Source organism: Streptomyces tauricus (assembly GCF_014650955.1).
Taxonomy (GTDB): domain Bacteria; phylum Actinomycetota; class Actinomycetes; order Streptomycetales; family Streptomycetaceae; genus Streptomyces; species Streptomyces tauricus.
This window is the reverse complement of the sequence record NZ_BMVY01000001.1, coordinates 1,031,388-1,088,783: the sequence shown is the minus strand read 5'-3', so window position 1 is coordinate 1,088,783 and position 57,396 is coordinate 1,031,388. Positions and strand designations below refer to the sequence as shown.

At 71.5% G+C, this 57,396-nt stretch carries 49 protein-coding genes and 1 pseudogene (2 of these 50 running past the window's edge); 16 read left to right on the top strand and 34 right to left on the bottom strand.

Annotation, left to right across the window (positions count from 1 at the left end; translation table 11 throughout):
• From IE278_RS04650 to IE278_RS04640, 3 genes are all read right to left on the bottom strand, one after another.
• A protein-coding gene (locus tag IE278_RS04650; RefSeq protein WP_189768902.1) for a PLP-dependent cysteine synthase family protein crosses the window boundary here: on the bottom strand, positions 1–606 show its 5' portion. 480 nt of this gene lie to the left of the window's left edge; 606 of the gene's 1,086 nt are visible here — the first part of the coding sequence; its start codon is at positions 604–606; its stop codon lies beyond the left edge, outside the window.
• Positions 603–1,394 carry a Rossmann-like domain-containing protein gene (locus IE278_RS04645; protein WP_189768900.1) on the bottom strand — a complete coding sequence of 264 codons (792 nt, stop codon included), beginning with the start codon at positions 1,392–1,394 and terminating at the stop codon, positions 603–605. Before IE278_RS04645 ends, IE278_RS04650 begins: the two co-directional genes overlap by 4 nt.
• Positions 1,395–1,528: 134 nt before the next feature.
• Positions 1,529–2,785 (bottom strand): ATP-grasp domain-containing protein, encoded by a 1,257-nt coding sequence (locus IE278_RS04640; protein ID WP_189768898.1) that lies wholly within the window; start codon positions 2,783–2,785, stop codon positions 1,529–1,531.
• 393 nt (positions 2,786–3,178) lie between these two features.
• Here IE278_RS04640 and IE278_RS04635 point away from each other — a divergent pair, with 393 nt between their 5' ends.
• Entirely contained in the window at positions 3,179–3,925 is a 747-nt protein-coding gene (locus tag IE278_RS04635; RefSeq protein WP_189768896.1) for an SAM-dependent methyltransferase, read from the top strand.
• 436 nt (positions 3,926–4,361) lie between these two features.
• On the top strand, positions 4,362–5,096 hold the full coding sequence (locus IE278_RS04630; protein ID WP_189768894.1) for a peptidoglycan-binding protein: 735 nt from the start codon (positions 4,362–4,364) through the stop codon (positions 5,094–5,096).
• A gap of 140 nt (positions 5,097–5,236) precedes the next feature.
• On the opposite strand, the gene IE278_RS04625 is transcribed toward IE278_RS04630, so the two are convergent.
• Positions 5,237–8,509, bottom strand: coding sequence for a family 78 glycoside hydrolase catalytic domain (locus tag IE278_RS04625; RefSeq protein WP_189768892.1), 3,273 nt, complete (start codon positions 8,507–8,509; stop codon positions 5,237–5,239).
• Positions 8,510–8,697: 188 nt separating this feature from the next.
• Between IE278_RS04625 and IE278_RS04620 the strand changes: the two genes are divergently transcribed.
• Both IE278_RS04620 and IE278_RS04615 read left to right on the top strand, forming a co-directional pair.
• A complete protein-coding gene (locus IE278_RS04620) occupies positions 8,698–11,298 on the top strand; it encodes a helix-turn-helix transcriptional regulator (protein ID WP_189768890.1) in 2,601 nt (866 codons plus the stop codon).
• A gap of 264 nt (positions 11,299–11,562) precedes the next feature.
• Positions 11,563–11,967, top strand: a pseudogene (locus tag IE278_RS04615) (BBE domain-containing protein); the annotation flags it as partial.
• A 48-nt stretch (positions 11,968–12,015) separates the two neighbouring features.
• Here the strand turns inward: IE278_RS04615 and IE278_RS04610 are convergent.
• From IE278_RS04610 to IE278_RS04600, 3 genes are all read right to left on the bottom strand, one after another.
• Entirely contained in the window at positions 12,016–12,825 is an 810-nt protein-coding gene (locus tag IE278_RS04610; RefSeq protein WP_189768885.1) for an SAM-dependent methyltransferase, read from the bottom strand.
• Between the two features lie 84 nt (positions 12,826–12,909).
• A complete protein-coding gene (locus IE278_RS04605) occupies positions 12,910–13,155 on the bottom strand; it encodes a DUF397 domain-containing protein (protein ID WP_189768883.1) in 246 nt (81 codons plus the stop codon).
• A gap of 3 nt (positions 13,156–13,158) precedes the next feature.
• Complete coding sequence (locus IE278_RS04600; protein ID WP_246569861.1) at positions 13,159–14,025, bottom strand: Sco1979 family transcriptional regulator; 867 nt, start codon at positions 14,023–14,025, stop codon at positions 13,159–13,161.
• 448 nt (positions 14,026–14,473) lie between these two features.
• Here IE278_RS04600 and IE278_RS04595 point away from each other — a divergent pair, with 448 nt between their 5' ends.
• Positions 14,474–15,193 (top strand): DUF6624 domain-containing protein, encoded by a 720-nt coding sequence (locus tag IE278_RS04595; protein ID WP_308434875.1) that lies wholly within the window; start codon positions 14,474–14,476, stop codon positions 15,191–15,193.
• A gap of 114 nt (positions 15,194–15,307) precedes the next feature.
• Here IE278_RS04595 and IE278_RS04590 read toward each other — a convergent pair whose 3' ends face one another.
• The 5 genes from IE278_RS04590 to IE278_RS04570 all read right to left on the bottom strand — a co-directional run bounded on the left by IE278_RS04590 (position 15,308) and on the right by IE278_RS04570 (position 22,601).
• Positions 15,308–15,688 (bottom strand): hypothetical protein, encoded by a 381-nt coding sequence (locus tag IE278_RS04590; protein ID WP_189768881.1) that lies wholly within the window; start codon positions 15,686–15,688, stop codon positions 15,308–15,310.
• A 260-nt stretch (positions 15,689–15,948) separates the two neighbouring features.
• Positions 15,949–18,990 carry a helix-turn-helix transcriptional regulator gene (locus IE278_RS04585; protein ID WP_373311899.1) on the bottom strand — a complete coding sequence of 1,014 codons (3,042 nt, stop codon included), beginning with the start codon at positions 18,988–18,990 and terminating at the stop codon, positions 15,949–15,951.
• Between the two features lie 61 nt (positions 18,991–19,051).
• On the bottom strand, positions 19,052–19,408 hold the full coding sequence (locus tag IE278_RS04580; protein WP_189768879.1) for a UBP-type zinc finger domain-containing protein: 357 nt from the start codon (positions 19,406–19,408) through the stop codon (positions 19,052–19,054).
• On the bottom strand, positions 19,405–20,928 hold the full coding sequence (locus tag IE278_RS04575) for an ATP-binding protein (RefSeq protein ID WP_189768877.1): 1,524 nt from the start codon (positions 20,926–20,928) through the stop codon (positions 19,405–19,407). Before IE278_RS04575 ends, IE278_RS04580 begins: the two co-directional genes overlap by 4 nt.
• Positions 20,925–22,601: an NAD(P)/FAD-dependent oxidoreductase gene (locus IE278_RS04570; RefSeq protein WP_189768875.1), complete on the bottom strand. Its 1,677-nt coding sequence runs from the start codon at positions 22,599–22,601 to the stop codon at positions 20,925–20,927. The genes IE278_RS04575 and IE278_RS04570 overlap by 4 nt, the downstream gene beginning before the upstream one ends.
• A gap of 178 nt (positions 22,602–22,779) precedes the next feature.
• Here IE278_RS04570 and IE278_RS04565 point away from each other — a divergent pair, with 178 nt between their 5' ends.
• Positions 22,780–23,607 carry a DUF1206 domain-containing protein gene (locus IE278_RS04565; protein WP_189768873.1) on the top strand — a complete coding sequence of 276 codons (828 nt, stop codon included), beginning with the start codon at positions 22,780–22,782 and terminating at the stop codon, positions 23,605–23,607.
• An 85-nt stretch (positions 23,608–23,692) separates the two neighbouring features.
• Here the strand turns inward: IE278_RS04565 and IE278_RS04560 are convergent, their stop codons facing one another.
• From IE278_RS04560 to IE278_RS04545, 4 genes are all read right to left on the bottom strand, one after another.
• Positions 23,693–26,134 carry a GH92 family glycosyl hydrolase gene (locus tag IE278_RS04560; RefSeq protein ID WP_189768871.1) on the bottom strand — a complete coding sequence of 814 codons (2,442 nt, stop codon included), beginning with the start codon at positions 26,132–26,134 and terminating at the stop codon, positions 23,693–23,695.
• Positions 26,135–26,474: 340 nt separating this feature from the next.
• Positions 26,475–27,641, bottom strand: a complete 1,167-nt coding sequence (locus IE278_RS04555) for a S1 family peptidase (RefSeq protein WP_189768869.1) — start codon at positions 27,639–27,641, stop codon at positions 26,475–26,477.
• Between the two features lie 198 nt (positions 27,642–27,839).
• A complete protein-coding gene (locus IE278_RS04550; RefSeq protein ID WP_189768867.1) occupies positions 27,840–28,286 on the bottom strand; it encodes a PPOX class F420-dependent oxidoreductase in 447 nt (148 codons plus the stop codon).
• Positions 28,287–28,452: 166 nt separating this feature from the next.
• A complete protein-coding gene (locus IE278_RS04545) occupies positions 28,453–29,841 on the bottom strand; it encodes a glycoside hydrolase family 10 protein (RefSeq protein WP_189768865.1) in 1,389 nt (462 codons plus the stop codon).
• A 299-nt stretch (positions 29,842–30,140) separates the two neighbouring features.
• Here IE278_RS04545 and IE278_RS04540 point away from each other — a divergent pair, with 299 nt between their 5' ends.
• Positions 30,141–30,917: a L,D-transpeptidase family protein gene (locus IE278_RS04540; RefSeq protein WP_189768863.1), complete on the top strand. Its 777-nt coding sequence runs from the start codon at positions 30,141–30,143 to the stop codon at positions 30,915–30,917.
• A gap of 460 nt (positions 30,918–31,377) precedes the next feature.
• Here IE278_RS04540 and IE278_RS04535 read toward each other — a convergent pair whose 3' ends face one another.
• From IE278_RS04535 to IE278_RS04515, 5 genes are all read right to left on the bottom strand, one after another.
• Complete coding sequence (locus IE278_RS04535) at positions 31,378–33,093, bottom strand: hypothetical protein (RefSeq protein WP_189768861.1); 1,716 nt, start codon at positions 33,091–33,093, stop codon at positions 31,378–31,380.
• 205 nt (positions 33,094–33,298) lie between these two features.
• The gene (locus IE278_RS04530) at positions 33,299–33,871 is read right to left on the bottom strand and encodes an antibiotic biosynthesis monooxygenase (protein WP_246569844.1); all 573 of its coding nucleotides are present in this window, start codon (positions 33,869–33,871) and stop codon (positions 33,299–33,301) included.
• Positions 33,872–33,991: 120 nt separating this feature from the next.
• Entirely contained in the window at positions 33,992–34,213 is a 222-nt protein-coding gene (locus IE278_RS04525) for a hypothetical protein (RefSeq protein WP_189768856.1), read from the bottom strand.
• A gap of 57 nt (positions 34,214–34,270) precedes the next feature.
• Positions 34,271–35,998 carry a hybrid sensor histidine kinase/response regulator gene (locus tag IE278_RS04520; RefSeq protein WP_189768854.1) on the bottom strand — a complete coding sequence of 576 codons (1,728 nt, stop codon included), beginning with the start codon at positions 35,996–35,998 and terminating at the stop codon, positions 34,271–34,273.
• Positions 35,999–36,006: 8 nt separating this feature from the next.
• On the bottom strand, positions 36,007–36,681 hold the full coding sequence (locus IE278_RS04515) for a response regulator transcription factor (RefSeq protein WP_189768852.1): 675 nt from the start codon (positions 36,679–36,681) through the stop codon (positions 36,007–36,009).
• 267 nt (positions 36,682–36,948) lie between these two features.
• Here IE278_RS04515 and IE278_RS04510 point away from each other — a divergent pair, with 267 nt between their 5' ends.
• On the top strand, positions 36,949–37,401 hold the full coding sequence (locus IE278_RS04510) for an STAS domain-containing protein (protein ID WP_246569841.1): 453 nt from the start codon (positions 36,949–36,951) through the stop codon (positions 37,399–37,401).
• Positions 37,402–37,434: 33 nt separating this feature from the next.
• On the opposite strand, the gene IE278_RS04505 is transcribed toward IE278_RS04510, so the two are convergent.
• Both IE278_RS04505 and IE278_RS04500 read right to left on the bottom strand, forming a co-directional pair.
• Complete coding sequence (locus tag IE278_RS04505) at positions 37,435–37,701, bottom strand: hypothetical protein (RefSeq protein WP_189768848.1); 267 nt, start codon at positions 37,699–37,701, stop codon at positions 37,435–37,437.
• Positions 37,702–37,917: 216 nt separating this feature from the next.
• Positions 37,918–38,727 (bottom strand): SAM-dependent methyltransferase, encoded by an 810-nt coding sequence (locus tag IE278_RS04500; protein WP_189768845.1) that lies wholly within the window; start codon positions 38,725–38,727, stop codon positions 37,918–37,920.
• A gap of 168 nt (positions 38,728–38,895) precedes the next feature.
• Between IE278_RS04500 and IE278_RS04495 the strand changes: the two genes are divergently transcribed.
• Positions 38,896–39,204, top strand: coding sequence for a GNAT family N-acetyltransferase (locus IE278_RS04495; RefSeq protein WP_189768843.1), 309 nt, complete (start codon positions 38,896–38,898; stop codon positions 39,202–39,204).
• A 23-nt stretch (positions 39,205–39,227) separates the two neighbouring features.
• Here the strand turns inward: IE278_RS04495 and IE278_RS04490 are convergent, their stop codons facing one another.
• Positions 39,228–40,253 (bottom strand): LLM class flavin-dependent oxidoreductase, encoded by a 1,026-nt coding sequence (locus tag IE278_RS04490; RefSeq protein ID WP_189768842.1) that lies wholly within the window; start codon positions 40,251–40,253, stop codon positions 39,228–39,230.
• 96 nt (positions 40,254–40,349) lie between these two features.
• On the bottom strand, positions 40,350–40,757 hold the full coding sequence (locus tag IE278_RS04485) for a DUF5997 family protein (RefSeq protein WP_189768840.1): 408 nt from the start codon (positions 40,755–40,757) through the stop codon (positions 40,350–40,352).
• 37 nt (positions 40,758–40,794) lie between these two features.
• Here IE278_RS04485 and IE278_RS04480 point away from each other — a divergent pair, with 37 nt between their 5' ends.
• A complete protein-coding gene (locus IE278_RS04480) occupies positions 40,795–41,574 on the top strand; it encodes a LysR substrate-binding domain-containing protein (RefSeq protein WP_189768838.1) in 780 nt (259 codons plus the stop codon).
• Between the two features lie 82 nt (positions 41,575–41,656).
• Here IE278_RS04480 and IE278_RS04475 read toward each other — a convergent pair whose 3' ends face one another.
• On the bottom strand, positions 41,657–42,265 hold the full coding sequence (locus tag IE278_RS04475) for a TetR/AcrR family transcriptional regulator (RefSeq protein ID WP_189768836.1): 609 nt from the start codon (positions 42,263–42,265) through the stop codon (positions 41,657–41,659).
• Positions 42,266–42,313: 48 nt separating this feature from the next.
• Positions 42,314–44,371, bottom strand: coding sequence for a discoidin domain-containing protein (locus IE278_RS04470; RefSeq protein WP_246569838.1), 2,058 nt, complete (start codon positions 44,369–44,371; stop codon positions 42,314–42,316).
• Between the two features lie 323 nt (positions 44,372–44,694).
• Between IE278_RS04470 and IE278_RS04465 the strand changes: the two genes are divergently transcribed.
• From IE278_RS04465 to IE278_RS04455, 3 genes are all read left to right on the top strand, one after another.
• Complete coding sequence (locus tag IE278_RS04465) at positions 44,695–45,300, top strand: hypothetical protein (protein ID WP_189768832.1); 606 nt, start codon at positions 44,695–44,697, stop codon at positions 45,298–45,300.
• Positions 45,301–45,310: 10 nt separating this feature from the next.
• Positions 45,311–46,138, top strand: coding sequence for a fibronectin type III domain-containing protein (locus IE278_RS04460; protein WP_246569835.1), 828 nt, complete (start codon positions 45,311–45,313; stop codon positions 46,136–46,138).
• Positions 46,139–46,223: 85 nt separating this feature from the next.
• Positions 46,224–46,886, top strand: coding sequence for an NUDIX domain-containing protein (locus IE278_RS04455; protein ID WP_189769113.1), 663 nt, complete (start codon positions 46,224–46,226; stop codon positions 46,884–46,886).
• 13 nt (positions 46,887–46,899) lie between these two features.
• Here IE278_RS04455 and IE278_RS04450 read toward each other — a convergent pair whose 3' ends face one another.
• From IE278_RS04450 to IE278_RS04430, 5 genes are all read right to left on the bottom strand, one after another.
• Positions 46,900–47,718, bottom strand: a complete 819-nt coding sequence (locus IE278_RS04450) for a sulfite exporter TauE/SafE family protein (RefSeq protein ID WP_189768830.1) — start codon at positions 47,716–47,718, stop codon at positions 46,900–46,902.
• A 124-nt stretch (positions 47,719–47,842) separates the two neighbouring features.
• A complete protein-coding gene (locus IE278_RS04445; protein WP_189768828.1) occupies positions 47,843–48,463 on the bottom strand; it encodes an L-threonylcarbamoyladenylate synthase in 621 nt (206 codons plus the stop codon).
• A gap of 85 nt (positions 48,464–48,548) precedes the next feature.
• A complete protein-coding gene (sthA, locus tag IE278_RS04440; RefSeq protein WP_189768826.1) occupies positions 48,549–49,952 on the bottom strand; it encodes a Si-specific NAD(P)(+) transhydrogenase in 1,404 nt (467 codons plus the stop codon).
• A 408-nt stretch (positions 49,953–50,360) separates the two neighbouring features.
• A complete protein-coding gene (locus tag IE278_RS04435; RefSeq protein ID WP_246569832.1) occupies positions 50,361–51,047 on the bottom strand; it encodes a formylglycine-generating enzyme family protein in 687 nt (228 codons plus the stop codon).
• A 73-nt stretch (positions 51,048–51,120) separates the two neighbouring features.
• On the bottom strand, positions 51,121–52,278 hold the full coding sequence (locus IE278_RS04430; RefSeq protein WP_189768824.1) for a Gfo/Idh/MocA family protein: 1,158 nt from the start codon (positions 52,276–52,278) through the stop codon (positions 51,121–51,123).
• A gap of 158 nt (positions 52,279–52,436) precedes the next feature.
• On the opposite strand from IE278_RS04430, the gene IE278_RS04425 reads away from it, so the two are divergent.
• Positions 52,437–53,492: a LacI family DNA-binding transcriptional regulator gene (locus IE278_RS04425; RefSeq protein ID WP_189768823.1), complete on the top strand. Its 1,056-nt coding sequence runs from the start codon at positions 52,437–52,439 to the stop codon at positions 53,490–53,492.
• Between the two features lie 106 nt (positions 53,493–53,598).
• Positions 53,599–55,068, top strand: a complete 1,470-nt coding sequence (locus IE278_RS04420) for an FAD-binding protein (protein ID WP_189768821.1) — start codon at positions 53,599–53,601, stop codon at positions 55,066–55,068.
• A gap of 15 nt (positions 55,069–55,083) precedes the next feature.
• Here IE278_RS04420 and IE278_RS04415 read toward each other — a convergent pair whose 3' ends face one another.
• Together IE278_RS04415 and IE278_RS04410 are read right to left on the bottom strand one after the other, a co-directional pair.
• Positions 55,084–55,293 carry a heavy-metal-associated domain-containing protein gene (locus IE278_RS04415; RefSeq protein WP_189768819.1) on the bottom strand — a complete coding sequence of 70 codons (210 nt, stop codon included), beginning with the start codon at positions 55,291–55,293 and terminating at the stop codon, positions 55,084–55,086.
• Positions 55,294–55,412: 119 nt separating this feature from the next.
• Entirely contained in the window at positions 55,413–57,083 is a 1,671-nt protein-coding gene (locus IE278_RS04410) for an acyl-CoA dehydrogenase family protein (RefSeq protein WP_189768817.1), read from the bottom strand.
• A gap of 152 nt (positions 57,084–57,235) precedes the next feature.
• Between IE278_RS04410 and IE278_RS04405 the strand changes: the two genes are divergently transcribed.
• A protein-coding gene (locus IE278_RS04405) for a PaaX family transcriptional regulator C-terminal domain-containing protein (protein ID WP_246569830.1) crosses the window boundary here: on the top strand, positions 57,236–57,396 show its 5' portion. 577 nt of this gene lie beyond the right edge of the window; 161 of the gene's 738 nt are visible here — the first part of the coding sequence; the start codon lies at positions 57,236–57,238; the stop codon falls past the right edge of the window.

Genomic DNA, 57,396 nt, shown 5'->3' with positions numbered 1-57,396 from the left:
GTACCTGCGCAGCGGCCCCGCGATCCCGGCGCTGTGACCACCCGTGCCGACACTGCACACCAGGACGTCCAGGTGGTCGAGCTGGGCGGCGAGTTCCGCGGCGAGGGAGGCGTAACCGGCGATGTTGTCGGGGTTGTTGTACTGATCGGGCCAGTACGCGTCGGGCAGCGCCCCGAGCAACTCCCGCAGCCGGGCCAGCCGGGCCGCCTGCCAGCCGCCCACACCAGCGGGGCGGTCCACGAGTTCGAGACGGGCGCCGTACGCGCGCAGCAACTGCCGCATGGACGGTTCGAGTTCGGTGTCGCCGACGAGCACGATGGGGTGCCCCAGCGCCTGCCCGGCGAAGGCGAGTCCGATGCCGAGCGTCCCGGAGGTGGACTCCACCACCGGAGCGCCGGGCCGCAGTTCACCCCGCTCCCGTGCGCCGAGCAGCATGGACACCGCCGCCCGGGCCTTCATGCCACCGGCGGCGAGACCTTCCAGTTTGGCCCAGAACCCGGGTTGCGGGCAGGGCAGATCGGTGGTCACCCTGGCCAGCGGAGTGCGGCCGAGCAGGGCGAGCAGATCGGGGTTGGCGGTGAGGGGACGCAGCGCGGCCGTGGTCACAGCGCGGCCTCCGTACCGCGGTAGCGGTGGATGACACCCGGACCGCCGTCCAGCCAGAAGAAGGGGTACGGCTCCGCGCACACCGCGCTCACACCGGCGCCGAGCAACCACGGCAGTACGGCACTGCCGGTCTGCGCGAACATCACCAACTGCTGCCCGCTGCCCAGGACATGCGCCCGCAGTGGCTCGAAGGACCCGTTGCCGAGGGTCATGCCGGAGGCCAGCACGGCGTCACAGCGCCCGAGTTCGGCGTACAGGTCGGTCGCGACCGGCTCGCCCCACTCCGTCGTACCGCCCTTGAGGTCACACGGTATGTACGAGACTCCGCGCGAACGCAAAGCCTCCAGAAGCGAGTTGACGACGCCGACGACGAGGACCGTTTGCCCCGGACCGACGTCCAGCAGTTCGGCGACGGCCCGCGCCCGTGCCCGGGACTTCTCCAGGGAACTCCCGGCGGGCAGCGGGTAGGGAAGCGCCCCGTGCTCCGGTGCGTGCGGGCGCACATGCATCAGATAGGCGTCCAGCGCCGCCACGCGGACCGACGGGAGCGGATGCTCCAGCAGCCGTGCGATGTCGGCTCCGGCGCAGTCCTCGACCGCGTCGTCCGGCAGGGCCCCGGGCTCGACCGCGCACGAGCCGACCGCCCGGCCGAGGCGCAGGCTGAGCACTTCGTTGCGGTAGCCGCCGCGCCGCCCGTCGTGCCGTACGGCCTGACTCGTGGTGAACGCCACGGCGACGCGCAGGCCTTGCGGCCCCGGACCCAGCTCACCGGCGAGAACCTGCCGCACGAGATCGTCGTACGAGACTGGGGTCGGTGGTGGTGTTGGTGCCGATACCGGTGCCGATACCGGCTTCGGTGCGGGTGCGGGTGCGGGTGTCGGCTTTGGTGTCGGTGTCGTAGCCGTGGTTGATGCCGGCGCCCTCATCGGGTGGTCACCCGCGGGCGCAGCCCGGACAGCAGTGACTCGACCCGGGCCCGCGCTCCGAGCCCTTCGGCGTCACCCGCCATCACATGGCCGAGGTATTCGTTGTTGCTGCCCGCGGCCTTCACCACCCGGCCCGGCTCGGCGAGCTGAACCTCCAACACACCCTCCGCCGAACGCACTTGGTCGGCCCCTTCGATGGACTCCAGCGTCCCCTCGGTGTCCGGCACGAGAAAACCCACGGCCGCGCTGCGCAGCCCGGTGGCCCGGGGCCGCAGGTCGGGGGTGTGGTCGAGCGCCACGTCGACGCAGGCGGCGGCCAGGTCGAGGCCGGTGACGTGACGGATGAGTTCGGTGATGCGGTTTCCGGCCGGGCGCGGGTTGACCTCGACGACGCGGGGCCCGGCGGCGGTCAGCCTGATCTCGGTGTGGGCCACCACGGAGTCCAGCCCGAGTGCCTTTATCGCCTGTACCGCGGTGTCCTGGGCGGCCTCGGCGTCGGCCGGGGCGAGGCCGGCGGGGAACATGTGGCCGGTCTCGATGAAGGCGGGCGCCCCGCCGAGGCTCTTGTCGGTCACCCCCACCACGTGCGTCGTACCGGCGAACGACACGGTCTCCACGCTGACTTCGGGCCCGTCGAGGAGTTCTTCGAGGAGAAGTACGGGTGCTCGCAGCTGTCCGCGGGCGTTCAACGGGAAGTCCGCGATCGCCCGGCAGGCCTCGGTCAGCTCGCGCTCGTCGTCCACGCGCCGCACGAACATGCCCGCGCAGAGGTCGACGGGCTTGACCACCAGCGGGAAGCCCAGTTCCCGGGCGGCCTCCTCGGCTTCGGCCCGGTCCGCGCAGACGGCGAACCGGGGGCCGGGGACGCCGGTCTCGCCGAGGACACGACGGGTGGTGTCCTTGCGGCAGGCGTTCTTCACGGCCTCGGGGGTCGGTCCGGGGAGCCCCAGTCGCGCGGCGATCCGCGCCACAGTGGGCAGGTAGTAGTCGCAGGACGTGACCACGCCGTCGAAGCCGAGTGCCTGGTGCAGCCGCTCCACCACCGGCAGCAGGGACGCGATGTCGTTCGTCTCGGCGGTCAGCACGTTGCGGGCCGCGAGCAGGGGATGGGCCGTGCCCTCCGGTGCGGAGCGCAGATAGTGGTGCAGGTCCCGGGTGAGGAAGGTGAACTCGTGCCCACCCTCACGGATCGCCCGTGGCAGCAGCCTGCTCATCGACCCGACCCAGCTTTCGACCACCAACAGATGAGCCACAACTCCCCTTTCGCGCACTCCGGTTGAGCTTCAGGGCACGCCGAGGGCGCCCCATTGCGGGGTGCGGACGACGTGACCGACGCACACGCTATCGACAATCATTTTCATTGTCATCTGATGGGCCGGACTTTGTTGCCGCGCCGGCAAAAACGGTGGATCCCGGCGACGGCTGTGGACCCCGGGGCGACGGCCGGACCGGCGGCGAAAACCGTTGGACAGGCCCGGACGGCCGGTCTAGCCTCAGCCGGTCCGAGTGATGGTCCCTGTCGAGTGAGGTGCGGGAGATGACGGTGCAGACGAGCGTGGCCGCGTATGACGGGCTGCGTACGCCAGCCCTGACGGCCGCCCCCATGACAGCCCTCATGACCTCCTCGGACCGAAGGAATCCCAGAAGTGGATCTGCCACGTAGCTTCACCGTTCGCGAGAGCGGACACCGCATTCACAACCCGTTCACCAGCGAGAAGCTGGCCACTTTGGGCCGGGCCCTCGACCCGGCGCCGGGCACCCGCGTGCTCGACCTCGCTTGCGGCAGCGGCGAGATGCTGTGCACCTGGGCGCGCGATCACGGCGTGACCGGCACCGGCGTGGACATCAGCACCGTGTTCCTGGCCAAGGCGCGCGCCCGCGCCGGGGAACTCGGCGTCGCCGACCGCGTCGCCTTCCTGCACGGGGACGCGACGGGCCATGTCGCCGACGAGCCCGTCGGCATCGCCGCGTGCGTCGGTGCCACCTGGATCGGCGACGGGGTGGCGGGCACCGTCGACCTCCTGCGCAGGAGCCTCGCGCCCGGCGGCATCATGCTCATCGGCGAGCCGTACTGGCGCCGGGAGCCGCAGGACCGGGCGACCGTCGAGGGCTGCCACGCCGGCAGCAGGGACGACTACCGGTCGCTCCCGGAGCTGGTCGAACACTTCGGCGGCCTCGGCTGCGACGTCGTCGAGATGGTCCTCGCCGACCAGGACAGCTGGGACCGGTACGTGGCCGCGCAGTGGCTCAGCACCCGCCGCTGGCTGGACGCCAACCCGGACGACGAACTGGCCGACGAGATGCGTGAGGAACTGGCGACGGGGCCTTTGCGGCATGTCCGGTACCAGCGCGAGTATCTGGGATGGGGGGTATTCGCGCTGATGGACCGCTGACGCACTGTTGAGCAGCGGTGACATGCGGCTGACGGACCGCTGGCGTGTGCCGGGCGGCCGGGTGGCCGGGCGGGCCGGGGGAGGGGGGCGCACCCGCGCACCGACAAGCTCCCCCGGCTCGCCCGGCCCGTCAGACCGCCCGGCACACCCTGCTCGGCAGCGTGCACCGCCGCGACCGCCGCGACCGCCGCGACCGCCGCGACCGCGGCGACAGGCGCGACAGGCGCGATAGGCGCGATAGGCGCGATAGGCGCGATAGGCGTGACCGCCGTGCCAGGCGTGACCGCCGTGCCAGGCGTGCGCCGTCGTGATCAGGGCGCGCCGGCGTAACGGGGCGCGCCCGCCCGGTGTCGCGCTCCGGCTCGGCGGCGGGCCGTTGAACCGCCGGGCGGAGGAACCCGTATCCCTTCTCAGTAACGCCCGGAGGGAGAGCAGGTTGTCGACACCGTTCGACCCCGAAGAGTCACCGCGTCGTTCGGCGCTGGAGCCGACCAACGTCCTGCGCCGCCGACAGCCAGGGTCGTTGGCGGATCTGCTGCGGCAGGTGCAGGAGAGGGAACGCGACCTGGACGAGGGCTACGAGGTCGTCACCGCACCGGCGGCGGAGAGCGCCGCAGCGCCCCGGGTCACGGAGGACGACACGCAGGAACTGCAGCCCGTGGCCGAGGGCGACAGCAGACCGGCGCCGCGCGGGCGCCCGGCAGGAAAGGGGCCGGCCCACGGCCGCAGCACCTTCCTCCGCAGTACGGTGCTCGGTGTCGCCGCGACGGTCGCCGCGCTCGGGGGGTCCAGCGCCGCCCTGCTGCTCACCTGGGACAAGGACGACGACGCCGCCCAGGCGAGGCCCCCCGCCGCGTCGTCCGCGCCGCCCGCCTCGGCCCCCGCCCAGGAAGGCGGAGTCCCGGCGGGCGTCGACCCCGACGGCCCCGGCACCCTGCGTGAGGGCGACAGCGGACCCGAGGTCAGTGACTTGCAGGAACGGCTGCTGCGTATCCCCGACGTCTACGAGCAGGGCACGCCCAGCGGCGTGTACGACGCCACGCTGACGGCGGCGGTGGCCCGTTTCCAGCTCTGGTACGGCATCAGGGGAGACGAGACGGGTGTGTACGGCAACGACACCCGCACGGACCTCGAAGCCCGCACGGCTGCGGGCGCGTCGCCGGGAGCATAAGGGGCGGGAGTGGGAGACGAGCCAAGTGTCTCCTGAGGGGTGCTGCAACGGAGGGGCGAGACGAACCGCTTGCGGAAAGACCCAGGGGCGGGCGTGGGCGTCCGTGCTGACGCCCACGACCGCCAGGTGCCGGTGTTGGGTCAGCCCGTCAGCCGGGACACGAACTCCCAGTCCCCGTGCCCGACTTCGTACACGACGAACCCCGGTTCCACCCGCACATACTCCGCCCCGCCCGGAGCACGTACCGCAGACCGTGTCGGGGCCGGCACATGTACCTCCGCTGTGGAGCCCACCGGGACGCGTACCGAGAGCCGTATCGAGTTGTCCACGACCGACCAGGCCGTCGAGGCCTCGCCGCGGACGGTCCGGATCGAGGTGCGGGCCCAGTCCACTCCCGTACGGCCGTCGGGACGCACGGTGAAGGTCCGGTACCCGGCGTCACCGGGGCGGAGTCCCGCCACGTTCTCGTACAGCCACTGCACGACCGTGCCCTGGAAATAGTGGTCCCTGGAGCGCGAGTCGACCGGCCACATCTCCCACATGGTGTCGGCGCCGTTCTCGAACCAGTAGCCCCAACTCGGGTACGTGCGCTGGGTGGCGATCGCGTGGGCCACCTCGGGGTTTCCCTGCGCGGACAGTTGGCGCAGCAGCACGCTGGTGCCGAGCGCGCCGGTGTTGAGGTGGTTGCCGCGCTCCTCGATGTCGGCGAGGAGCGAGTCGACGACACCGGCCCGCGCGCCCGGCGGGACCAGCCCGAAGGCGAGCGGTATGCAGTTGTTGGTCTGCCGGTAGTCGGGGTCCTTCGCTGTGCGGTAGTGGCCGTCCGGGCCCAGGAAGGCCGCGTTGAAGGCCGCCTTGAGGCCGTCCGCCGCACTGCGGTAGCGGTCCGCGACCGCCGTCTCCTTGAGCAGGTCCGCGAGTTCGGCCGTGCCGACGAGCGCCCGGTGCAGATACGCCGTCGCGGTGAGCCGCGTGTCCTCCGGCGGGTTGCCGCCGTACCCGGGCGGCAGGTAGTCGCCGAGCGCGGTCACGGCGAGCCCGTCCTTCAGCCGGGAGATCTCCCAGTCCAGATAGCGGGTCAGCGGCGTCCAGTGGTCGCGGGCCAGCCGCTCGTCCCCGTACACGCGGTACATCTCCCGCAGCAGGAACGGGTAGACGGTGGTCCACTCGGGGGACGGGCCGAGGTCGCCGTACCCCCAGCCGCCGCTCGGGACAATCACCGGCAGCTGCCCGTCCGGGTTCTGACTGTCCTTCAGGTCTCCGAGCCACTTGGAGAGGAAGCGGTGCACACCGAGCGCGTACGCCATGACGGGCGTGCCGAGCTGGGCGTCACCGGTCCAGCCGTTCTTCTCGTACATCGGGGTGTCCGTCGGGATGCCGTGCAGGTTGTTGAGGAGCGTGCGCCGCATCGCCCGTTCCAGCTGCTGGTAGAACGGCACGGAGCAGGCGAAGGAACCCGTCGCCTCCACCGGGGTGTGGACGATCCGGCCCAGCAGCTGCGAGGTGTCAGGCTTCGCGGGCAGCCCGCCGACCTGCACGTACCGGAAGCCCTTGTACGAGAACTTGGGCTCCCACACCTCGTCGGCGCCGCCGCCCGCGCACACGTATTCGTCGGTCTGGAACCGTCCGGGTACGTGCCCGGTCTCGGCGTGCACGCTGCCGTCGGGCTTCAGTTTCTCGCCGTGGACCAGGCTCACGGTCGTCCCCGCCGGGGCGCGCACGGTCAGCCGTGTCCAGCCGGCCATCGTGCGGCCCATGTCGACCACGTACACGCCCTCGGTCAGTTCCTCGACGGCGACCGGGCGTACGGTCTCGATGACCTGGATCGGGTCGTGGGGCTGTGCGCGCAGTGTGCCCCTCGGGGCGTCCCGGCGTTCCGTCCGCTGCCAGCCGCTGTCGTCGAAGCCGGGTCGGGTCCAGGCCCCGGGGGACTTGCGGGCATCGTAACTCTCACCCGCGTACAGGGAGTTGGAGCGGGTCGGGCCCTCGGTGATGCGCCAGTTCCCGTCCGTGGCGACCGTGGTGCGTGAGCCGTCGGGATGGTCGATCTCCAACTGGCCGAGCAGGCGCGGCTCGTCGTGCCACGGCGGGCGGTGCCAGTTCCAGACGTTCGGTGTCGTCATACCGAAGAAGCCCCGGCCGAGGGTCACTCCGATCGCGTTGGTGCCCCGGCGCAGCTGGGCCGTCACGTCGTGGACCGCGTACAGGACGGTCTCGTCGTAGTCGGTGAAGCCGGGGTCGAGGACCTGGCGGCCGACGCGTTCACCGTTGATCTCGGCGTCGTAGTAGGCGAGTCCGCTGATGTAGAGGCGGGCGCGGGCGACGGGCTTGGCGACGGTGAACTCGCGACGCAGGAGCGGGGCCGGCTGCTCGGGCGCCGCGATCGACACACCGGAACCCCAGGGGCCCTGCCCGTACGGGGCGAGCACGGCCGCCGCCGGCCAGGACGCGTCGTCGAACTCCGGCCGCTGCCAGCCCTGTTGCTCGGTGTCGGCGCTTCGCCAGCCCTCGCCCGTGACCAGCTCCGCGGTCCCCGTCCCGTGTTCCACGAGAAGCCGTACGAGCAGGCCGCCGGGGTTGACCGACGCGTTGCCGCGGTTCGTAGCGAGGGCGGCGACGACCATGCGCGCGGAGCCCGCGGCCTTCACCTCCTCGGTGACGTCGAGGAGATGGCCCTGCCGCCAGGCGTCGGTCTGCTCGGCCTGGTGCATCACCTGGACGCCGTCGAGATACAGGGTGAAGTCGTCGTCGGCCGTCGCCAGCAGCGTGGCTCTTCGGATCTCCGCGCCCGCGGGGGCGGTGAACGCCCCGCGGAACCAACGAGGTCCGTTCGGGGCGTCGTTGGAGGTCGCGCCCGGCGACCAGATCCAGGACGCGCCCTCGAACGTCGGCGGTTCGGGCGCGGCGGCCGCACCGATCCAGAACCCCTGCCAGGAGTCCTTGGACAACGTTGTCTCCCACCAGCGCGGCGCACTCCACGCCGAGGGCCAGCCCTCGGCGTCCCAGACCCTGACCTGCCAGTGGTAGCGGGTGCGCGGCTTCAGGGCGGGGCCCGCGTAGACGATTCCGACGGTGCGGTCCGACGCGACCCGGCCGGAGTCCCAGACCGCGCGCTGCCCCTCACGCAGGCCCTTCTCGCTCAGCGCGACTCGCACGCGGTACGCGCTCTGCCGGGCGCCGTGCCCGTCGGCCGTCAACTCCCAGGTCAGCCGCGGCTGTTCCACCTCCGTGCCGAGCAGCGTCTCGGCGTACTCGACGGTCGTGCGCTCGATGCGCAGGGTGCCCGGCCGTGCGGCGCCGGCGTCCGGGGCCGAGGCCGCGGCTGAGGTGGCGCCGGAGGTGAGGGCCGCGGAGGCGCTCGCTCCGGCTACCGAGGTCCGGAGGAAGGCGCGGCGGTTCCAACCCTTGGTCATGTGGTGTCCCTTGGTTGCGTACGTGCGCGGGTGCGGGTGACGAAGCGAGGGGTGAGGTGGGGAGGGGGTGGGAGGAGAGGCGGGAGGAAGACTTGCGAAGCGTTTGAAACGTTTCACACAATTTCTTGGACGATCCTATGGGTGTCGCTGTGGGGCTTCAAGAGGCGTGCATGTGCCAGCATGGCGCCGTGGATGGGGGGATCCTCGAACGGGAGCACGAGCTGGACCGGCTGGCCTCGGCCGCCAGGGAGGCGGCCGACGGAGCCGGTTCCGTGGTGCTCGTCCACGGCGAGGCGGGCATCGGCAAGTCGAGCCTGGTGAGGGTCATGCCGGGCGTGCTGCCCGCCGCGTCGCGCGTCCTGGTGGGGGAGTGCGACGACCTGGCGACGCGCCGGCCGCTCGGTCCCTTCCGCGATCTCGTCGGCGGCGTCGGCGCGGAACTGGCGCGGGCCCTCACGGCGGGCGGCGACCGCCCCCGGGTCTACGACGCGCTGCGGGCGGAACTCACCGCGGCCCCGCACCCGGCCGTCCTCGTCGTCGAGGACGTGCACTGGGCCGACGAGGCATCGCTCGACGCGCTGCGCTTCCTGGTGCACCGGGTCGAACGTCTGCCGGCCGTACTGGTCCTGACCTACCGCGACGACGAACTGGACCGCCGCCACCCCCTGCGCCACCTCCTCGGCCAGGTGTCCCGGGCCGAACGCGTGCACCGCCTGCCCCTGTCCCGGCTCTCCCCGGGCGCCGTGCACCGGCTCAGCGCGGTGAGCGGCCTGGATCCGGCGGAGGTGTACGAGGTCACGTCCGGCAACCCGTTCTTCGTCGCCGAGGTCGTGGCGGCCGGCGGCACCGGAGCCGTACCGCCGACCGTGGTCGACGCGGTCCTGGCCCGGCTGCGCGACCTGGACGACCGCACCCGGGACGCCCTGGAACAGCTCGCCGTCGTGCCCTCCGCCGTCGAACGACCCCTCATCGACGCGTTGTTGCCGGGCGGTGTCGCCGAGCTGGCGGTCGCCGAACAGCGCGGACTGCTGACCGTGACCCCCGAACGCGCCGGATTCCGGCACGAGTTGATCCGCCGGGCTGTCGCCGACTCGCTGCCTGCCGCACGGCGCATCGCACTCGACCGCCAGGTCCTCGCCGCACTCGTCGCGCAACCGGCCTTCGACCCGGCCCGTGTCGTCCACCACGCGGCCCAGGCCGGCGACCAGGAGGCGATCGCGCGGTACGGGCCCGATGCCGCCCGGGACGCCGCCGACGCGGGGGCACACCGGGAGGCCGCCGCCCATCTGCGGCTGGTCCTGCGGCAGCGCGACCGCTTCGGCGCGGCCGAACTCGCCGAACTGCTGGAGCGGTTCGCCATCGAGAGCTACACCATCGCCGACTCCGCGGCCGCCGTGGACGCCGAGCGGGACGCGGTCGCGCTGCGCCGCTTCCTCGGCGACACCCGGGCACTCGGCGCCGACCTGCGCTGGCTCTCCCGTATCCACTGGTGGGCGGGGAACGCCGACGAGGCACAGCGTGCCGCGCGGGAAGCCATCGCCGTCCTGGAGGAGGTGGGCGACGAGCGGCTGCTCGCGCTGGCGCTCAGCAACACCTCCCAGCTCCACATGCTGTCCGAACGCACCGCCCAGGCCATCGACTTCGGCGAACGCGCGATCCTCCTGGCCCGCCGCACCGGCGACGACGCGATCCTCTCGCACGCCCTCAACAACGTCGGCACCGCCCGCTGGCGCGCCGGAGACCCCCTGGGCCGCGCCCAGTTGGAGGAGAGCCTGCGGGTCGCGCTGGCCGCGGGCGAGGTCGAGCACGCCTGCCGCTCGTACGCCAACCTCATCTGGACGCTGCTCGAACGCCTCGAATACACCGAGGCCGACCGTTTCCTCGCCCCCGGGATGGAGCTGGCCGACCGGGGCGAGCACGTCGGGTTCCTCAGCTACCTCCATGTGGCCATGGGACTGCGGAAGTTCGCCGCGGGCGCCTGGGACGAGGCGGAGCGCCACGCCGAGATCGGCGCCCACGACTTCGTCCCCGCCCGCTGCCCCGCTCTGACCGTCCTCGGCCGGGTCCGGGTCCGGCGCGGTCGCGGCGGCGGCGACGAACTCCTCGAGGAGGCCTGGCGGATCGCCGTACGTACCCGTGAACTCCAGCGCACCGGCCCGGTCGCCGCCGCCAGGGCCGAGGCCGCCTGGCTCCGCGGCGATCACGCGGCGGTGGCCGAACTCGCCGGAGAGACCTTCGAGCAGGCACGCAGGCTGAACGTCGTCCCGCACCGCGCCGAACTCGGCCACTGGCTCACCCGGGCCGGACACCCCGTACCGGCGGACGGTTCCGACCACCCGTACGCCCTCCAGACGGCAGGCCGCTGGCGGGAGGCGGCCCGGTTGTGGCAGGCGGCCGGCTGCCCGTACGAGCACGCCGCCGCCCTCGCCGAGAGCCCGGACCCGGCCGACAAGCTCACCGCTCTGGCCGGTCTGGACGCGCTCGGCGCGGAACCCCTGGCGCGGCTGGTCCGCTCCGAGCTGCGGCACCTCGGCGTACGCCACATCCCGCGCGGGCCGCTCGCCGCCACCCGGGAGAACCCCGCCGGCCTCACCGAACGGCAACTGCAGGTCGTGCGGCTGCTGGCCCAGGGCCTGACCAACCCGGAGATGGCCGAGCGGCTCGTCGTGTCCGTCCGTACCGTCGACAACCACGTCGCCGCCGTCCTGGAGAAGCTCGGTGCCCGCTCGCGGCGCGAGGCCGCCGCCCGTGCCACGGAGCTCGGAATCCTGCCGAGCCATGAGCCGTAGGCGGAGGTACGTTGGATGGAGGCGGACCTGGACCGGAGCGGGTAGACCTAGGTAGGTGAGGACGCCGAGCTGAGTGGTGGGGACGGATGTCCGAGCCCGGGCCGCCGGACTAGAACAGGCCCATCGGAGGGGCCCGGACGACGGGGCCCCGGATCGGGGGATGCCATGTCCGTCACACCCGCACAAGCCGCCCGGCAGGAACTTAAGCAGTTCAAGGGGCAGTTGACCGGCCCGGACGACTCCGGCTACCAGGAGGCCCGCGCGATCCCCGGTGACGCGATCGACCAGCACGCCAAGTTCGGGGCCGAACTGCCCACGCTCAAGTCGACGTTCCACCTGTACCCGATCGACGGCGCCGTCCACGACCACGCCCCGACGGACACCGCCTGGAGCTACCGGGACGCGCGCTGGGCCTCGGTGTACGCGGGGGTGGACCCCGATCCGGCGAACGCAGACCTGATCAGGCAGTGGACCGTCGACTACTTCGACGCCTTGCACCCGTACTCGGCGGGCGGCGCCTACGTGAACATGATGATGGACGAGGGGCAGGAGCGGGTCCGCGCGAGCTACCGCGACAACTACGCGCGCCTGGCCCGGATCAAGGCGGACCACGACCCGGACAACCTGTTCCGGCTGAACCAGAACATCCAGCCGGCCGCACGGTCCTGACCGGCCCCACCGACCGTCCGCGGAGGGCCCTGGCGCCGACGGGGGGCGTCAGGGCTTGCGGGCCACGCCTCCGTACACATCCGTCGGCTGCGGGTCGGTGCCCGGCTCGGGACGCCACAGCGGGCAGGAGACGATGCCGGGGTCCAGCAGCTCCAGACCGTCGTAGAACGCGGCGACCTGCCGGGGGCTGCGCAGCACGTACGGGACGGCGCCGGTGTCGTCGTACCCCTCCTGGGCCCGCCTCAGCTCGGCGTCGGTGTCGGTGCTGTCGTAGTGCACGAAGTAGCTGCCCGACGGCAGGGCGGCCTGGAGGTGGCTCACGATGGACTTGGCCTCCTCGTAGTCCTGGATGTGGCCCAGGATGCCCATCAGCATCAGCGCGACGGGCTTCTCGAAGTCGAGGATCTTGCCCGCCGCCTCGATGATCGTCTCGGGCTCGTGCAGGTTCGCGTCGATGTAGTCGGTGACACCCTCGGGCGTACTGGTGAGCAGCGCCTGGGCGTGCCGCAGCACCAGCGGGTCGTTGTCCACATAGACGATCCGCGCCTCAGGCGCCACGCGCTGGGCGACCTGATGGGTGTTGTCGTACGTGGGAAGGCCGGTGCCGATGTCGAGGAACTGGCGGATGCCCAGCTCACCGGCGACGAACGTCACGGTACGGATCAGATAACCGCGGGAGGCGCGGGCCATCGTCTCGATGTTCGGCGCGATCCGGCGGTAGGCGTCCCCCGCCACCCGGTCGACCTCGTAGTTGTCCTTCCCGCCCATCCAGTAGTTCCAGATGCGGGCCGAGTGCGGCACCGTGGTGTCGATCTTCGACAAGGCGTCCTGGTCGGGGGTGCGCTGGCCTTCTGCCATGGGGATCTCCTGCCGTGCGTCGGCGGTCACTACCTAACGTAGCGTCAACTCACTCTCACTTAGCCCTGATTGAGAACGGCCGGGTCAGGCGACGAGGAAGTCGGCCTGGCCGGACTTGGCGCCTTGCAGGAACGAGATCATCTCGTCCCGGGTGTAGACCAGCGCGGGCCCGTCCGGATCCGTGGACTGGCGGAGGGCGACGCTCCCGTCGGGCAGCCGCTTGGCCTCGACGCAACTGCCGCCGTTGGTACCGCTCCAGGGCTTGTGCCAGCCCTCCGTGCCCAGCTCGACGGCGGGGATACCGCTGTGTACGGGGTCCGTGGACGTCATGGCTCACAACTCCTTACGCAGTTCGGCCAGGATGCTCCTGGTCCGGGCGACCGGCGCCGCCTGCACGGACATCCGGTCCAGTACTTCGAGATACGTCACGACGTCGGCGGGCTGGTCCACATAGACCGAGCCGACGAGGCTCTCGGTGTAGACGACGTCGGGAAGTTCGGAGAAGCCGAAGCGGAAGTAGTGGAACGGGCCGAACGCGCCGGGGTGCGCGCCCACCGAGAAGCGCAGTATCTGGATCCGGACCTTCGGCATGTCCAGGGCCTCGCTCAGCCGGTCGATCTGGGCCCGCATCACCTCGGGCCCGCCCACCGGCCGGCGCAGCACGGTCTCGTCCAGGACGGCCCAGACGGCCGGGGCGTCGGACTTGGCGAGCAGGTCCTGGCGCCGCAGACGCAGGTCGACGCGGCGGGCGATGTCCGCCTTGGTCGCGTTCGGGAATCCGACGTGCAGCAGCGCGGCCGCGTAGTCGTGCGTCTGCAACAGGCCCGGGACGTAGTGGGGTTCGTAGAGACGGATGACACTGGCTTCGCTCTCCAGGCTCACGTACGCGCTGAACCAGTCCGGCAGCACGTCACGGTAGGAGTACCACCAGCCGGGCCGGTTGGCCTCCCTGGCCATCGTGAGGAAGTCGTCCACCTCCGACGAGGGGACTCCGTACGTGCGGAGCAACTCCCGTACGTAGGGGATACGGAGGCCGACCTCGGCCTTCTCTATCCGACGGACCGTCAAAGGGGTGACCTCGATGGCCCGGGCGGCGTCCTCGAAGGAGATGCCCGCCTGTTCCCGCAGGTGCCGGAGCCGCTTCCCGAGGACCATCCGCAGGACGGTCGGCGCGCTGCCGCCGGAGCGGTTGTCGCTCACGTCCTACCTCCCGGAACGGCCGTCACGCCCAGCAGTGTGCCACGCCGTGACTGACACAGACAGGGCCGTGCGGATCGTTCTGAAATTATCAGAACGCTTGTTACGAGTTGAGTGTGTACGCAATCATAGGGACCGAGTGACGTGCCGCACAGTCCGGCGGCTACGGCGCACAACGGCGCTCGGTAGCAGCGCACTTGAGCGCCCCCGGCGGGTCGGCCGAGCCCGCAGCAGCGTGAAGCGAGACCTGGATGGCCACCGTGAGCGACGGACAACCGAGGAACCCGGGCAGAGTTCGCACCGCGGCCGGGACGACACGGCCGCGGTCGGCGTCGAGTGCGACGGCCACGAGGTACACGGCACGGCCGCCGACCACTCGACAGGCCGAGGCGCCGGCCGTCATCGCGGACACCGCCCGCCGTACGGGACGGAAGACCCCCGCGGAGCGGGCGTGCCTCCCGACGGGGACGCGGACCGCAGACCGGTCGTGAACCGCGACGCGGACACGCACCGCAACGGGGACATGCAGCGCAGCAGGGAAAGGCCGCACCACGGGGAAGAGACCCACGACGGGGTGGGGGAGATGCGCAGGGGATACGCGTCCGACGCGACCGACGAGGAACGGACAGGGCTCGCCCACGACGCGGTACGGGAGGGCCACCCGGCGGTCCTCCCGGCGCTCGCCGCCGCCCTTGCCCGCGAACTGGTCCGCCGGGTGGACGAGGACCACCGGGCGACGGGAGAGGCACACCGCAGTCCCACGCCGGCCGCGCGGCACCGCCTCGCGAAATGCCGCGAGGCCAACGCCGAGGCGCTCAGAACCATCGTCCGGCGCCATACCTGGCCGACCGCGGACCTGGTCGGCGCGCCCGCCTCGACCGCGGCCCTGATGATCCTGCTGCACACGCGGGATCTCGGCTTCCAGGTCGTGTGCCGCGACCTGATCGCCCAGGCCGTGGCGGACGGACGCTGCCCGGCACCGCATCACGCGTACATCGCCGACCACTGCGCCGTGGAACTGGGCCAGCCGCAGTTCTACGGAACCCGTATCGACCCCGTGACCTGCTGTCCGTATCCGGTCCGCCGGCCCGACACGCTCGACGAGCGGCGTCGCGACGTCGGTCTCGCTCCCCTCGACGAACAGATGCGGACCCTACGACTCAGCGGGTGAGACGGTTGGGCCCGACGGGTGAGAGCGCGCCACGGGTGACCGGGACGACGGGCCACCGGGACGGGGGCGCACGGGACCCGGCGCAGGACCCAGCACGGTACCCACGGCGGCCGCCTACGGTTCGAGGCGCAGCTCCCGCTCCTGCTCCTGGTCCCCCGAGGCCGCCCCTTCCTCGTGGACCTTGAAGGCCGCCGAGAGCGTCTCGTCGGCCTGGCGCACCGCCTCCGGGCTGCCCTGGAGGGTGACGGTGACGGACGTGGAGAGCTTGGCCCCGGCGGACGGCTTGTCGCCGCCGTCGCCGCCTCCGCCGTCGCCGCCTCCGCCGTTCGACGTGTCGCTGCCGAAGGTGGCCGTGTAGACCGTGGCGCCGTCGTCGCCGGGCAGGGTGTCCGGCGATCCGAAGACGGGTTCGAGCGTGTGGACGACAGCCCGCGCGTCGGCGGCCGAACCGCCGGTGAGAGTGAGCGTCAGAGCGAGATGCGTGCCGGACGTCATGAGAACAGCCACCTTTGCTTGTACGTGTTTCTTGTACGTGGACGAATGCGGGCCATCCGCTCGTGTAACCGGTTGCCCTGGACACAAACGGCGGCTCGACCTCGCGTGGGCCTGTCTCCATGACACAGCCATCCGCCGGACCCCGCAGCCGCTGCGGCACGGCCCGGCCGCCGACGAAGCGCCGAGCCGCTCCCAGGTCGGTTCCTAGGCCCGCTCACAGGCCCGTTCGTACGACGGCCGGCAGGGGTCCCGCCCGGCGGTCAGCCGGAGGCGGTCGGTTCCGCCTGGACCAGCCCTTCGCGGTACGCGATCGCCACCGCCTCCGTACGGCTCGCGGCGCCCAGCTTCGCGAGGATGTTGGAGACGTGCACGCTCGCCGTCTTGCCGCTGATGAACAGCTCCTCGCCTATCTGCCGGTTGGTGCGGCCCCGTGCGAGGAGCAGCAGGACGTCGTTCTCCCGGGCGGTCAGCGCGGGGACGCCCTCCACCGGGGAGGTCTCCGCGAGGCGGGCCCGGCGGATCAGCCGCTCCACGTCCGTACGCAACGGCGCCGCGCCCAGCCGGACGGCCGTGTCCCGGGCCGCCCGCGCCTGCCCGGCGGCCTCCTCGCGCCGCCCCGCCGCGACCAGGGCCTCCGCGAACCGGAGCCGGCAGCGGGCCTGCTCGTAGACGTCCCCGTAACCGAACGCCTCGACCGCCCTCTCCCAGGCCGCCGCCCTCTCCTCGGCCTCCGTCTTCTCCGAGGCTTCCGCCTCCTCCCGGCCCCGTGACCACTCGGCCTCGGCGCGTGCCAGCCACGCCCGGCCCTCGGGACCCTGCGGTGAACCGTCCTCGCCCTCGGCGGCCGTGGCCCGGGCCATCCCCACCAGCTCCGCCCCGGTCTCCGACCAGCGCCGCACACCGTCCTCGTCGCCCGCCAGACGGGCGGCCATGGCCGCGTCCGCCACCGGGGCCAGGGCGAGCGCCGCGAGCCGGACCACCACATCGGGCGTCGTACCGGCGTCGTCGACGAGAGCCGCGACGCTCGTACGCACCTGCTCGACGGCCGCTTCGGGATCGTGGCGCAGGACCGCCGCGTCGGTCAGGAGGATGCCCGCCACGAGGGTGGCCATCCAGTCGAACGGTCCGTCCAGGAGGGCACGCGCCCGCTCGGCCGCCCCCTGCTCACCGCGTGCCAGCGCCACCGCCAGCGCCGGGCCGATCGCGTAGCCACCCGCCGCGGGCAGCCGCTCCGCGTCGCTCTCCGCGGCGCGGACGCATTCGTCCCACTGGCCCAGGGAGTAGAGCACCAGGGACCGCAGGTAGCGCATCTCCAGCGGATAGGGCGAGGCGAGCAGCCCCGCACGACCCGCGCGCTCCAGCCCGTCGGAGAGCCAGGTCAGGCATTCGTCCAGGTCACCGGACTCGTACGCGCCGATGGAGAGGTTGAAGAGCGCGCGCATCTCGATCGAGATGTTCCCCGCGCGCCGGGCCAGCTCCCGGGCCTCCCGCAGCCGGGCCCGTCCTTCCGGGGTGGTCCGGCGCGCTCCCGCCAGACCGACGAGGGAGATCATCAGGTCGGCCCGGGCGTCGGGTATGCCCAGCTCCTCGGCGATTCCCAGCGCCCGGCGGGCCACGTCACGGGCGGTATCGTCGTCGCCCACGTACCGCGCGGCCATGACGTGGGTGGACGCGGCCCACACCCACGTAAGCGACGGAGGGTCCGCGGGGATCATCGCGAGGGCCTCACTGCTGTACGTGAACGCGGCGGTCAGGCTGTCGATCCGCATGAGGTTGCCCGCGAGCGTGTAGCGGACCCTGGCGGCCAGTTCGGAGTCCTCGTCGGAGCCCATGCGCGCGAGGGCGGCCCGGGTGAGCGAGACCGCCCGGTGGGTCTCGCCCGCGTGGGCGGCGGCGGCCGAGGCGCGCAGTGTCAGGGTGACCGTGTCGAAGCCGTCGGGCCGCGCGTCGGTGGGCACCGCCGACCACAGGTCGAGGGCGGCCTCCAGGTGGCGCAGTTCCTCGGCGGGAGCGCGGACCCGTGCCGCGTGGTCGGCGGCCTCCAGCGAGGCCGCGAGCGCGTCGGGCAGGTCGTGGCTCTCGCGTGAGTGGTGGGCGCGCTCCGCCGCGCACTCGGCGGGCAGGCCCCGTCCGGCCAGTACATGGGCGAACGCCCGGTGCAGCCGCACCCGTTCACCCGGCAGCAGATCGGCGTAGACCGCCTCACGGATCAGGGCGTGCCGGAAGGAGTAGGAGCCCCCGCCCGAGTCCCCTCCGGCGACGAGGAGTTGCCGTCCGACGGCTTCGCGCAGCGCCGACTCCAGTTCCTCCTCGGGCAGTTGCACCGCGTCGCGCAGCAGGTCGTGCTCGACGCGGCGTCCGGCCACCGCCGCCGTGCGCAGCACCTGCTGTGCGGTCGGCGTCAGTTGCTCGAAGCGGCTGAGCAGCACGTCCGCCAGACCGCTGGGGACGGCGGAGGCGGCCCCGGACACGGTCTCCGAGGTGGCGGCCAGCAACTCCTCCGCGTAGAAGGCGTTTCCCTCGGCGCGCTCGACGATGCGCCGGATCGTGGCAGCGGGCACGGGGGCGGTCCGCTGGGACCGGACGAGCCGGGCCACCTCGCCGTCGGGCATCGGCCGCAGCTCCAGCCGCTCCACGGCGGGCAGCCGCACCAACTCCGCGAGCAGGGGCCGCAAGGGATGTCTGCGGTGCAGATCGTCGGCGCGGTACGAGGCGAAGACGGCGAGCCGCTGACCGGGCGCGCCGCCCGCACTTCCCGCGCCTCCCAGGACGCCCCTGCTGAGGAGGAAACGCAGCAGGTCGCGGGAGGACTGGTCCGCCCAGTGCAGGTCCTCCAGGACCAGCAACAGCGGGGCGGCCCGGGTCAGTTCGGCCAGGAGCGCGGCCATGCCCTCGAACAGCTGCGGACGGCCGCCCGCGTCCCGTGCCCCGTCCCCGCCCTGCCCGATCAGCCGGTCGACCACGGGATGTGCCGCAAGCGTGCCGGAGAACCGCTCGTCCCCGGCGAGCACCCCCAGGATCTCGGTGAACGGCAGATACGGCAGACCCACGTCACCGAGGTCCACACAGTGCCCCGTGACCACCGTCGTGCCCGCCGCCGCTGCCTGCCCGGCGGCCTCGGCCAGCACCCGGGTCTTGCCCACGCCCGCGTCCCCCGCGACCAGCACGGCGCGTGCCTCACCGGCCCGGGCCCGGTCCAGCACCTGGGTCAGCCGGGCGAGCTCGTCCGCGCGCCCGATGAAAGGCCCCATGAAGGGTCCGTTGAGCGGCGTGGTGAATGCGGTGGTCGACACGGGATCCATCCTGGCACGCGCCACCGACAACCCCCTGGTCCCACGGGTGGGAGCAGGGGGCGGGGGGGGGTCAGCGCAGCGTCTGCGCCCAGTTCGCCGGTACCCGCCCCGCGGGGCCGGGCGCGGGCTGGTCGGCCGGGTGGCTGAGCGGCGGGGCGAGGTCGGGCCCGGACTCGTACAGTTCTGACGTCTCGAAGTTCCAGAACCAGGCCTCGCCCGGCTCGAAGCTCCGGATGAAGGGGTGGCCCGTGCTCTGGTGGTGGGCCGTGGCGTGCTTGGAGGGGGAGTCGTCGCAACAGCCGACGTGACCGCACTGGGTGCAGCGCCGCAGATGGAACCACCAGCCCTGAGCGGCCTCGCACTCGACACAACCCGTGCCGCTCGGCGGCACGCTCGGGTCGATTCCTGCAGTGTCCGAGGTGGTCATGACGCCTCCTGAGGGGTGTCGGATCCAGTGGGGGTGGATTCCGTGACGGATGCTGCGGCGGGTCCGGCGCCGGGCTCCGGACCGGGCTCGGAATCGGGTTCCTCCGCGGTGAGCGGGAGGAAGACCTGGAAGCGGGTGTCGCCGGGCTCGGAGTGCACCTGCAGATGCCCGTGGTGCTTGTTCACGACGATGCGCCAGGAGATGTCGAGGCCGAGCCCGGTGCCCTCGCCCACGGGCTTGGTGGTGAAGAACGGGTCGAAGATCCGGCCGCGGATCTCCTCGGGCACCCCGGGCCCCGTGTCACGGAACTCGACGAGCAGTTGCTCCCGTTCGAGCGCGGTGCGCACGGTCAGCGTGCCCTCGCCGCCCATCGCCGAGGCGGCGTTGTCGATGAGGTTCGTCCACACCTGGTTCAACTCGCCCGGATAGGCGGGGATCCGGGGCAGCGAGCGGTCGTAGTCCTTGACGATCCGTACGCCCGGCCCGATCTTCCCGGCGAGCATCATCAGGGTGCTGTCGAGCAGTTCGTGCACGTCGGCGACCTGGTAGGGCGCCCGGTCGAGCTGCGAGTACTGCTTGGCCGCGTTCACGAGGTTCGAGACGCGGGTCGTGGAGTCCTCGATCTCGTTCATCAGCAGCTCGGTCTCGACCGTGTAGTTGAGCCACCTGATCGCGCCTTCGAGCGTCCCGTCGTCGACGGTCGCGGCCACCTGGTCGAGCCAGTCGATGTCCAGCCCGGCCTGCACGAACGTCGGCGCCAGCTCCCAGCCGCCCGCGATGCCGTGGTCGTCGAACCAGTCGCCCAGCGCGTCCTCCCGGTCGGAGGCCTCCAGCGGGCTCAGGGGCGTGGCCTTGGCGACCTGCTCCGCCGTACGCTCCTGGATCTCGACCAGCGTCTCCAGGGCGTCGCGCGCGTACGGGCCCGCCGCGATCATGCCGAGCTTGTGCCGCATGCCCGCCACCCGTCCCCGTAGCGCGGACGTGGCACGGACCGCCGCGGCGGCCGGGTTGTTCAGCTCGTGCGTCAGCCCGGCGGACAGTGAGCCGAGCGCCAGCAGCCGCTCACGCTGCCCGATGGTCCGCTGGGTGTTCTGGCTGCCGAAGAACAGCCCCTCCAGCAGGTGCACGGCCATCGGGAACCACTCCCGCAGGACCGCGGAGAACGTCTCGGCGGGCAGGATGAAGAACCGCGAGGGCTCGGTGACCCGCAGGGAACCCTTGTAGCGGGCCTCCTCCGGGGCCGCCAGATAGGCCTGCATGGCACCCGCGTACACCCCGCGCTGGGAGGTGCGGTTGATCTCCACGTCATCGCCGCCGACCCGCCGCGACATGACGAGCGTGCCCTCCAGGAGGACGAAGAAGCAGGTGGCCGGCTCGCCCTCCTCGTACACGTAACCGGGCTCGAACAGTTCCACCCGGCCCTCGGCGCACAGCCGCCCCAACTGCTCGGCGTCCAGCTTCTCGAACAGGAACAGGGTGCTGAGTTCCTTGATGTCGCACGGCATCGGCCGCCCGCTCATGACTGCTCCAGGTACCGGTGGACGAGCATCACGGCCATGGCTCCCTCTCCTACGGCGGAGGCGACGCGCTTGGCGGACTCGGCGCGCGCGTCACCCGCCACGAACACCCCGGGCACATTGGTCTCCAGGTGGTACGGCGGCCGGTCCAGCTCCCAGTCGGGCGGCGACTCCCCACCGACCGCCAGGTCGGGCCCGGCGACGATGAACCCGCGCTCGTCCCGCAGGACCGTGCCGTCCAGCCAGTCGGTCAGCGGCGCCGCGCCGATGAACACGAACATCCACTGCGCGTCGACGAGTTCGGTGTGGCCGCTCCCAAGATCGCGCAGCGTGAGCTGTTCCAGATGGTCGGAGCCGTGCACCGCGTCGACGACCGTCCCGGTGCGCACCGAGATGTTCGGCGCGTTCGTGATCTGCTCGATCAGATAGTGGGACATCGACGCGGTGAGGGAGGAGCCGCGCACCAGCAGGGTGACCGACTTGGCGCCCCTCGACAGGTACATGGCGGCCTGTCCGGCGGAGTTCGCCCCGCCGACGATGTACACGTCCTGCCCCTGGCAGGCGGGGGCCTCGGTCAGCGCGGAGCCGTAGAAGACCCCGCACCCGGTCAGGTCGTCGGCGCCCGGCGACTCCAGCTGCCGGTACGACACGCCCGTCGCCAGGATCACGCAGTGCGCGGAGATCGCCGAACCGTCCGCGAAGCGCACGGTCCGCGAGGCCCCGGTCACCTCCAGCCCCGTCACCTCGCGTGCCGTCAGGATCTCGGCGCCGAACTTCGTCGCCTGCCGTCGCGCACGGTCGGTGAGCTGTCCGCCGGACACGCCGTCCGGGAAGCCGAGGTAGTTCTCGATCCGCGAACTCTGCCCTGCCTGTCCGCCGGTCGCGGAGCGCTCGACGAGCACCGTCCGCAGCCCCTCCGAGGCGCCGTACACCGCCGCGCCGAGTCCGGCCGGGCCGCCGCCGATGACGACCAGGTCGTAGAACTCGGCGGTCGGCGTCGTGGCGAGGCCCACCTCGGCGGCCAGCCGCTGATCGTCGGGCTCCACCAGCACCGCCCCGTCCGCGGTGACCACGAGGGGCAGCCGCTCGCCGTCCTGCTCCGCGCAGGCCAGCAGCCGCTTCCCCTCCGGCTCGTCCGACGAGTACCAGCGGTACGGCACCTGGTTGCGGGCCAGGAACTCCCGTACGTCCGAAGATCGCGCGGACCAGCGATGACCGACGACCTTCGTGATCGGCACGGCCCGGTGGTCGGAGGTCCGCCAGGCGGCCAGCAGGTCGTCCAGGACGGGGTAGAGCTTCTCCTCCGGCGGGTCCCAGGGCTTGAGGAGGTAGTGGTCCAGATCCACCACGTTGATCGCGTCGATCGCCGCGTTCGTGTCCGCGTACGCCGTCAGCAGCACCCGGCGCGCACTCGGGTACACGTCCAGGGCCTGCTCCAGGAACTCGATGCCGTTCATCTGCGGCATGCGGTAGTCCGCCAGGATCACCGCGACGAGATCTCCGCGCAGCTTCAGTTCACGCAGCGCGTCGAGCGCGCTCTCGCCGGACTCCGCGCGCACGATGCGGTACGTCTCGCCATAACGACGCCGCAGGTCACGGGCCACGGCACGCGAAACTCCCGGGTCGTCGTCCACGGTCAGGATGACGGTCCGTGCTGCGTCTGTGCCCTGTGCCATTCGTCTCCCACCCCGAGAGGTCGGCGTCCGCGCGCGGATACGCGCGACGCCTTTCCGTTTGCACGCCCATCGTATGTTCGATCCCCCCGATCTGCTTCGGAAATAGGGACGTACCACCCGGCAGGACCCAACGGGTGTCGTACGGCCGAGCCGGGGCAACCGGAGACGGGAGGCAATGATGAACGCAAGCACGTTGACACGAGGCAGCCGGGCGGGGAAACAGAAGGCGGCCCCTGCCATAGAGGGGGCGGCGCGGGCGGGTTTCACCGCGCGCGGTGTCATCTACTTGTTGGTGGGCCTGCTGGCCCTGCAGATCGCCTTCGGAGGCAGCGGCAAACAGGCCGACCAGGGCGGTGCGCTCCAGGAGGTCGCCGGGAAGCCCTTCGGAGAGGTCGTGCTCTGGGCGCTGGGCGTCGGACTGGTCGGCATGGCCCTCTGGCGGCTGTCCGAAGCGATCTTCGGCGCGGCGGGCCCCGACGGCGACAAGGCGAAGAAGAGGCTGGCATCGGCGGGACGGGCCGTGTTCTACGGCTTCATCGCCTACTCCGTGATCTCCTTCGCCGCGGGGGCCGGCGGGAGCGGTTCGAGCGACGGCAAGTCCAAGGACGCGACGGCCAAGGCGATGGAGCTGCCCGCCGGACGGTGGCTCGTGGCCATAGCCGGCGTGGTGATCCTGTGCGCGGGAATCTGGATGGTCGTGCAGGCCGCGCGCCGCAAGTACCACAAGCACATGAAGCTCGGTGAGATGTCGCGCAAGGTGCGCCAGACGGTCGACGTGACCGGTGTCGGCGGTGGTGTGGCCCGCGGTCTGGTGTTCGCCGTCGCGGGCGGCTTCGCGGTCCGCGCGGCCTGGGACTACGAGCCGGACAAGGCCAAGGGCATGGACGACACCCTGCGCTCCTTCACCGAGACCCCGGTGGGGCCGTGGCTGCTGGTGCTCATAGCCGTCGGCCTGATGCTCTTCGGGGCGTTCTCGTTCGCCATGGCCAGGTACCGCAAGGTCTGACCGACCACGGAGACGGCACAGGGCTGTGGCCCCGGATCCGGCAGCCGGATCCGGGGCCACACCCATGTCGAGCGCCCGCGGCCGATCAGCGGGGCAGTCCGGCGGGCGCGGTCGCCCACCGGGTGTTCGGTTCCGTGGCCAGAGTGAACTTGAGCGTGCCACCCGTCCGCAGGAGACCGCCGTCCGTCCAGGACCGGTCGTGCGTACGGCCGTTGAGCCGGACTCCGTCGACGTACGCGTGCGTGGCGTCGGCGGCGGGCGCGTCGATGACGAGGTCGCGGCCGGGCCGGTCGATCACCGCGTGCGGGAACAGCGGCGCGCCCAGCAGCAGGTTGGCGCTGCCCGGCGTCTGCGGGTAGACGCCGAGCGCCGAGAAGACGTACCAGGCGGACATGGTGCCGAGGTCGTCGTTGCCGGGCAGTCCCGTCGGGCCCGTACCGTAGACGGTGTCGACGATCTGCCGGACGGTCGCCTGGGTCTTCCACGGCTGACCGAGCGCGTTGTAGAGCCAGGGGGCGTGGATGCCGGGCTCGTTGGTCGGGTCGTAGCGCAGCGCGTCGCCGCCCTTCACCGACCAGGACCCGTCGGCCTTGTGGAAGAAGTTGTCGAGCCGGCTCGCGGCCACCTCACGTCCCCCCATCGCCTCGGCCAGCCCCTGCACGTCCTGCGGCACCATCCAGGTGTACGTGGCACTCGTACCCTGGGCGAACCCGCGGTCGCTGCCGGGACTGAACGGCGTGACCCACGAACCGTCCAGGTTGCGCGCCTGGATGTAGCCGCTGGTGCCCGCCCCGTCCGTCGCGGCGGGGTTGAAGACGTTGCGCCACCAGCCGCCCCGCTCCGCGAAGTCGGCGGCCTGCTCGTCACGCCCCAGCAGCTTCGCCCAGCGGCCGAGCGCGTCGTCGGCGACAGAGTCCTCCAGCGTCTCGGCGGCACCGCCCCAGCAGTGGCAGACGTCCTGCGCCGCGTACCCGGAGGCCATGTACTGGGCCAGGTTGGGCCGTTGGCCGGTGCACTGGCCGGGGCAGCCCGCGTCGGAGAGCCCGTCCGGGTGCGGCACGGTGGCCTGCTTCGCCAGCGAGTCGAAGGCACCGCGGTAGTCGAAGTTGCGTACCCCCATGGCGTAGAAGGTGGCGAGCGTGGCCGCCGTCGGGTCACCGGTCATGACGTGCGTCGGGCCGTTGATGTGCACCCACCGGTCCCAGACCCCGCCGTTCTGCTGGGCGAAGTTGTAGAGCGACTGGGCGAAGTCCCCGGCGATACGCGGCTTCAGCAGGGCGAGCAGCTGGATCTGCGCCCGGTACTGGTCCCAGCCCGAGAAGTTGCTGTACTGCGCCCCCTGCCCGCGCTCGATCCGGTGCGCCTTGCCGTCCATGCCGGGATAGCGGCCGTCGGTGTCGCTGACCAGGTTGGGCTGCTGGAGGGAGTGGTAGAGCGCGGTGTAGAAGGCGGTCCGCTGGGCGTCACTGCCACCCCCGACCCGCACGGAACGCAGCTCACGGTCCCAGGCCCGGCTCCCGGCCGCAGCCACCTGATCGACGCTCGCGCGTGGCTTTATCTCCTCACGGAGGTTGGCCTCGGCTCCCGAGAGACTCACGTACGAGATCCCGAGCCGCATGTGGACATCGTTGTCGGACGCGGTGTCGAAGCCGACATAACCGCCCGAGCCGCGGCCGGCGCGGTCGGCGCCGGTGGCGTAGCCCTCGCCGCCGCTGCCCGTGGTGGCGCCGGGGGAGAGGGTGCCGTCCTTCCACGTACCCGTGGAGGAGAAGGCGCGGTCGAAGGAGGCGCTGAAGTAGAGCCGGTAGTAGCTCTTGCGGTTGTTCGTACCGCCGTTGGCGCGCCGCCCGCAGAACGCGCCCGTCAGCACCGACCCGGTCACCTTGCGGTTCGCCCGGTCGATCTCGACCTGGGCGTCCTCGCTGCCGTTCAGCGAGTTGGAGACCCGGAAGAGCAGGTTGGCGGGCTTGTCGGCGGGGAACGTGAAGTCGGCGACACCGGCCCGCTGCGACACCGCGAGGTCCGCGCGGGCGCCGGAGTCGAGCCCCACGGAGTAGCGGCCCGGCACGGCCCGCTCGTCGGCGTGAGAGAAGTTCGCCGCGTAGACGGAGTCCGTGGTGTCCGCCGACGGCGACGAGGTGACGTCCCCGACGAACGGCATGATCGGTACGTCGCCGGCGGCGCCCGGGTTGCAGCCCGCCCCGTTCACATGGGTGAGGCTCAGCCCGCGCAGCCGGGTCGTGCCGTACTCGTAGCCGTTGGCCGCGCCGGTACTGGTCTGGTCGCCCCTGGTACTGGTCGGCGACCAGCCGATCATGCCGTACGGGAGGTTGGCGCCCGGGTAGGTGTTGCCCCCGTTCGCCGTGCCGATGAGCGGATCGACGTACGCGGTGGGGCGGGCCGGCGCGGCGGCGTCGGCCACGGCCGAGACCGGACCGGGCAGTGCGGCGGCGAGCGCGGTGGTCAGCGCGAGAGCGGCGGCTCTCCTGCCGAACGTCCGCGACACGGCGGTGGATCTGAGGCCCATGTGCGAGAAAACCTTCCGTGTGAACGAACACCGGGACCGGCCCGGGGAATCGCGCCCGAGCGTAGGCCTTCGGCAAACGCCCCGAACCGCCGAAAGCCGCAACCCCGGTGAACGCGCGGTGAATCCGGGGCGCGCGGCTCTCACATGGCGCGGCTCCGCCGCGTGGGCGCACCGAGCCCCTTCCGAGGGGCAGGCGACCTCGACCCGAGCCCCGTTAAGGGGCGCGGGGAACTGCGCACCGAGCCCTCACCGACCCGCACCCGACAACGCCCCGCGCGGAGCGCTGAGGGCCCCGCCACCTCCCGGTGACGGAGCCCGTCCGACAGACGCGCGGGACGCGTCACGCCGTATGCAGCGTCAACCCGTACCGGTTGAGAATCTCATTGACCGGCTGGTACCACGTCTCACCACCGGTGGAGCAGTTCCCCCACCCGCCGGAAGTGACACCCTGAGCCTGGTCACCACTGATGAACGACCCGCCGGAGTCACCAGGCTCCGCGCAGACACTCGTCTTGGTCATCTGACGCACGGCACCCTGGCTGTAGTTGACCGTCTCGTTCTTCGCCAGCACGTTCCCGCAGTGCCAGTGCGTGGTGGACCCCGACCGGCAGATGGACGCACCGACGGGCGCCTCGTTGGAACCCCGCACGAGCTGGTCGGAGACGGTGCCCCAGCCGAGTACGACGGGCACGGTCCACCACCCGCTGCCGACGTTCACCCACGCGTAGTCGTTCTCGGGGAACGACGACCCCTGGATGTTGCCTATGTACGAGCGGTCCCAGCCACTGACCCCCTGCCCGGCCCCACCGCAGTGCCCGGCGGTGACGAACCCGCCGTGCACCGAGAAGCCGATGGAACAGCGGACGTTGCCGGTGTAGAAGGGGTCGCCGCCGACGGTCCCGGCCGCGAAGGTCTCGGGTGCGGAGGCGGTCTCCTCGACGGTGACGGGCCCGCCGGCCCGCGCCTTCGCGAGGAACGCCCGGACATCGTTGTCAGCACGCTGCGCGGCGACGACGCCCACGACGACCGAGCTGGACTCGGCGTCGACGTACCAGTTGCTGACCCCGTCCGGCGCGGCCAGCTTGTCGATGCGCGCCTTGGCCGCGTCGAGCTGCCGCGCGCTGTACTTGACGGTGCGGACACTCGCCCCGGTCTCGCGCACGGAGGCGAGCGTGGCGGCGGACGCGCCGGACTTGACGGCGACGGTCAACTTCCCGCTGTCGGCGTCGAACCAGGAGCCGCCGTACGCGGCTCCGGCCGCGCGCTCGGCCTTCGGCTCGACGGCGGTCGCCGTCTTCTCGGCGGCGAGCCGTGCCTCGGCGCCGGCCTTCGTCAGGCCGAAGTCGCGTCGCATGGCGTCGAGGAGGGCGTCGGAAGCGGGTGCTTCGGAGGTGGGGGTGGCTTCGGGGGCGGGGGCGGCCGAGGCGGGTCCGGCGGCGACGGTCGCCCATGCGCCGATCAGAAGGAGGGAGGCCAGGCCGGTGCTCAGGGTCGTGGTGCGTCTCAAGGCGATAGCCCTTCGTTGTTCCAGCAAGGTGGGGGCGGAACAGCTGAACTATGAGAGCGCTCTCATGGAATGCGGGGCAGAGCCTAGCGCCAGACCATCGTCAGGTACAGACCAAAAACAAGAGCTGTCGGCGGCCGAGGTATCAGTTGGTGGGCCGGTGGGCCGGTGGGCCGGTGGGTCGGTGAGGCGGTGCTCCGGTCAGCGGGCGAGCGGAATGCCGTACGCGCGCTCCACATGCAGCCGCAGCACGAGCCGGCCGTCGCGGACCATGGCGGCCCGGTAGTCGTCCCAGTCGGGATGTTCTCCCTGTACGTCCCGGTAGAGCCGGATCAGCTCCTCCACGGTCTCGTCGCCGGGCTCGCGGGCCACGGGCGAGAGTTCGGCGGTGCCCTCGGCGACGGTGTAGGCCCAGCGGTCCGCGCTGGTCACGTGGTACGAGGCCCGTGGGTCGCGGCGCAGATTGCGCGTCTTGGCGCGCCCGTCGGTGAGTGACACGCGCACGATCCGCTCGTCGGGGTAGTACGCGTGGTTGACGTTGGACAGCTGGGGGCGTCCGTCGCGCTTGAGCGTCGTCAGCACCCCGCCGTCGTACTCGGAGAGGAGTCGGAGCAGGGCGTCCTGGCCGGGGCCGGTGTCATCAGTCATGCGCTGAGCAACGCCCGGGACACCACCGGGCATTCCTGCGGTACGCCATACGGCGGATGCGGCGCGGCGGCAGAAACCGCCACGCCACACCCGCCGTACAGCCGGGACCGCCGGAAGGGCCGATCAGGTCGGACAGGCCGGAAAGACCGTGCGTGCTGCCGGCGCTTCAGGACGCGCTGCACGAACCGATCGTCGGCGCCGAGGAGTTGCCGTTCTTCATGACGGTGAACCCGAAGCTCGTCGACGCTCCCGCCGCGAGACTCCCGTTGCCGTTGGGCCTCATGGTCATGACGTTGCCGCTGGAGTCCCAGCTGGGCGTGCCGTTCCAGGTCGTGGAGATCTTCTGCGGTGAGGACACCGTGACCGTCGTCGTCCACCCGGTGATGGCGGCACTGCCCGCGGTCACCGTGACCTGCCCGTTGAAGCGGTCGCCCCAGTCGTTCGTCCTGCTGTACGTCACCGTGCAGGCGGCGTTGCCGCCTCCGCCACCGCCGCCCGAGCCGCTGCCGCCGAGCGCGGTGAGTACGGCGGTGTAGGCGGCCTTCTTGTTGTAGTTGCCGTCGAACAGCAGCGGTGTGCCGCTCGCGCGCCAGGAGTACTTGTCGGTGACGCCCCACACGGTGATCCCGGTGCAGCGGGAGACGCCGAGGCAGGCGTTCACCACGTTGGTGTAGCTGGCGGCCTGCGCGCTGCCGGAGCCCTCGATGTCCAGCTCGGTGATCTGCACGTCGACGCCCAGATCGGCGAAGCGCTGCAGGTTCGCCCGGTAGTCGCCGGGCACGGGGGAGGCGCTGTTGAAGTGGGACTGGAAGCCGACGCAGTCGATCGGCACACCGCGTGCCTTGAAGTCCTTCACCAGGTTGTAGACGGCGTTGCTCTTCGCGTTGACACCGTCGGTGTTGTAGTCGTTGTAACAGAGCTTGGCGGCCGGGTCGACCGTCCGTGCGGTGCGGAACGCCTCCTCGATGAAGCCGTTGCCGAGCTTGTCCTGGAAGGGTGAGCTGCGCCGGGCGCCGCTGCTGCCGTCCTGGAAGGCCTCGTTGACGACGTCCCAGGAGTGGATCTTCCCCTTGTAGTGGGTCATGACCTGGGTGATGTGGTTGTTCATCGCCGTTCTGAGGTCGGAGGCGCCCAGCCCGCCGACCCAGCCGGGCAGCTGGGAGTGCCAGACGAGGGTGTGCCCGCGGACCTTCATGCCCCTGCTCTGGGCGTGGTTGACGATCTGGTCGGCGGAGCCGTACGAGAAGGAGTTGCGGCTGGGCTCGAGGGCGTCCCACTTCATCTCGTTCTCGGGGGTCACGGAGTTGAACTCCGTGTTGAGCGTCGAGGCGTACGCGGCCTCGCCCAGGTGGTTGGCCGCGACCGCGGTGCCGAAGTAGCGGCCCTTCTCGGCCGCCGCGGCCCCGAGCGTGCTCGCCGCCGCGGCCGTTCCCGCGAGAGCGGTGACCCCGGCCGCGGCGAGCAGGCCGGCTGTGCCGAACACCAGGGCTCTTCGAATCCTCGACCTGCGGGGCGGAGGTGTGACGGTGCGGTCCTTGAACGTACGGCTGAGCATGTCGTCCCCTTCTGCGCTATCGAAAGTTTCGAGCATGTTTCCGAATGGCTGCGCAGACCTTACGGCCGGTCATACGGGTCGTCAACGGGCTGTGCCGCACCGTATTTCGGTTGGCTCAAGTTGGTCGGGCCGCCCCGTGTGTCGCCCGGATCCTCTTGCCTAACCGCCGAACCCCGCCTATGTTCCCCTGAATAATCGTCAGAGGGACCGAATGTTTCGAAGAAGGAGGTGCGAGCGTGATGGGTGAGTGATCCCGCGCGCCTGACAAGTTCCGCATAGGTGTCGGTCAGGGTCGACACATGACCACGAGCACACGCGGCGCCGGACGCCGTTCCGCCGTCGCCCTGGCGGCTGCCCTCTCTCTCGCCGTCCTCGTCGGCTGCGGCGCCGGAGAGACGAGGACGACGGAGCGCACACCGGGCGCGCACACCACGAGCGCAGGCGGGGCCAGGCCCGCGCCCGCACCCCGGATCTCCCTGGACGTGGCCCCGCGCCAACTGCCGAGCCTGGGGCCCAGGACCTCGGCCAAGATCTCCCCCAGGACGAGTCAGGTGCTCGTGGTCACGGGCCGGGGGCGGAACTCCCCCGTCTCCACCGCGGTGCTGTACGAGCGCACGGCGTCCGGCTGGCACGCCGGGACCGTCTGGCCCGCGCACAACGCCTTCAAGGGCTGGACCGACCACCATGTGATCGGCGACCTCCGTTCGCCCGTCGGGGTCTACACGCTCACGGACGCGGGCGGCCTGCGCGGCGATCCCGGCACCCGTCTCCCGTACGACCACTCCGGCGGCTTCTCCGTCGACGGTACGGGCTTCGAGGGCGAGCCCCTGGCCGGCTCCTTCGACTACGTGATCGCCATCGACTACAACCGCGAACCCGGCAACACACCCCTCGACTGGACGCGGCCCCTCGGGGCGGGCCGGGGCGGCGGCATCTGGGTGCACGTCGACCACGGCGGCCCCACCCAGGGCTGCGTCAGCCTGCGCGAGGAGCATATGAAGGCCCTGCTGCGGGCGGTCGATCCCGACCGACACCCGGTGATCGCCATGGGCGACGCGGCCGCACTCAGACGCTGAGGGCGGACGCCGCCCGTGCTCGCGAACGGGCGACCGGTGGCCGCCCGTTGACTGGTGGTGCGGGTACCAGGATCCGCGGTCCTGCTCACAGGAGAGATCTGGTTGCTCCCGCCCCTCGGGCGCACTGTGGACGCATGGACACCACCCAGCAGCCGGAGGTCAGGATCCGAGTGACGCCTCTGCGTCGCCTCAGCGGAGGCACCTACGTGCTGCGCGGCGGCCAGGAGACTCCCGCGCGGGCCAACGAGGCCCCGTGCGCGGCGAGTCGTCGTGCGCAGCCCGCGCGAACGGGCGGCCGACGAGCGACATGACGACGGACGCACGGAGCGACGACGAACGTGCGACATGACGACGAACGCGCCGCGTGACGTCGAACGGCGGCTGTCCGACACCCGAGAGTGTCGGACAGCCGCCGTTCGACGTCACGCCCGCAGACCGGGCTCCGGTCCTTCGCGCCGGGTCAGCCCGTCGCCGCCCGGTCCGGTTCGGCCGGCTGCCCGGCCAACTGCCGTACGTCGGGCCGCGGCCGGGGCCTCGACGAGGCCAGCAGCGAGACCAGCGCCGTCAGGGCCGCCAGTGCGGCGAGCACGGCCGCGAGACCGGCGAGCCACGGCGGCGCGAGGGTCAGGTCCAGGGCCCGGGACAGGCCCTGCGACTGGATACGGCCCTCCAGGAGCTGGGCGACCGCGAGCGCCGCGGGCACGATGATGCCCAGGGCGAGCACGGGCACCACGCTCCGGCGGAGCAGTGCGAGACCCAGCAGGACGCACAGACCGCAGCCGCCCATGACGAACCCGTAGGCGCTGAGGGACGCGCCGTCGCGGTGCGGCGGGAAGTGGGCCAGCCCGCACACCACGAGCATCAGCGCCGCGGCCAGGCGCGGCCAGGCGGGGGAGTCGACGTTCTTCGCGGGCCGGCTCCGGCGCGTCCGGGCTGTACGGCCGATGGCCACCGTGCCGCCCTCGGCGAGCAGCCGGTCCCCGGAGGGGGACTTGTCCTTGGCCGAGGCCGCGCGGGCCGCCTCCGCCGCCTTCCGCTCCTCGCGCGTCGGCGGCGTCCCCTGCTGCCGGCCCTCGCGTACGCCCTGCTCGTGGGCCATGCGGCCGATCAGTTCCACCAGTTCCTCGACCGGCCGGCTGGTAGCGGCGGCCCGCACCGCGGCCTCGCCGCAGTGGGGTTCGAGCGGGGGCCGGTGCAGCAGCGCCATCAGCCTGGTGACGTCCTCCACGGGCCGGCCCTCGGCCGCCGCGCGGATCGCCTCGTCGGCGCTGTCGGCGTTCCTCGGCGGCCGGGTCAGCAGGGCCACCAGCCGGCTCACGTCCTCCACGGACCGGTCCGTGCCGACCGCCCGCAGCGCGTCGATCGTGGCCCTCGCGTACTCCGGTGACTGCTCCAGCAGTTCGATGAGCTCGATGACCTCTTCCAGCGGCCGGTCGGCCACCGCGGCGTGCACCAGTCCGTCGACCGGGTTGATGTACGCGGGATCGGCCTCGATCTCGGCCTGGTCGGGGTACTTCCTGTCGAACTCGGCGGCCGAGTCGGTGGACCGCGGATCGGCCTGGACCACCGGGACGGGGGCCGGGGCCGGGGCCTGGGCCTTGGCCGGGGCCGGGGCCTGGGCCTTGGCCGGGGCCGGGGCCGCGGCGGGATGCGGGCGGCGGGCCTCGTCGGCCGCTCCCGCGTGCGCGTGGTCGGCCTCGTCGGCGGGCCCCGCGAAGCGGCGCTCGTCCCGGCCGTCGCGGTTGTCCCGGCCTTCCCTGTCGTCGCGGCCGTCGCGGCCGTCGCGGCCGTCCCTGCCATTCCGGTCGGCCGGGGCGGTGTGGCGGCGGGGCACCCTGTCGGCCGCGTCCGGGTACCGGTGGTCGACCTCGTCGGCCGGGTCGGCGTACCGGTGCTCGTCGGCGTCGGCCGGGCCCGCGTACCGCTGCTCGACCTCGGCGGCCGGGTCGGGGTACCGGTGGTCGATCTCGTCAGCGGGGTCGGCGTACCGCTGCTCGTCGGCGTCGGCCGGATCCGCGTACCGCTGCTCGACGGCGTCGGCCGGTCCGGCGTACCGGGGGTCGACCGCGTCGGGGTACCGGCGCTCGGCTCTGCGCGCGCCCCTGTCCGGCGCCTCGTCCGGCACGGTGTGCCAGGGGGCGGAGACCGGTAGCGGCGGGATGGTGGCGTCGACCACGCTCTCGGGAGATATGCCAGGTCGATCGGCGTCGAAAGGCGAACGGGTTGTCATACTCGGCTCCCTACGAAGGGTGCAGTCGCTGTCGTGGCCCGGACGTGCGGCCCGAGAGTTGCTGTGCGACCTTTCTAAGCGCCCGCGCCAAACGCCGCCAACGGGATGAGGCGTACGTGTGACGCGGACCGGAGCCGGACCGCTCAGGACGTCAGTCGTCGGGGGTGCCGTACAGCCACAACCGCAGCAGCCGGCTGAGCCCCGGCATGACCAGATAGGTCAGCACGGGCAGCAGTACGAGGGGGAAGACGGCGGCGCGCAGGGGCAGGGGCCACGCGGCCGTACCGGGCGCCACCAGCCACTGGATGAGGAGCGTCAGCGGGTAGGCGCCGAGGAACGTCGTCAGGACCATCTTCCAGCGCGGCGGCGCCTTCACGGCGGTGCCGGGGAGCCGGAACCAGCTCTCCATCCCGGTGGTCGACTGGCGTTCGTCACGGACCTCGGTGGCGACGCCCTCGATCCGCGCGTGCCACTCCGCGCGCTCGGGCGAGACCAGCCAGTCGGTGAGCCGCTGCGGATCGGCGAAGCGGAGCACCGCGTGGAACCGGTGCCCGGGCTCGGGGCGCAGCCAGGACACCCCTTCGTTGCCGGGGAACCGCGCGACGCAGTCGGCGACGCCTCGGGTCCACTCCTCGAACTCGGCTTCCCGGCCGGGACGTACCTGCCAGGTGAGGACCGTGGTGACGGGCTCGGCGCATGGGACCTGCGGGGTGCTCATGGCCATCTCGGGTTCCATGGGCCGAGCGGGTCATGCACGGACCGGCGAAACGGACCGGTGAAGTGAATGCCGGTGAAGTGGGTGCCAGTGAAGAGATACCGGTGAAGAAGTGCCGGTGAGGAGAATTCAGCCGTCCACATCGTGCACACCCGGGGTGACTATCTCGTCCAGCGCCTTGCGCACCGCCTCGTAGGTGTGTCCGCGCAGCTCGGCGTCGCGCGCGCTGTCCGGATCCTCCGTCCTGAGTTCTTCGCCGCGCGCCTTCCATGCCTGCTCCTCCCGGCCGGCCCAGGAGCGGGCCCGCTGGATACGGCGCAGGAGTTCATCGGAGTCCACCACGTCAGTCATGAGATACGGGTACCCACGCGAGCCCTTTCGACCCAGGCACTCCGGCACCCGGGACGGTCAGGCCTCCAGGAGGTCGAGCAGGTCCGCGAGAGGCAGGGGTTTCGCCAGGTGGGCGTCGAATCCGGCCTCGCGGGACCGCGTGCGGTCGGTGCCGCGGCTGAAGCCGGAGACCGCGATGAGACGCAGCGAGGCACCCTGCGGACGTGAGCGCACCGTCCGGGCCACCTCGTAGCCGTCCATGTCGGGCAGCCCGAGATCACACACCACGACGTCGAAGACGTGGCTCCCGGTCGCGGTGACGGCGTCCGCGCCCGTGTGGACGACCGTGACGTGATGGCCCTGGCGGTCCAGCAGCGTGCGGTAGGTCGCGGCGAGATCCGTGTTGTCCTCGACGATCAGGACGGCCAGCTGCTTGCGCCCACGACGCGGCGTCACGGGCCGGGCAGGCGGCGGATCGCCGTCGGACGCGGCCAGCGGCAGCAGAGCGGTGAACGAGGCTCCGGTGCCGGGACCGTCGCTGTGCGCGGAGATCCGGCCACCGTGCAGTTCGAGGATGGTACGGACCACCGACAGACCCAGGCCGAGACCCTCGGGAGTCTGCGGCCCGGCCGGCGCGGCCCGCATGAACACACCGAACAGCTCCTCGGCCTGACCGGGGTCGAAACCGATCCCGTCGTCCCGGACGGTGAGTTGGGCCCGCCCTTCCCCGGCCGACAGGTGGATGGCCGTACGGCCGCCCGGCAGCGTGTACTTGAGCGCGTTGGACAGCAGGTTGGTCAGCACCTGGGCCAGCCGCAGCCGGTCGCCGTCGACCAGCACCGGACGGTCGGGCAGCCGGACGTCCAGCACGCGCCCCTCGTGGCCGAACAGGCCCCGGATGTCGGCGCAGGCGCTCTCGACGGCGGAGCGCAGGTCCATCCGCTCGGGCACCAGCTCCAGACGTCCGGTCACCGCGCGGGTGCCGTCCAGCAGGTCGTTGCTCATCCGGGCCAGGATGCCGAGCTGCCGTTCCAGGACGGACAGCGCGGGATGGCCGCCGGGCATGTCGAGCCCCAGCAGCTCGGTCGCCGCGGTGGCGGCGGCCAGCGGGTTGCGCAGCTCGTGCGAGAGCGTCGCGATGAACCGGTCCTTGGCACGCTGCTCCTCCCGCAGCCGGTGTCCCGCCGCGTCGAGGTCGCCGTTCAGCCGCCGCAGCTGCTCGTTGACCTCGCGGATCTCCCGCGCGCGGACGAACAGGTCGATCTCCATGCCCTCCGCGCGGGTCCGCGCCTCCGCGGCGGCCCTCTCCTTCTCGCGTCCGGCCCGTCGCACCAGCACGAACTCGGTGACGTCCTCCACCCGGTGGATGATGTGCGACACCCGGCCCTCGGCGTCCAGGACCGGCGTGTTGACCGGGCTCCACCAGCGCTCCACGAACCCGGTGCCGTCGTCGGTGTTCCCGCCCGCAGGGATGTCGTACCGCTGCAGCGCCATGGTGTCCGTACGCGCGGTGCCCACCACCGTCTCCAGCGAACGGCGCAGATTGGCGACGCCGTCGGCCGCGGGATCGGCCGGATTGTCGGGGAACACGTCGAAGATGCGCCGTCCGACGATGTCCCGCCCCTTGCCGGTGGCCGCGAGATAGGCACGGTTGACCTCGACGATGACGAAGTCCGGCGCGAGGATCAGCAACGGGGAGAGAGCGAACTCGAAGAGCTGCCGGAAATCCGGAACGGCGTAGGGACTGCCCGAGGGCGTGCGCGACTGGCTGCCTGACGGACTGTTCGACGGACTGGTCGTGGACACGGCGGCTCTCAGGGGTCGAGGCGGTACCCGTAGCCGCGCACCGTGGTGATCCTCGGGGCGGGCACGGGGAGTCGGGCGAGTTTTCCGCGCAGCCGGTACACGTGCTCGATCACGGTGGCGGACTGCTGCCAGGACGCGCCCCAGATCTGCTCCAGCAACTGCTCGGCGGAGAAGACGCGGCCGGGGGAGCGCGCGAGGAGTTCCAGGAGGGCGTACTCCTTGGGCCGCAGGGTCAGAGCGACGCCCGTACCGCTCGCCAGGCACGCGGCCGTGTCGACGCGCAGCGAGCCCACGTCGAGGACGGCCGGGATCTCCGGCGGCCGGCACCTGCGCAGTACGGCACCGATCCGCGCCACCAACTCCCGCTGCGAGAACGGCTTGACGAGGTAGTCGTCCGCCCCGATCTCCAGCCCGGCCACCCGGTCTGTCTCATGGCCGCGTCCGCTGACGACGATCACCGGCAGTCGGCTGGTGGCGCGCAGGGTCCGCAGCAGTTCGAGTCCGCTGCCGTCGGGAAGCCCCAGATCGAGGACGACCAGCTCCACACCACCCTGGTGCATGACGGCCCGGCCGGCGCGGGCGTCCATGGCCCAGGTGACCGTGAAGCCCTCACGCTCCAGATAGGAACGGCACATCAGTGCGAAGTCGGTGTCGTCGTCGATCAGCGCGAGATGTGGACGCACCCGTCACCACCCGGCCTCACTGCCGCCCGCTCGTTGTGTCGCCGGTGAGCGGGCGTTGATGCCCCGACCATGTGGCGAAGGTAGAACAGTAGGCACCCGCGGTTCAAGGGGGAGCCGACACGGGGGGAGTTCCGGCACGGGCTCGTGTGGTGCGGGGAGCGCACACCGCCGCACAGGTCCGGGCCGGAACAGGGCCGTCGACGGGGGACGCCGAACGGCCGGCCTTGCACCGGGAACGCAGGGGTCGCGGACCGGAACGGCTTGCACGTGTACGACCTGAAGCCCGTCGTCACGGCCTCGTGGCCACCACCCGCCGAACACTGCGGGCTGTACGACGGGAACGGTCTGGTCGTCGTGGAACTGCACGGTGACATCGACCTGGCCTGCGCGGCCCGGCTACGCACCTGGCTGGACTCGGTGGTCGCCCTGCGCGCCTCGGCGTACGTCATCGACCTGCGTGCCGTCTCCTTCGTGGACAGCACCGGCTTGAACATGTTCGTACGTTTCTGTCGGCGGGCCCTGACCCATGAGGCGGCCGTAGGCGTACTCTGCCGGCCCGACACCCTGCGGCTGGTCCGCGCGCACGGCACCCATGACGTCCTGCGTCCCGTCACCACGTTCGACGAGGCGGTGGCCCGGGCCACCGGAACAGAGGGCGCGCACGGCACGACGCACGCCGCCGCGGACCGTCCGGTACGAGCGTTCGGGGAACGGTCATGACGACCGTTCCCCGAACGGCGGCGCTACGGCCGGTCAGCGCCCGAAGTGGTGACCGCCGCCGTACTCGCCGCCCTGGTTCTCGCCCTCCCAGTGGGACTCCGCGCAGCCGTTGCCGTAGTAGGCGTGGCCGTCACCGGCGCCCGCGAACACGCCGCACGCGCGGAAGTCGCCCTCGTAGCGGCTGTCGTTGCGGCCGTCGTTGTGGCGCTCGTCGTGTTCGTCGGCGACGGCCGCGCCGGCGCCGCCCAGGATCGCGGTGGCGGCGAAGACGCCGGCGGCAAGGATGGTGCGCACACGCATGGTTGCTCCCTGATGGAGAAGTGATGGACGGACGAGCGGGAGATCCGGCCACGCGATCGCGTGACCTCGCCGCTCCTACAGCCATGCTCGGGGCGGCCCGTGCCATCGGCGCGCATTCATCACCCAAACGTGGGCGCCCCGCCGGAGCCGGACCCGGAGCCGGACCCGGAGCCGGACCCGGAGCGGGAGCAGGGTCAGGCGCTGGCACTGGCGCGGTTACGGCTTGCGGCCCACTCCGCCGTAGGCGTCCACCACGGAGCCCGGCGAGTCCGGGCGCCACCGGGTGACCTGGACGATGCCGGGTTCGACCAGATCCAGCCCCTCGAAGAAGCCGGCGATCTCCTCGACACCGCGCACGTGGTACGGGACGGCCCCGCTGGCGTTGTACGCCTCCGAGGCGGCGATCATGCCCTCGCTGGTGGCGGTGCTGTCGCTGATGACGAGGTAACTCCCGGACGGCAGGCGGGCCATGAGGTCCCCGACCAGCTGCCGCGCCCGGTCGTACTCGGCGACATGGCCGAGCGTGTTGAGGATCATCAGGGCGACGGGCCGCGACAGGTCCAGGGTGTGCGCCGCCGCTTCCAGGATCGCCGCGGGCTCGTACAGATCGGCGTCGATGTAGGCCGTGCGGCCTTCCGGGGTGCTGGTGAGCAGGGCACGCGCGTGGGCGAGTACCAGGGGGTCGTTGTCGACGTACACGATCCGCGCGTCCGGGGCCACGCACTGGGCGACCTCGTGGGTGTTGTCGGCGGTCGGCAGCCCGGTGCCGATGTCGAGGAACTGCCGGATGCCCCGCTCACCGGCGAGGTGCCGGACCGCGCGCCCGAGGAAGCGCCGGCTCGTGAGCGCCACGTCGACCAGACCGGGGAAGATCTCCTTGATCTGGTCGCCGATCTCCCGGTCCACCTCGTAGTGGTCCTTGCCGCCCACGAAGTAGTTCCAGAAACGGGCGGAGTGCGGCTTGTCCGTGTCGATCCGGGCCCGCAGCCCGGCAGCGTCGGCGAGCTGGGGTTCCTGGTCCGGCACGGGAGCGCCTCCTGGAGATCGTGTGTCGTCGGCCGCTCGCCAACGTAGTGGAACGAGCACCCCGGCCACCCGTGTACGGGCAGGTCAACGGGGGTGCACCGGATGGTTTCGGCCACGTGTGGGTTAGGGTCGTGACCTTGATCGACCGTGCGCACAGCAGGAGGAGACATGGCGGTGGAGGTGAGCGACGCGCCCGAGGCGCGGCGTTACGAGGCCCGGCTCGACGGGGCGCCCGAGGTCGCCGGCTGGGCGGACTACATCCGCACGGCGGAGCTCATCGCGTTCGTGCACACCGAGGTGACCCCGGAGTGCGAGGGCAAGGGCGTCGGCTCCGCGCTGGTGCGGGCCTCCCTCGACGAGGCGCGCGCGGCCGGCCTGCGGGTGCTGGCCACCTGCCCCTTCTACGCCGGCTGGATCGCCCGGCACCCCGAGTACGGCGACCTGCTGTACCAGGCGCGCAGCAGGGTCAGCGACTGAGGCACGCCGGGGGGAGGGGCCCGCTATCCCTGGGCCGACGGCCGCCAGCCCAGTGCCGGGCCCAGTCCGGTGGCCAGGTCGGTGAGGATCTGTACGTAGTCCGCGTGCTCGAAGGTGAAGGGCAGCGCGAAAGCGACCTCGTCGATCTCCCGGAACGCGGCGTGCGCGTACAGCCGTTCGGCGATCTCGGCGGAGGTCCCGACGAGATCCGGCGCGAACATCATGCGCGCGGGACCGTGGGGCGTCGCGGTACGAGGGGTCCGCTTCGCGGCGTACGCCTCGTACTTCGCGCGCTGCCCGGGCGTGGCACTGTCGGTGGGGATGACGACGAGCCCCTGGGAGACGCGGGCGCGCTCACCGTCGGGGTGAGCGGCGCGGAAGGCCCGTACGTGGGACAGCTGGATCTCGGCGAAGTCCTCGGACTCCTCCGCCTTCACGACACTGCTGGTCAGGAAGTTCATGCCGTGCTCACCGGCCCACCGGGCCGACCGCAGGCTGCCGCCGCCGTACCAGAGCCGGCTGCCCAGACCTGCGGCGTGCGGCTGGACACGGTCCGAGAACACCTCGAACCCCTCGACCCCGCTGAAGTCGGTGGCCGGTTTGCCGCGTACGAAGTCCAGCAGGCGGCTGACCCGGTCGTAACCGAAGTCCTCGGCGTCCGCGGTGTCCGGGTACAGTGCGTCCTTGACCTGGTCGAAGTGCATCGGCGGGCCGACGCTGACGCCCGGATTGAGGCGTCCGCCGGACAGCAGGTCCACCGTGGCCAGGTCCTCGGCCAGCCGCAGCGGGTTCTCCCAGCCCAGCGGGATGACCGCGGTGCCCAGCTCGATCCGGGTGGTGCGCTGCGAGGCCGCGGCGAGGACGGCCACGGGGGAGGAGATCCCGTACTGGAGATGGCGGTGGCGCAGCCACGCGCTGTCGAAGCCCAGCCGCTCACCCAGCTCGATGATCTTCAGCGTGGACTCGTGGCCCGCACGGGGATCGGCCTCGTCGAACAGGCCGATGGTCAGGAAGCCCAGCTTCCGCAACGGTTGTGAGGGCAGCGGCACGGGGCTCCTCCGGCGTCCGGCACGAGGTCTACTTGCTGACTGCTGACTGCTGACTGCTGACTGCTGACTGCTACTGCTACTGCTGCGGCTCGGCTGCTACCGCTCGGCCTTCTTGTCCTTGAGGTCCTTGATGCGTGCCGTCTCCTTGCGGACCTCGGCCTGTGTGGCGCGCTCCTTCTGCAGCCACTCCGGGGAGTCCTTCTTCAGCGCCTCGATCTCGTCCGTGGTGAGGGCGTCCGTCACCCCGCCGCGGGCGAGCCCGGAGATGGAGACGCCGAGCTTGGCGGCGACCACCGGCCGGGGGTGCGGTCCGGTGCGCCGCAGCTCCTGCAGCCACTCGGGCGGATCGGCCTGGAGTGCGGTGAGCTCGGAGCGCGAGACGACACCTTCCTGGAACTCGGCGGGTGTGGCCTCTAGGTACACACCCAGCTTCTTCGCCGCGGTCGCGGGCTTCATCGTCTGGGTGTTCTCGTGCGACGTCATAACGGCAAGGGTATCGAGCATGTGAACCAGCGCCGACCACGCCGGGTAACCTGGCCAGGTGACAGGCTCGGAAGATTCCCCTTCGTTCCGGCTCGCGTATGTCCCGGGAGTGACGCCCAGCAAATGGGTGCGGATCTGGAACGAGCGGCTGCCCGACGTCCCCCTGACGCTCCTCGCGATGTCCGTCGGCGAGTCCTTCGACGCGCTGCGGGGCGGCGACGCGGACGCGGGCCTGGTCCGGCTGCCGGTCGACGGTACGGATCTCAGCGCGATTCCCCTCTACACGGAGACGAGCGTGGTAGTCGTCCCCAAGGACCACGTCGTGGCCGCGGTGGACGAGGTGAGCGCCGAGGACCTGGCGGACGACATCGTGCTGCACCCGCTGGACGACACCCTCGACTGGGAGCGCCTGCCGGGCCGCCCCGCGATCGAGCGCCCCGCCACGACGGCCGACGCGGTCGACCTGGTGGCGGCGGGGGTGGGACTCCTCGTCGTTCCGCAGTCGATCGCCCGCCTCCACCACCGCAAGGACCTCACCTACCGGCCGGTGACGGACGCCCCCGAGTCGCGGGTCGCCCTGTCGTGGCCGGAGGAGCGGACCACGGACCTGGTGGAGGACTTCATCGGGATCGTCCGCGGCCGTACGGTCAACAGCTCACGCGGCCGTACGCAGCCCGCGGCCGAGCAGAAGCCCGCGCGCTCCCCGGACAAGGCCACCCCCCGCGGCAAGCCCGCTACGGGCAGGACCGGTGCCAAGAACCCCCGGAGGGGTGCGGGTCCCGCCAAGGGCGCCAAGAGCACCAAGGGCGCCAAGCGAGGCAAGCCCCGCGGTCGCTAGCGGACCCCGAAGGGGCGCGGGGCAGTGACACCCTGCGGCTCCGCCGAGGGGCGCGGCCGGCCCCCTCACCGAACCCGCAGGTTCAAGTGACCTCGTCCGTGTCGCGTACGAGCCCGGCCACATGGTCGGTGATCGTGTCGAGCACGTCCGCCCACGCCGAGTCGCCGCCGAGCACGAGGTAGTTGAGAGTCAGCCCGTCGGTCATGGCGGCCAGATAGCGGGCCAGCACCGGAACAGGCACGCGCAGCGCGAAATCCATCTCGCGGCCGAGCTGCCGGATGAGTTCGGCGTACGTGTCGGAGTACAGCTCGTACTGCCGTCGGGCCAGATGCTCGAACCCCGGCTGCCGCAGAGCATATTGCGTCAGCTCGTACGTGAGCATGTGTTCGCCCGGGTGGGCGGCCACATGGTCCCAGTAGGCGCGGAAGCCGGCCGCGACCGTCTCCCGCAGGGTGGCCTTCGGCCGGATCGCCTCGCGCACCACCGTGACGGAGTGACCGGTGATCGTCTCGATGACCGACTCGATCAGCGCCTGCTTGGAGTCGAAGCAGTAGTGGAAGACGCTCAGTGACACGCCCGCCTCGGCCGCGATGGACCGGGTCGTCGTCCTGGGGACGCCGTCCCGGGTCATCACGCGGATGGCCGCCTCGGTGAGCTGACGGCGCCGCTCGGCCGACGGCATCCGTGCCATGTGGTCCCTTTCGCGCCTGCTCGTTCCTGGTGTGCGCCCTGCGGGGGGTCAGCTGGTGTGGACGCCCACCTCGTACAGGGAGTACCCCCAGTCCGTACCGCGATCGAGCCCGTGGACCCGCACATGGCGGGCGGGTACGCCGGAGAAGCGGGCCGTGTCCAGGCCGCCGTCCCCGGCGGTGGTGGACCACACGGACTGCCAGTCGGTGCCGTTCGTGGAGACCTCCACGCGGTACGACTTCGCGTAGGCGCGCTCCCAGTCGAGGGTGACGTGCCTGACCGTGCTGGTGGAGCCGAGGTCGATCCGCAGCCACTGGTCGTCGCTCCAGTCGCTGGCCCAGCGGGTGCCCCGGTCGCCGTCCACGGCCCGGCCGGGCGCGTAACTGGTGAAGATGCCCGACTCCGACGAACTGGCCGACGCGGGCGCGCCCTTGGCGAGGTTCACCCCCGCCTGGTGCCGCTCGGACGCGCCCCAGGTGTCGAGGTAGGACTCGGCGCCCCGGAACAGGTCGTCCACGACGCCCTGGCCCGCGACCAGCCGGATGTCCTCGATCCAGTCCGGGACGAGCCCGTAGTGGGCGGCGCCGTCGGCGTTGATGTCCCAGGTGCGCTGCCCGGTGGTCTGCCGGTCGAGCACGGCCCCGCCGTCGGTGCTGCGGAACGGATACCGCACGGGGTTCGAGGTGTCCGCGCCCCGCGGGGCGGGCCAGCCGCCGACGCCGTTCATGTCGGTGCCGTAGCCGTAGCCCACGTCGTACTTGTCGCGCAGGGCCTTCGTCCGCGCGGCCTCCGCGCCGAACTGCTCGGAGCCGTGCATGTACTGGGCGATGAAGCCGCCGAGGCGGTAGACCCGCTCGGTCCAGTTCAGGTCCATCCAGCTGTGCGAGGAGATCACGCCGGGGTAGGACTCGGACTCGAAGATGTCGAGGGCCCGGCCGGTGGCCTTGACGCCCATGTGGTCGATCTCCAGCATCATCTTGCGCTTCATCAGCCCGCGCACGGCGTACTCACCGAGATCGGTGAGCCCGCGCTTGTTGCACTGCGCGTCCTCGTCGTACGTCGGTACGTCGACACCCGGGGGCAGTTCCTTCTCGGCGCCCGGCGCCGCCGCGCCCCCGATGGGGTTGTCGTGCTGAGGGCCCGTGCACTTCTCCGTCTGCCAGAAGGTGCCCGTCGACAGGAACTGGCCGACGTTGATCGCCGTACCGAGGCCGCCCTCGTCGAACCGGACCCCGCACAGGGCGTTGTCGAACTTGTGGCACAGGAACATGCTGCGCACGCCGAGGTCGTACAACTCGTCGAGCCCGGCGTCGATGTCGGCCTTGTCGCACTGCGCGATGTCCAGGATCTGCTTGCAGCCGAAGGGTTCGGACGTCTCCACGCCCAGGACGACGGCGAGTTTGCCCTGCTGGGCGACCTCGCGGGCCTGCGCGCTGTCGGTGACGATCCGGAACCAGCCCTTGCCCGGCCCGCCGTACATCGCGTCGATGTAGTCCTGCATGTCGTAGGTCAGCTTCGCCTGCAACCGGATCGAGGTCATCTCGTCGCAACTGCGGTCCTTGAAGGGGTAGACCGAGCAGATCACGCCGTTGGTGACGAGGTCGTTGACGAGGACGCGCTGGCCGCCGCGCCAGGCCCGCTCGACCCAGGCGTAGTAGTTCTGCTGGTGGGTCAGCGAGTCATGGGCGGGCCAGTCCTTGAACGTGGGCCAGCCGTCCGGATCGTGCTTGCCGTCACCGCCGTTGGTGATGAAGTCGAAGATGGCCAGCGAACCGTCGGGGTAGTGCTCGGGACAGTCCTTGAGGGCGTCGGCGACCCCCGCCTCCGAGAAGGGCTTGCCGCAGATGAGCCGCCCGCCGAAGGCCTCGTTGGCCATGATGTGGTTGTGCGCGTCGACGAACCCGCGTACCTCGCCCTGGGAGTCCGTGCCCTTGAAGGGTTCTCCCGTGACGTTGATCTGCGAGTCGGGGGCGGGCCGCGCGGTCGGGTCCCACCAGTCCGTCCCGGCGGCGGAACTGGGCGTGGGACCGAGCGCCATGGCCATCACGACGAGCAGCAGCGACAGGACCGTGAGCGGCCGGCGCCGGTGGAGGGGCTGTCGGGTCATGATCATCACCCACGTCTTCGGTCGGCGGCACGCTACTTGTCATGACTCGTGCAAACGCTGCGACGAGAATCCCGACCGCCGAGAGCAGAGTCAAGAGTCCGGGACGGATGACCTGATGGATCGTCGGGCCCCGTAAGGGGCGCGGGCGGTGACATTTTGCGGCGCCGCCGCGGGGTGCGGCCAGCTCTCACCGACCCGCACGTACGCACCTCTTGACGCGCACTTGGTCTAGTCCTACCTTCCAAGTCAGCCGTTCAAAAACACAGTCAATGTTTATATATGTGAAATTGAGCGGTCAGCGACCCCCCACTCAAGGAGCCGACATGCTCACGCGCTTCAGAGCGCTCACCGTGACCGGCGCGGTGTGCGCATCCTCCCTCCTGGCCGCCGCCCCGAACGCCTTCGCCGAAGTGGAACCCGGCGGCTGGACATCCGTCTCGCCCACCTACACCGTGCAGGAGCGCGGCTGCGGCCAGGTCGACGGGCTGACCTTCCAGCTCACCTGCTCCACGGCCAGTGGAGACCAGCGGGCCGAGCGCCGGTACGCCACCTACACCGGCGGCACCCGCCAGTTCGAGGGCTACTTCCGCATCAGCAGCCTCAGCGGCACCCGGATCAGCCTCAAGCAGACGTTCAACGAGTCCGCGGCGGGCCCCTACTTCATGCTCGCCGCCGAACGCGGCGGACGGCTGTACGCGGTCCACGGAGGCGACACCCTCTCCAACGCCGGTACCGTCGGCGCCACCGTCCGGGTCAACACCGTCCACCAGGTCGGTACTTCGCACCGCACCTACATCAACGGCTCGCTCAAACACACCTACGCCAGCCCCGGCGGCAGCTTCTACGACAAGTTCGGCGCCTACCGCACCAACAGCGGCAACGGCCCGGCCACCGTCGTGTGGAGCAACGTCCACTTCTGGCGCAAGTAGCAGCGAGCACATGAGAGTTCCCGTACGCGGCGCGGCGCCGACAGCACTGGTCCTGGCCCTTTCCCTGCTCGTCATCGGGCCGGCGCTGTCGGCCTGCGACACGCCCCGCACGCCAGGCACGCCCCGAACGGCGGGCGAGGCGGGCACGACAGGCACGGCGGGTGCGGCCCCGGGCGTCGTGCTCCGCGCCGAGCGCACCTCGCCCACGGACATCGACCTGCGCTGGCAGGGCGGCGGCGGTCCGGGCGCGTCCGGCCACATCCTCGAATTCGCGACGGACGCGGCGGGCCCGTACACCGTTCTGCAGTATCTGCCGCCCCAGGTGACGAGCTACCGGCACCCCGATCTGATGCCGCACACGACCTTCCACTACCGGCTGCGTGCCTTCGCCGGTCCCGTTTCGAAGCCGGTGGACGTCTCCCTGCCCGCGGGCGGGCTGACGGCGGCGGACGAGGACGTCGGCCATGACTGGCTGCCCGCCCGCAAGGACCCGGAGCGGACCTCCCCGGGCCGGCCGCTGCGGCCCACGGGTGCCGGAGCGCCCACCGGGTTCAAGGCTGTGGTCAAGCATGCGAACGGCATTCTGTTCACATGGACGGACCACGCCTCCGACGAGAAGGGGTTCCTGCTGGAGTCCCGTATCCCCGGGGACTCCGACGAGGGCTCCGGGGACGACTCCGGCTACGCGCCGGTCGCCGTCTTCGAACCCGACGTCAATTCCGCGGGACTGATCACCCTGCCCACCGAGAAACAGGGGTCCTACCGCGTCCGGGCGTTCACGCACGGCGCGCTGTCGAACGTGGTCCGGCTGACCACCGGGGCCTCCGCTGATCAATGACGCGCCTGACAGGGGCGGGACCGGGATGGTAGAAGCAGGACATGACCATTTGTTCCATCCGCACCTCCTCCCCGGCCGGCGCACGGTGACCGCGGGCATCGACACACCGGACCGCAGGGGCCGTACCGGACTCGACCGGGTCGGTCTCGACCTGACGGGGAACCCCCGGGTCAAGGTGCGGGACGTGACCCTGCTGTCCTGCCACTGGTACGTGGAGCGCACCACGACGTTCGACCTGCAGCTCGCCGACGGCACCTGGTCCACCCAGGAGCGCGAGACGCACGACCGCGGCAACGGCGCCACGATCCTGCTCTACGACACGGAACGCGAAACCGTGCTGCTGACCCGGCAGTTCCGCTATCCGGTGTACGTCAACGGACACCCCGACGGCATGCTCGTCGAGACACCGGGCGGTCTGCTGGACGATGACGACGAACACCCCGAGGTCGCCGTACGCCGCGAGGTCATCGAGGAGACCGGGCACACGGTCGGCGAGGTCGAGCGGGTCTTCGACGTCTATATGAGCCCGGGCTCGGTCACCGAGCGCGTCACCTTCTACGCCGCCTCCTACGGACCGGCCACCCGCACCCACGAGGGCGGCGGTCTCGACGAGGAGGGCGAAGTCATCGAGACCGTCGAACTGCCCTTCAGAGAGGCCCTGGGCATGATCCGTACGGGCGAGATCGCCGACGCCAAGACCATCATGCTGCTGCAGTGGGCGGCGCTGGAAGGACCGTTCAGCAAGTAGGCGCACGCGGCGGTCAGCGCAGCAGCAGTTGGACGAGAGCGACCGTGCCGACCGTCACGATGAGGATCCGCAGGACCACGGGGCTGAAGCGCCGGCCCACCGCGGCCCCGAGCTGTCCGCCGATCGCGGAGCCGACGGCGATCAGGGCGACGGCAGTCCAGTCGAAGTCCGCGACGAAGAGGAAGAAGGTCGCGGCGACGGTGTTGACGACGGCGACGAGGACGTTCTTGACGGCGGTGAGGCGTTGCATCGTCTCGTCCAGGAGCACCCCCATCAGCGACATGTAGATGATTCCCTGCGCCGCCGCGAAGTAGCCGCCGTAGACGCTCGCGAGGGTCAGCCCGACGAACAGCAGCGGCCCGCCGTCACTGCTGCGCTCCCGCAGGGGCGCGGGGCACTGCGCGACCGGCCCCGGCGGCCCCGCGGTCGCCGCACGAACCTCCGTGCGGCGACGCCGAAGACGCTTCGTGATCAGCGGCTGGAAGGCGACCAGGACCAGGGCCATGCCCACCACGACCGGCACGATCCTTTCGAAGGCGGTGGCGGGCAGCGCCAGCAGCAGCACGGCGCCCGTGAAGCCGCCCACCAACGCGCCGACGCTCAGCTTGAGGATGCGCCGCCGCTGACCGCGCAGCTCCTTGCGGTAGCCGAAGGCGCCGCTGATGGCGCCGGGGACCAGGCCGAGCGCGTTCGAGACCGTCGCGGTGACGGGCGGCAGACCGGTGGCGAGCAGCACGGGAAAGGTGATCAGGGTGCCGGAACCGACCACGGTGTTGACCCCGCCCGCACCCACGCCCGCGGCGAACACCGCGACGGCCTCCCACGGCGTCACGCGACGCCTCGCTGCCTGTTGATGGTCATGAGGCAGACGCTAGAGGGCCGACGGTTCGGCGGGCGCCGCACCATGGTCGACGGCGGCAGCGGCGCCGCACCGCGGCCGGGCGACGGATCACGGATCACTCGAACCGTGAGACGTCGCCGGCTCCCTTGCGGACGATCTCGGCCTCGCCGCTGGAGAAGTCGATGACCGTGGTCGGCTCGGTGCCGCAGTCGCCGGAGTCGATCACCGCGTCGACGGAGTGGTCGAGGCGCTCCTTGATCTCCCAGCCCTGGGTCATCGGCTCCTCCTCGTCGGGCAGGAGGAGGGTGCTGGACAGCAGCGGCTCACCCAGCTCGGCGAGCAGGGCCTGGGCGACCACATGGTCGGGGATACGGACGCCGACCGTCTTCTTCTTCGGGTGGAGCAGCTTGCGCGGGACCTCCCTGGTCGCGGGGAGGATGAAGGTGTAACTGCCGGGGGTCGAAGCCTTGATGGCACGGAACACGTCGTTGTCGACCTGCACGAACTGGCCGAGCTGCGCGAAGTTCTGGCACACCAGCGTGAAGTGGTGACGGTCGTCGAGCCGGCGGATGGAGCGGATCCGGTCGATACCGTCACGACTGCCCAGCTGGCACCCCAGCGCGAAGCAGGAGTCCGTGGGATAGACGACGAGCGCACCCGCGCGAATGGAGTCGGCGACCTGGGTGATGGTCCGCGCCTGCGGATTCTCGGGATGAACATCGAAGTACTTTGCCACCCGCAGAGCTTATGCCCCTCGCGCCTCCAGGGGCGGAAGCGGGGCGCGGCCCCCGCCTTCCGTCCCTGAGGGCAGATCGACCGGCTCAGTCCCTGAGCCGGTCGATCTGCCGGATCTTGTTCGTGGCGTCGAGCGCGGCGACCTTGTACGACTCCGCGAGCGTCGGGTAGTTGAAGACGGCGTCGACCAGGTAGTCGACCGTCCCGCCGCAGCCCATCACCGACTGGCCGATGTGGATCAGCTCGGTGGCACCCGTACCGAAGCAGTGCACGCCGAGCAGTTTCCGGTCGTCGGGGGAGACGAGCAGCTTGAGCATGCCGTGCGAGTCGCCGATGATCTGGCCCCGGGCCAGTTCGCGGTAGCGGGAGATGCCGACCTCGAACGGCACGCGCTCCTCGGTGAGCTGGTCCTCGGTCTTCCCGATGAAGCTGATCTCCGGGATCGTGTAGATGCCGATCGGCTGGAGGTCGTGCATCCGGGCCACCGGCTCCCCGCACGCGTGGTACGCCGCCGTACGGCCCTGTTCCATCGAGGTGGCCGCCAGTGCCGGGAAGCCGATGACGTCACCGACCGCGTAGATGTGCGGCACCTCGGTGCGGTAGTGCTCGTCCACCTTGATGCGGCCGCGTCTGTCGGCGGACAGCCCGGCCTTGTCGAGGTCGAGGTCGTCGGTGAGGCCCTGCCGGCCCGCGGAGTACATCACGGCGTCCGCCGGGATCTTCTTGCCGCTCTCCAGGACGGTGAGCGTGCCCCGCGCGTGGCGTTCGACCGCGGCGACCGTCTCGCCGAAACGGAAGGTGACGGCGAGGTCCCTGAGGTGGTACTTCAGCGACTCGATCACCTCGACGTCGCAGAAGTCGAGCATGCCGGGGCGCTGTTCGACCACGGTGATCTTGCTGCCGAGGGCGGCGAACATGGAGGCGTACTCCATGCCGATCACGCCGGCCCCGACGATGACCATGGAACGGGGGACCCGCTCCAGGTTGAGAACGTTGTCGGAGTCCAGGATGGTCTGCTCGTCGAACTCGACGGTCGCGGGCCTGGCCGGCCTGGTGCCGGTCGCGATGACGATGTGGTCGGCGGTCAACAGCTTCTCGTTGCCGGTCACCTCGCGCAGGGCGATCGTGTGGTCGTCCACGAAGCGGCCGGTGCCGGCGAACAGGGAGACGTGGTTGCGGGACAGCTGACTGCGGATGACGTCCACCTCGCGGCCGACCACGTGCTGGGTGCGCGCGGTCAGGTCGGCGACGGTGATGTCCTCCTTCAGCCGGTAGCTCTGGCCGTACAGGTCCCGTTGGGTGAGACCGGTGAGATAGAGGACCGCCTCGCGCAAGGTCTTCGAGGGGATGGTTCCGGTGTGGATGGAGACCCCTCCGACCATGTCGGGGCGGTCTACGACGGCGACCCGGCGGCCGAGCTTGGCCGCGGCGATGGCGGCCTTCTGGCCGCCCGGGCCGGATCCGATGACGAGGAAGTCGAAGTCGCGCACGTCCAGAGTGTGTCAGCCGGGCGTGTCCCCCGAAAGGGTGAGTCTGCCCTCCGGGCCGGGGGGAGGGGCGGGGCCGGCGGGGTGGTTCGCGCAGTTCCCCCGCCCCTGAGAAGCCCCTGCGGGGCTTGTGCGCAGTTCCCCGCGCCCCTGAAGGGGCGGGCCGGTGGGGCAGCGTTCGTTCGCCCGCGCCCCCTAGGGGCGCGGGGAACTGCGCGTGCTCCGCCCTTACCGCCTCGCAGTACAGCGCCGACCGCAACCGATCCGTCCGTGCGTCCGTGCGTGACGGACCGTGCAGCGGCGACCGCGGCCGAGGTGTCAGGGCCGGCCGTCCGTGCGTAACGGACCATGCAGCCACGACCGCAGTCACGACCGCAGCCGCGCCGTCAGGGCTGGTGGTCAGGCCGGCCGTCAGTGTGTGGCGGAGCGTGCCACGCGGAAGCCCACGTCGTCGACCTGGTAGCCCGGGTGGCTGCGGCGGCGTACGGACGCCCGGCAGCTCCAGTGGTCGTCGAACCAGCCGCCGCCCCGCAGCACCCGGTACCCGCCGTAGACCTCGGCGTCGTACACGTCCCAGCACCAGTCCCACACGTTGCCCAGCATGTCGTGCAGGCCCCACGGATTGGGCCGTTTGCCGCCCACGGAGTGGACGCGCTCCTGGGAGTTGTCGCGGTACCAGGCGATCTCGTCGAGCGGCCCGTACCGCGGCCCCGGCGTACCCGCCCGGCAGCCGTGCTCCCACTCCGCCTCGGTGGGCAGCCGGTAGCCGTCGGCGGACCTGTCCCAGTCGATGTCCCAGTCGGCGCCCTCGCGGGCAGCACGGATGGAGTACGCCGGGGTGAGCCCCTCCCGTATCGACAGGGCGTTGCAGAACCGCACCGCGTCCCACCACGAGACGCCCTCGACGGGCAGCTGGTCCCCGTCGGCGCTGCTCGGCCACAGGCCCGAGACCCGCGCGTACAGCGCCTGCGTGACCGGGAAGGCCCCGAGCCGGTAGGGCGCGAGCTCGACCGACCAACTGCGCCGCGTCCGCCGGTCCGACAGCGTGACCTGCCCCGGCGGGACAGCGATCATCTCGTACACCTGGCGTGTGTCCATGAGCAGGCAATCCTACTGACGATCCGGTGGGCCCACGGCGCGTGGCGGCACGTACCGCGGGCTTATGCCAGACTCAGTCCCCCGGGCTCACCCAGCCGCCGTGCTCGGCGGAACGGGCCATGGCGTCCAGGGCAGTTGCGCTGTGGACGGCATCATCCAGCGTGGCGCCGTACGGCGTGCCCTCGTCGATGGAGCGCAGGAAGTTGTACGCCTCGACGACCTTGAGATCGTCGTAGCCCATGCTGTTGGCCGAGCCCGGCTGGAAGGCGGCGTACTCGCCGTGCCCCGGACCGACATACAGCGTGCTGACGGGCTGGTCCTGGAACGACGTGCCGCGGCTGACACCGAGTTCACCCATACGACGGAAGTCCCAGGAGACCGCGCCCTTGGTGCCGTGGATCTCGAAGCCGTAGTTGTTCTGCTCGCCGACCGAGACCCGGCAGGCCTCCAGGACACCGCGGGCGCCGGAGGCGAAGCGCAGCAGACAGGACACGTAGTCCTCGTTCTCGACCGGACCCAACTCGCCGCCCGAGGACCGGGCGTGGCCGGCGGTGGCGCCCGTGGGCCGGGCCCGCTCGGGGACGAAGACGGCCGTGTCGGCGGTCAGCGACGCGATCTCGCCCAGCAGGAAGCGGGCCAGGTCCACGCCGTGCGAGGCGAGGTCGCCGAGCACTCCGCTGCCGCCGCGCTCACGCTCGTAACGCCACGTCAGGGCGCCCTCCGGATGGGCGGCGTAGTCGCTGAAGAGGCGGATACGGACGTGCGTGAGCGTGCCGATCTCACCGGAGGCGATCAGTTCGCGGGCGGCCGCGACGGCGGGCGCGTTGCGGTAGTTGAAGCCGACCGTGCCCTGGACGCCCGCCTTGGCGACGGCACCCGCGACGGCCCGCGCGTCCTCGGCGGTGAGACCGACCGGCTTCTCGATCCACAGGTGTTTGCCCGCCTCGGCCATGGCGACGCCGATCTCGCGGTGCAGGAAGTTCGGAGCGGCGACACTCACCGCCTGGACCCGGGGGTCGGCTGCGATCTCACGCCAGTCCCGGGCCGCCGTGGCGAACCCGTACCGCGCGGCGGCCTCCTCGGCCCGGCCGGGCACCTCGTCGGCGACCGCGATCAGTTCCGGCCGTACGGACAGCCCCGGGAAGTGGTGCGGCACGCGCGCGTACGCCTGGGTGTGCACCCGCCCCATCCAGCCGAACCCCACGACGGCGACGCCGAGCGTACTCCCCATGAATGTCCCTCTTCGGATCGGTTTCGGATTGCTCTGGTGATTGCTCTGGGTGATTGCTTTTGGATCGGTCCATGGCCGTTCCGGATCACACTGGAGTTCGTCGTAGCAGGTGTCAACCCCTTTGACTTTCCATCACGTCGTATGGAACGGTCCATTTCATGAGACCACCGACGATCCGCGATGTCGCCGAACGGGCCGGAGTGTCGAAATCCCTGGTCTCGCTCGTGCTGCGCGGCTCCGACCGGGTGCGCCCCGAGAAGCGGCAGGCCGTCCTGGCCGCCGTCGAGGAGCTCGGCTACCGGCCCAACGCCGCCGCGCGCAGCCTCAGCGAGCGGCGCGCCCACCCGCAGGCCCTCGACCACGCCAGGTCGGGCGGCACCCCCATGGTGGGCGTGCTCCTGAACGACATGCGCAACCCCTGGTTCGTGGAACTGCTGGACGGCCTCAACTCCCTGCTGGACGCCCACGGTCTGCACATGCTCCTCGCCGACGGCCATCTGAACCGGCGGCTCGGCGAGGACCTCACCCGGATGTTCACGGACCTGCGGGTCGACGGTCTCATCGCGGTCGGCACGCTGCCCGGTCCCGAGATGCTGCGTACGGCGGCCGGGCGGCTGCCGACCGTCGTCGCGGGCGCCCGCGAGCCGGTGCTGCCCCGCGCGGACATCGTCGCCAACGACGACGAGTACGGTGCCCGCCTCGCCACCGAACACCTCATCGGGCTCGGCCACCGGCACATCGCCCACATCGCCGGACAGGGGATGGTCGGCGAACTGCGCCGCCGCAGCTTCGAGACCGTCATGCGCGAACACGGCCTGGGCGACACGGCCGTCGTGGAACAGGGCGACCTCACAGAGGAGGGCGGCTACCGGGCCACGGTCCGGCTGCTCAGCGCCAAACGGCGGCCCACCGCCGTGTTCGCCTTCAACGACATCGCCTGCGTCGGCGCGCTGTCGGCCGCCGAGGAACTCGGCCTCCAGGTGCCCCGCGACCTCTCCCTGGTCGGCTACGACAACACCTACCTCGCCCGACTGCGCCACCTCTGGCTCACCACCGTGGACAGCGCCGGCCACGACGTCGGCCGCCGCGCCGCCCAGTGCCTCCTCGACCGTATCGCCGACCCCGCGCGTCCCGCCGAGGTCGTCCTCAGCACACCTGTCCTGGAAGTGCGGGGCACGACCGCGGCACCCTCGGACGACCGGCGGCACATCTGAGAAAGGGGCGTGTACCGGGAGCGCGGCGCGGTGTCACGCACGTCCCAACCGCCTTAGAGTGGGCGCCTGTTGCACGGTTCATCGGATCCTTCCCCTGGAGGAGCGCATGTCCCGCACACCGCCCCGGCGTGCCGCACTGCGTGGCCTGGCGGCCGTCGGAACCGCCGTGATCGGCTTCGACCCCTTCACCCGGAGCTGGGCGGCCACCGCGTCGGGCCGGCCACTGCGCGACATCCCCGAACTGGACGGCAGCCTCCACACCGACGAAGCCTCGCTGAACGCCGCCGCCGACGACTTCGGGCACCTCGTGCACCGCCGCCCGGCCGCGGTACTGCGCCCGGGCTCCGTGCGGGACGTCGTGACGATGGTGCGGTTCTGCGCCGAGCACCGCGTCCCGGTCGCACCCCGCGGCCAGGGACACGGCACGAACGGCCAGGCACAGGCCGAGGGCGGCCTGATCGTCGAGACCACACCGCTCGCCACCGTCCAGCCCGTCGGGCCCCGCAGCACGAGCGTCCGGGTCGGCGCCGGGGCCAGATGGAGCGAGGTCGCCAAGGCCACGCTCGCGCACGGCCTGACACCTCCCGTCTTCACCGACTACCTCGAACTCTCCGTCGGCGGCACGCTGTCCGTGGGCGGCCTCGGCGGTCAGGCCCACCGGTACGGCGCCCAGGTCGACACCGTCCTGGAACTGGAGGTCGTCACCGGCGCGGGGGAGTTGACCCACTGCTCGCCGACCCGGCACCGCGACCTGTTCCACGCCGCGCTCGCCGGACTCGGCCAGTGCGCCGTGATCGTCGGCGCGACCGTCCGACTGGTCCGGGCACCCGGGAACGTACGTCACTACCTTCTGCCGTACGCCGATCTGCGGACCTTCCTCGACGACCAGCGCCTGCTCGTCGAGCAGCGGCGCTTCGACTACGTCGAGGGCCTGGTGAGCGAGGACGCCTCGGGGGCCTTCCGCGGGTACGCCCTTGAGGCCGTCGCCTACGGGCCGCCCGCGGGGGACGCCCCCGACGACACGGCACTGCTGCGCGGCCTGCGGCACGACCCGTCCGGCGCGGAGATCACCGACCTCACGTACTACGACTTCCTCGACCGGCTCGCGCCCGGCGTCGCGGCGCTCAAGGAGGCCGGGCTGTGGGCGTACGCGCACCCCTGGCTCGACGTGCTGCTGCCCGGCCGTGCGGCGGCCGACCTGGCCGGCCGGATCCTGGGCGAGCTCACCCCGGCGGACCTGGGGCCGGGCGGCGTGGTGCTGCTGTATCCGCTGGTACGCGAGCGTCTGCGGACCCCGCTGCTGCGGATGCCCGACGACCCGGTGCCGTACCTGCTGGCCGTCCTGCGGACCACGCCGCCCGGGGACACGGCGACGGTCCGGCGCCTGCTGGCCGCCAACCGGTCCGCCTACGAACTGGTCCGCGCGGCGGGCGGCACGTGGTACCCGACCGGCTCCGTGCCCTTCGACGAGGCCGACTGGCGGCGGCACTTCGGCTCTGCCTGGCCCCGGCTGGCCGCCGTGAAGAGGACGTACGACCCGCACGGCATCCTCGTACCCGGACAGGGCATCTTCTGACCGGACCGGACCGGGTCAGAGCACGGCGGCGACCTCGAAACCGGCTTCCGCGATCGCGGCGCAGACCTTCGACCCGTCGAACGCCTCACCCGTCACGGTCACCGCCCCGGTGTCGATGTCGACGTGGACGCTGTTGACGCCGAGCACTCCGCCGAGCTCGGACCGGAGTTTGCCGGCGCAGCTGCCGCAGGTCATCCCCGTGACGTGGTAACGCTGTTCGGTCATCGATTCCTCGCTTCTTCCCGGCGTGCGCGCACCCGCTGTGGGAGCGGTTCCGGGAAGTCATACGCGCCTGCCGACAGGGGCGTTCAGCAAGATCCCGCCCGGCGGGGGCGGGGCCGCGGCTACCCCCGTGCCGTCGTGTCCGGCAGGGCGCGGTCGAGGATCGTGGTCAGGTCCGCGGAACCGGGAAGCGTACCGAAGGAGTACCCCCAGTCGCCACCGAGCCGGGTCGCGCAGAAGGCGTCGGCGACCGCTCGGGGAGCGTGGCGGACCAGCAGGGAGCCCTGAAGTACCAGCGCCATCAGCTCCACCAGGCGACGGGCGCCCGTCTCCGGGTCGCGCAGGTCGCGCAGCCGGTCCTTGAGCCGGAGCACGGCCGCGTCCAGCCGGGCGTCGGCGCCGTGTGCCAGGGCCAGCTCCGCGAACAGCGCCTCGCCGGTCTCGGGTGCCCGGCCGAGGGCCCGCAGCACATCGAGGGCGTTGACGTTCCCCGACCCTTCCCAGATGGAGAGGAGAGGGGCCTCGCGGTAGTGGCGGGGCATGCCCGACTCCTCCACGTAGCCGTTGCCGCCGAGGCACTCCAGCGCCTCGGCGGTGAACGCCGGGCCCCGTTTGGTCACCCAGTACTTGCCGACGGCGGTGGCGATCCGGCGGAAGGCCGCCTCCTGGGCGTCACCGCGGAGGGCGCGGTCGGCGGCGCCCGCGAGCCGCAGCGTGAGCGTCGTGGCGGCCTCCGACTCCAGCGCGAGGTCGGCCAGTACGTTGCGCATGAGCGGCTGGTCGATCAGTAGCGCGCCGAAGGCACTCCGGTGCCTGGTGTGATGACCGGCCTCGACGAGGGTCTTGCGCATCAGCGTCGCGCTCGACATCACGCAGTCGAGCCGGGTGCAGTTGACCATCTCGATGATCGTCTTGACGCCCTGTCCCTCGGGGCCGACGAGCCAGGCGACGGTGTGGTCGAACTCCGGTTCCGAGGACGCGTTGGAGCGGTTGCCCAGCTTGTCCTTGAGCCGCTGGATACGGAAGGTGTTGCGGCTGCCGTCGGGCAGGATCCGCGGCACGAGGAAGCAGGACAGTCCGCCCGGCGCCTGGGCGAGGACCAGGAACACATCGCACATCGGGGCGGACGTGAACCACTTGTGGCCGCGCAGGGTGTACACGCCTGGCTCCGCGGTCGGCGAGGCGGCCGTCGTGTTGGTACGGACGTCCGAGCCGCCCTGCTTCTCGGTCATGCCCATGCCCGCCAGCAGCCCGCGCTTCCCGCTCGGGACACGCAGTCCCGGCTCGTAGACGCGGCTGACGAGCAGCGGTTCGTACACCGCGGCCAGCTCGGGCTGCTTCCGCAGGGCGGGTACGGCCGCGTAGGTCATCGAGGTGGGGCAGCCGTGGCCCGCGTCGGTGTGCCCCCACACCAGTCCGCCGGCCGTGCGGACCACATGGGCGCCGGGCCGGTCGTCGGCCCAGGGCGCGGCGGCCAGGCCCTCGGCCACCGCGGTGCCCAGCAGCCGGTGCCAGCTCGGGTGGAACTCGACCTCGTCGACCCGGTTGCCGAAGCGGTCGTGCGTACGCAGTTCCGGCTCGTGCCGGTTGGCCTGCTCGCCCCACTCCTGGGCCTCCGCGCCACCAGCCAGGCGGCCGAGCCGACGGATGTCGTCCTCGGCCCGGCCCCCACCCTCCCGGCGGAGCCCTTCCAGCAGTGCCGCGTCATCGGACGCGTCGTACGGAGCCAGGGCGGGGGCCTGGTTGGTGACGTCGTGCGTGGCGGACAGCTCCGGCGCGAGTATGGGGACCATGTCCGCAGTGTTGCACTATTCCTGCGGTCGCAGCAATGGTGTAACAGTCACCTGTCCCGGCCACCCCTGGGGCCCGCTTCCCGGCCGCTACCGGGACTCGCCTCCCGGCCGCCGCTGTGGCCCGCTTCGCCCGACCGGGCACAATGCCGTCCATGCGGATGAACGAGCCCCGGTCAGCGGCCAACCCCGGACTGCGCCCGCTGTCCGCACGGTCGGTCGTCCTGAGCCTCCTGCTGGGCGTCCACCCTCCCGAACTTCCGGTGCGGGACCTGATCCGCAGCGTGGAACCCTTCGGCATCGCGGGCTCCACACT

Coding starts and splice junctions, on each gene's coding strand:
- IE278_RS04415 (WP_189768819.1), bottom strand. CDS start 55,293: ATGACCGAACAGCGTTACCACGTCACGGGGATGACCTGCGGCAGCTGC.
- IE278_RS04525 (WP_189768856.1), bottom strand. CDS start 34,213: ATGACTGACGTGGTGGACTCCGATGAACTCCTGCGCCGTATCCAGCGG.
- IE278_RS04425 (WP_189768823.1), top strand. CDS start 52,437: ATGAGACCACCGACGATCCGCGATGTCGCCGAACGGGCCGGAGTGTCG.
- IE278_RS04540 (WP_189768863.1), top strand. CDS start 30,141: ATGACCACGAGCACACGCGGCGCCGGACGCCGTTCCGCCGTCGCCCTG.
- IE278_RS04610 (WP_189768885.1), bottom strand. CDS start 12,825: ATGGCAGAAGGCCAGCGCACCCCCGACCAGGACGCCTTGTCGAAGATC.
- IE278_RS04580 (WP_189768879.1), bottom strand. CDS start 19,408: ATGACCACCTCGGACACTGCAGGAATCGACCCGAGCGTGCCGCCGAGC.
- IE278_RS04550 (WP_189768867.1), bottom strand. CDS start 28,286: ATGACTGATGACACCGGCCCCGGCCAGGACGCCCTGCTCCGACTCCTC.
- IE278_RS04565 (WP_189768873.1), top strand. CDS start 22,780: ATGAACGCAAGCACGTTGACACGAGGCAGCCGGGCGGGGAAACAGAAG.
- IE278_RS04420 (WP_189768821.1), top strand. CDS start 53,599: ATGTCCCGCACACCGCCCCGGCGTGCCGCACTGCGTGGCCTGGCGGCC.
- IE278_RS04530 (WP_246569844.1), bottom strand. CDS start 33,871: ATGGCCATGAGCACCCCGCAGGTCCCATGCGCCGAGCCCGTCACCACG.
- IE278_RS04435 (WP_246569832.1), bottom strand. CDS start 51,047: ATGGACACACGCCAGGTGTACGAGATGATCGCTGTCCCGCCGGGGCAG.
- IE278_RS04410 (WP_189768817.1), bottom strand. CDS start 57,083: ATGGTCCCCATACTCGCGCCGGAGCTGTCCGCCACGCACGACGTCACC.
- IE278_RS04605 (WP_189768883.1), bottom strand. CDS start 13,155: ATGACGTCCACGGACCCCGTACACAGCGGTATCCCCGCCGTCGAGCTG.
- IE278_RS04505 (WP_189768848.1), bottom strand. CDS start 37,701: ATGCGTGTGCGCACCATCCTTGCCGCCGGCGTCTTCGCCGCCACCGCG.
- IE278_RS04625 (WP_189768892.1), bottom strand. CDS start 8,509: ATGACCAAGGGTTGGAACCGCCGCGCCTTCCTCCGGACCTCGGTAGCC.
- IE278_RS04475 (WP_189768836.1), bottom strand. CDS start 42,265: ATGGCACGGATGCCGTCGGCCGAGCGGCGCCGTCAGCTCACCGAGGCG.
- IE278_RS04430 (WP_189768824.1), bottom strand. CDS start 52,278: ATGGGGAGTACGCTCGGCGTCGCCGTCGTGGGGTTCGGCTGGATGGGG.
- IE278_RS04470 (WP_246569838.1), bottom strand. CDS start 44,371: ATGACCCGACAGCCCCTCCACCGGCGCCGGCCGCTCACGGTCCTGTCG.
- IE278_RS04575 (WP_189768877.1), bottom strand. CDS start 20,928: ATGAGCGGGCGGCCGATGCCGTGCGACATCAAGGAACTCAGCACCCTG.
- IE278_RS04465 (WP_189768832.1), top strand. CDS start 44,695: ATGCTCACGCGCTTCAGAGCGCTCACCGTGACCGGCGCGGTGTGCGCA.
- IE278_RS04545 (WP_189768865.1), bottom strand. CDS start 29,841: ATGCTCAGCCGTACGTTCAAGGACCGCACCGTCACACCTCCGCCCCGC.
- IE278_RS04585 (WP_373311899.1), bottom strand. CDS start 18,990: ATGGATCCCGTGTCGACCACCGCATTCACCACGCCGCTCAACGGACCC.
- IE278_RS04560 (WP_189768871.1), bottom strand. CDS start 26,134: ATGGGCCTCAGATCCACCGCCGTGTCGCGGACGTTCGGCAGGAGAGCC.
- IE278_RS04460 (WP_246569835.1), top strand. CDS start 45,311: ATGAGAGTTCCCGTACGCGGCGCGGCGCCGACAGCACTGGTCCTGGCC.
- IE278_RS04590 (WP_189768881.1), bottom strand. CDS start 15,688: ATGACGTCCGGCACGCATCTCGCTCTGACGCTCACTCTCACCGGCGGT.
- IE278_RS04485 (WP_189768840.1), bottom strand. CDS start 40,757: ATGCTCGATACCCTTGCCGTTATGACGTCGCACGAGAACACCCAGACG.
- IE278_RS04570 (WP_189768875.1), bottom strand. CDS start 22,601: ATGGCACAGGGCACAGACGCAGCACGGACCGTCATCCTGACCGTGGAC.
- IE278_RS04495 (WP_189768843.1), top strand. CDS start 38,896: ATGGCGGTGGAGGTGAGCGACGCGCCCGAGGCGCGGCGTTACGAGGCC.